Source organism: Planococcus sp. MB-3u-03, from assembly GCF_002833405.1.
Lineage (GTDB): Bacteria > Bacillota > Bacilli > Bacillales_A > Planococcaceae > Planococcus.
The window spans coordinates 739,535-796,271 of record NZ_CP025135.1 but is presented as its reverse complement, the minus strand read 5'-3'; the positions used below and the strand labels follow the sequence as shown (position 1 = coordinate 796,271).

Annotated in this window: 59 protein-coding genes, 2 pseudogenes and 1 riboswitch (2 of these 62 cut by a window edge); of the genes and pseudogenes, 24 read left to right on the top strand and 37 right to left on the bottom strand. The window is 48.6% G+C overall.

All coding sequences use genetic code 11. The features are described 5' to 3' along the window. Positions 1 to 94 carry the final stretch of a CitMHS family transporter gene (locus CW734_RS05210; protein WP_101189728.1) on the top strand. The gene continues 1,229 nt to the left of window position 1, outside the view, so 94 of the gene's 1,323 nt are visible here — the last part of the coding sequence; its start codon lies beyond the left edge, outside the window; it ends in the stop codon at positions 92 to 94. Positions 95 to 146: 52 nt separating this feature from the next. Here CW734_RS05210 and CW734_RS05205 read toward each other — a convergent pair whose 3' ends face one another. The 7 genes and pseudogenes from CW734_RS05205 to CW734_RS18660 all read right to left on the bottom strand — a co-directional run bounded on the left by CW734_RS05205 (position 147) and on the right by CW734_RS18660 (position 8,742). Beyond that, complete coding sequence (locus CW734_RS05205; protein WP_101189727.1) at positions 147 to 1,082, bottom strand: acetamidase/formamidase family protein; 936 nt, start codon at positions 1,080 to 1,082, stop codon at positions 147 to 149. A 99-nt stretch (positions 1,083 to 1,181) separates the two neighbouring features. Then, entirely contained in the window at positions 1,182 to 1,304 is a 123-nt protein-coding gene (locus tag CW734_RS19385) for a hypothetical protein (RefSeq protein WP_269801494.1), read from the bottom strand. A gap of 67 nt (positions 1,305 to 1,371) precedes the next feature. Next, positions 1,372 to 1,986 (bottom strand): DUF998 domain-containing protein, encoded by a 615-nt coding sequence (locus CW734_RS05200; protein ID WP_101189726.1) that lies wholly within the window; start codon positions 1,984 to 1,986, stop codon positions 1,372 to 1,374. Between the two features lie 184 nt (positions 1,987 to 2,170). Then, complete coding sequence (locus CW734_RS05195; RefSeq protein WP_101189725.1) at positions 2,171 to 4,108, bottom strand: lipoteichoic acid synthase; 1,938 nt, start codon at positions 4,106 to 4,108, stop codon at positions 2,171 to 2,173. Between the two features lie 117 nt (positions 4,109 to 4,225). Beyond that, positions 4,226 to 4,975, bottom strand: a complete 750-nt coding sequence (locus CW734_RS05190) for a hypothetical protein (RefSeq protein ID WP_101189724.1) — start codon at positions 4,973 to 4,975, stop codon at positions 4,226 to 4,228. A 4-nt stretch (positions 4,976 to 4,979) separates the two neighbouring features. Then, positions 4,980 to 7,804: pseudogene (locus tag CW734_RS05185) on the bottom strand (DEAD/DEAH box helicase). A 479-nt stretch (positions 7,805 to 8,283) separates the two neighbouring features. Further along, positions 8,284 to 8,742, bottom strand: a complete 459-nt coding sequence (locus tag CW734_RS18660) for a hypothetical protein (protein ID WP_232787164.1) — start codon at positions 8,740 to 8,742, stop codon at positions 8,284 to 8,286. A gap of 231 nt (positions 8,743 to 8,973) precedes the next feature. Here CW734_RS18660 and CW734_RS05180 point away from each other — a divergent pair, with 231 nt between their 5' ends. Next, complete coding sequence (locus tag CW734_RS05180) at positions 8,974 to 9,162, top strand: hypothetical protein (protein WP_101189723.1); 189 nt, start codon at positions 8,974 to 8,976, stop codon at positions 9,160 to 9,162. Between the two features lie 108 nt (positions 9,163 to 9,270). On the opposite strand, the gene CW734_RS05175 is transcribed toward CW734_RS05180, so the two are convergent. After that, entirely contained in the window at positions 9,271 to 10,011 is a 741-nt protein-coding gene (locus CW734_RS05175) for an SDR family NAD(P)-dependent oxidoreductase (RefSeq protein WP_101189722.1), read from the bottom strand. Between the two features lie 68 nt (positions 10,012 to 10,079). After that, positions 10,080 to 10,634 (bottom strand): DUF1697 domain-containing protein, encoded by a 555-nt coding sequence (locus CW734_RS05170; protein ID WP_101189721.1) that lies wholly within the window; start codon positions 10,632 to 10,634, stop codon positions 10,080 to 10,082. 143 nt (positions 10,635 to 10,777) lie between these two features. On the opposite strand from CW734_RS05170, the gene CW734_RS05165 reads away from it, so the two are divergent. Beyond that, positions 10,778 to 11,653, top strand: coding sequence for a sulfurtransferase (locus tag CW734_RS05165; protein ID WP_101189720.1), 876 nt, complete (start codon positions 10,778 to 10,780; stop codon positions 11,651 to 11,653). Between the two features lie 82 nt (positions 11,654 to 11,735). On the opposite strand, the gene CW734_RS05160 is transcribed toward CW734_RS05165, so the two are convergent. The 7 genes from CW734_RS05160 to CW734_RS05140 form a co-directional block, all read right to left on the bottom strand. Then, positions 11,736 to 12,446, bottom strand: a complete 711-nt coding sequence (locus CW734_RS05160) for an AI-2E family transporter (protein WP_257968660.1) — start codon at positions 12,444 to 12,446, stop codon at positions 11,736 to 11,738. Further along, positions 12,443 to 12,958: an AI-2E family transporter gene (locus tag CW734_RS19380; protein ID WP_257968659.1), complete on the bottom strand. Its 516-nt coding sequence runs from the start codon at positions 12,956 to 12,958 to the stop codon at positions 12,443 to 12,445. Before CW734_RS19380 ends, CW734_RS05160 begins: the two co-directional genes overlap by 4 nt. Positions 12,959 to 13,151: 193 nt before the next feature. Further along, positions 13,152 to 13,433, bottom strand: coding sequence for an FBP domain-containing protein (locus CW734_RS18655; RefSeq protein ID WP_442956951.1), 282 nt, complete (start codon positions 13,431 to 13,433; stop codon positions 13,152 to 13,154). A 28-nt stretch (positions 13,434 to 13,461) separates the two neighbouring features. Next, positions 13,462 to 13,836: a hypothetical protein gene (locus tag CW734_RS18650; protein ID WP_232787162.1), complete on the bottom strand. Its 375-nt coding sequence runs from the start codon at positions 13,834 to 13,836 to the stop codon at positions 13,462 to 13,464. A 227-nt stretch (positions 13,837 to 14,063) separates the two neighbouring features. Further along, positions 14,064 to 14,318 (bottom strand): hypothetical protein, encoded by a 255-nt coding sequence (locus CW734_RS05150; RefSeq protein ID WP_101189719.1) that lies wholly within the window; start codon positions 14,316 to 14,318, stop codon positions 14,064 to 14,066. Between the two features lie 130 nt (positions 14,319 to 14,448). Continuing rightward, positions 14,449 to 14,958 carry a pyridoxamine 5'-phosphate oxidase family protein gene (locus CW734_RS05145; RefSeq protein WP_101189718.1) on the bottom strand — a complete coding sequence of 170 codons (510 nt, stop codon included), beginning with the start codon at positions 14,956 to 14,958 and terminating at the stop codon, positions 14,449 to 14,451. A 139-nt stretch (positions 14,959 to 15,097) separates the two neighbouring features. Continuing rightward, positions 15,098 to 16,123: an NAD-dependent epimerase/dehydratase family protein gene (locus tag CW734_RS05140; protein ID WP_101189717.1), complete on the bottom strand. Its 1,026-nt coding sequence runs from the start codon at positions 16,121 to 16,123 to the stop codon at positions 15,098 to 15,100. A 382-nt stretch (positions 16,124 to 16,505) separates the two neighbouring features. On the opposite strand from CW734_RS05140, the gene CW734_RS05135 reads away from it, so the two are divergent. Further along, positions 16,506 to 16,976 carry an SRPBCC family protein gene (locus tag CW734_RS05135; RefSeq protein ID WP_101189716.1) on the top strand — a complete coding sequence of 157 codons (471 nt, stop codon included), beginning with the start codon at positions 16,506 to 16,508 and terminating at the stop codon, positions 16,974 to 16,976. A 125-nt stretch (positions 16,977 to 17,101) separates the two neighbouring features. On the opposite strand, the gene CW734_RS05130 is transcribed toward CW734_RS05135, so the two are convergent. From CW734_RS05130 to CW734_RS05120, 3 genes are all read right to left on the bottom strand, one after another. Beyond that, a complete protein-coding gene (locus CW734_RS05130) occupies positions 17,102 to 17,740 on the bottom strand; it encodes a class D sortase (protein ID WP_101189715.1) in 639 nt (212 codons plus the stop codon). Positions 17,741 to 17,877: 137 nt separating this feature from the next. Continuing rightward, complete coding sequence (locus CW734_RS05125) at positions 17,878 to 18,309, bottom strand: excalibur calcium-binding domain-containing protein (RefSeq protein ID WP_101189714.1); 432 nt, start codon at positions 18,307 to 18,309, stop codon at positions 17,878 to 17,880. A gap of 211 nt (positions 18,310 to 18,520) precedes the next feature. Then, on the bottom strand, positions 18,521 to 18,958 hold the full coding sequence (locus CW734_RS05120; RefSeq protein ID WP_101189713.1) for an SH2 domain-containing protein: 438 nt from the start codon (positions 18,956 to 18,958) through the stop codon (positions 18,521 to 18,523). Between the two features lie 1,362 nt (positions 18,959 to 20,320). Between CW734_RS05120 and CW734_RS05115 the strand changes: the two genes are divergently transcribed. The 6 genes from CW734_RS05115 (at position 20,321) to CW734_RS05090 (ending at position 26,006) form a co-directional block, all read left to right on the top strand. Further along, complete coding sequence (locus CW734_RS05115; RefSeq protein WP_232787161.1) at positions 20,321 to 20,743, top strand: DUF2975 domain-containing protein; 423 nt, start codon at positions 20,321 to 20,323, stop codon at positions 20,741 to 20,743. 87 nt (positions 20,744 to 20,830) lie between these two features. Continuing rightward, complete coding sequence (locus CW734_RS05110) at positions 20,831 to 21,196, top strand: PH domain-containing protein (protein WP_101189711.1); 366 nt, start codon at positions 20,831 to 20,833, stop codon at positions 21,194 to 21,196. 197 nt (positions 21,197 to 21,393) lie between these two features. Further along, positions 21,394 to 22,278 (top strand): metallophosphoesterase family protein, encoded by an 885-nt coding sequence (locus tag CW734_RS05105; protein WP_101189710.1) that lies wholly within the window; start codon positions 21,394 to 21,396, stop codon positions 22,276 to 22,278. 406 nt (positions 22,279 to 22,684) lie between these two features. After that, positions 22,685 to 24,274, top strand: a complete 1,590-nt coding sequence (locus tag CW734_RS05100) for an ABC transporter substrate-binding protein (RefSeq protein WP_101189709.1) — start codon at positions 22,685 to 22,687, stop codon at positions 24,272 to 24,274. A 387-nt stretch (positions 24,275 to 24,661) separates the two neighbouring features. Next, positions 24,662 to 24,985, top strand: coding sequence for a PadR family transcriptional regulator (locus tag CW734_RS05095; RefSeq protein ID WP_101189708.1), 324 nt, complete (start codon positions 24,662 to 24,664; stop codon positions 24,983 to 24,985). Beyond that, complete coding sequence (locus CW734_RS05090; protein ID WP_101189707.1) at positions 24,978 to 26,006, top strand: DUF4097 family beta strand repeat-containing protein; 1,029 nt, start codon at positions 24,978 to 24,980, stop codon at positions 26,004 to 26,006. Before CW734_RS05095 ends, CW734_RS05090 begins: the two co-directional genes overlap by 8 nt. An 82-nt stretch (positions 26,007 to 26,088) precedes the next feature. On the opposite strand, the gene CW734_RS05085 is transcribed toward CW734_RS05090, so the two are convergent. Further along, on the bottom strand, positions 26,089 to 26,901 hold the full coding sequence (locus CW734_RS05085; protein ID WP_101189706.1) for a hypothetical protein: 813 nt from the start codon (positions 26,899 to 26,901) through the stop codon (positions 26,089 to 26,091). A gap of 181 nt (positions 26,902 to 27,082) precedes the next feature. Between CW734_RS05085 and CW734_RS05080 the strand changes: the two genes are divergently transcribed. The 3 genes from CW734_RS05080 (at position 27,083) to CW734_RS05070 (ending at position 29,103) form a co-directional block, all read left to right on the top strand. Further along, a complete protein-coding gene (locus tag CW734_RS05080; protein WP_101189705.1) occupies positions 27,083 to 27,577 on the top strand; it encodes a PH domain-containing protein in 495 nt (164 codons plus the stop codon). Then, a complete protein-coding gene (locus CW734_RS05075) occupies positions 27,574 to 28,209 on the top strand; it encodes a PH domain-containing protein (protein WP_101189704.1) in 636 nt (211 codons plus the stop codon). Before CW734_RS05080 ends, CW734_RS05075 begins: the two co-directional genes overlap by 4 nt. 96 nt (positions 28,210 to 28,305) lie before the next feature. Beyond that, a complete protein-coding gene (locus CW734_RS05070) occupies positions 28,306 to 29,103 on the top strand; it encodes a PH domain-containing protein (RefSeq protein WP_101189703.1) in 798 nt (265 codons plus the stop codon). 259 nt (positions 29,104 to 29,362) lie between these two features. On the opposite strand, the gene CW734_RS05065 is transcribed toward CW734_RS05070, so the two are convergent. Continuing rightward, the gene (locus tag CW734_RS05065; RefSeq protein ID WP_101189702.1) at positions 29,363 to 31,381 is read right to left on the bottom strand and encodes an alpha/beta fold hydrolase; all 2,019 of its coding nucleotides are present in this window, start codon (positions 31,379 to 31,381) and stop codon (positions 29,363 to 29,365) included. A 386-nt stretch (positions 31,382 to 31,767) separates the two neighbouring features. Between CW734_RS05065 and CW734_RS05060 the strand changes: the two genes are divergently transcribed. Beyond that, positions 31,768 to 32,544, top strand: a complete 777-nt coding sequence (locus tag CW734_RS05060; protein WP_157824123.1) for a DUF2207 domain-containing protein — start codon at positions 31,768 to 31,770, stop codon at positions 32,542 to 32,544. Positions 32,545 to 32,689: 145 nt separating this feature from the next. Further along, entirely contained in the window at positions 32,690 to 33,439 is a 750-nt protein-coding gene (locus CW734_RS05055) for a DUF2207 family protein (protein WP_101189700.1), read from the top strand. Positions 33,440 to 33,489: 50 nt separating this feature from the next. Here the strand turns inward: CW734_RS05055 and CW734_RS05050 are convergent, their stop codons facing one another. From CW734_RS05050 to CW734_RS18645, 5 genes are all read right to left on the bottom strand, one after another. Continuing rightward, positions 33,490 to 35,175, bottom strand: coding sequence for a peptide ABC transporter substrate-binding protein (locus CW734_RS05050; RefSeq protein ID WP_232787160.1), 1,686 nt, complete (start codon positions 35,173 to 35,175; stop codon positions 33,490 to 33,492). Between the two features lie 171 nt (positions 35,176 to 35,346). Continuing rightward, positions 35,347 to 36,027 (bottom strand): protein kinase family protein, encoded by a 681-nt coding sequence (locus CW734_RS05045; RefSeq protein ID WP_101189699.1) that lies wholly within the window; start codon positions 36,025 to 36,027, stop codon positions 35,347 to 35,349. 104 nt (positions 36,028 to 36,131) lie between these two features. Further along, positions 36,132 to 37,016: a proline iminopeptidase-family hydrolase gene (locus tag CW734_RS05040; protein WP_101189698.1), complete on the bottom strand. Its 885-nt coding sequence runs from the start codon at positions 37,014 to 37,016 to the stop codon at positions 36,132 to 36,134. Between the two features lie 99 nt (positions 37,017 to 37,115). Next, complete coding sequence (locus tag CW734_RS05035) at positions 37,116 to 37,637, bottom strand: aspartate dehydrogenase domain-containing protein (RefSeq protein ID WP_232787159.1); 522 nt, start codon at positions 37,635 to 37,637, stop codon at positions 37,116 to 37,118. A 76-nt stretch (positions 37,638 to 37,713) separates the two neighbouring features. Next, complete coding sequence (locus CW734_RS18645; protein ID WP_232787158.1) at positions 37,714 to 37,878, bottom strand: hypothetical protein; 165 nt, start codon at positions 37,876 to 37,878, stop codon at positions 37,714 to 37,716. Between the two features lie 149 nt (positions 37,879 to 38,027). On the opposite strand from CW734_RS18645, the pseudogene CW734_RS05030 reads away from it, so the two are divergent. Then, positions 38,028 to 38,714: pseudogene (locus CW734_RS05030) on the top strand (AIM24 family protein). A 76-nt stretch (positions 38,715 to 38,790) separates the two neighbouring features. Here the strand turns inward: CW734_RS05030 and CW734_RS05025 are convergent. Then, positions 38,791 to 39,273 carry a hypothetical protein gene (locus CW734_RS05025; protein ID WP_101189697.1) on the bottom strand — a complete coding sequence of 161 codons (483 nt, stop codon included), beginning with the start codon at positions 39,271 to 39,273 and terminating at the stop codon, positions 38,791 to 38,793. Between the two features lie 174 nt (positions 39,274 to 39,447). Continuing rightward, complete coding sequence (locus CW734_RS05020; RefSeq protein WP_101189696.1) at positions 39,448 to 40,434, bottom strand: aldo/keto reductase; 987 nt, start codon at positions 40,432 to 40,434, stop codon at positions 39,448 to 39,450. Between the two features lie 255 nt (positions 40,435 to 40,689). Between CW734_RS05020 and arr the strand changes: the two genes are divergently transcribed. Beyond that, entirely contained in the window at positions 40,690 to 41,106 is a 417-nt protein-coding gene (gene arr / locus CW734_RS05015; protein WP_101189695.1) for an NAD(+)--rifampin ADP-ribosyltransferase, read from the top strand. A 26-nt stretch (positions 41,107 to 41,132) separates the two neighbouring features. Here arr and CW734_RS05010 read toward each other — a convergent pair whose 3' ends face one another. The 3 genes from CW734_RS05010 to CW734_RS05000 form a co-directional block, all read right to left on the bottom strand. Continuing rightward, positions 41,133 to 41,465: a hypothetical protein gene (locus CW734_RS05010; RefSeq protein WP_101189694.1), complete on the bottom strand. Its 333-nt coding sequence runs from the start codon at positions 41,463 to 41,465 to the stop codon at positions 41,133 to 41,135. A gap of 124 nt (positions 41,466 to 41,589) precedes the next feature. Continuing rightward, a complete protein-coding gene (locus CW734_RS05005) occupies positions 41,590 to 42,585 on the bottom strand; it encodes a bile acid:sodium symporter family protein (protein ID WP_101189693.1) in 996 nt (331 codons plus the stop codon). Beyond that, entirely contained in the window at positions 42,582 to 43,985 is a 1,404-nt protein-coding gene (locus tag CW734_RS05000; RefSeq protein ID WP_101189692.1) for an FAD-binding oxidoreductase, read from the bottom strand. The genes CW734_RS05005 and CW734_RS05000 overlap by 4 nt, the downstream gene beginning before the upstream one ends. Positions 43,986 to 44,547: 562 nt before the next feature. Between CW734_RS05000 and CW734_RS19375 the strand changes: the two genes are divergently transcribed. Further along, entirely contained in the window at positions 44,548 to 45,249 is a 702-nt protein-coding gene (locus tag CW734_RS19375; RefSeq protein ID WP_269801493.1) for a FadR/GntR family transcriptional regulator, read from the top strand. 113 nt (positions 45,250 to 45,362) lie between these two features. Here CW734_RS19375 and CW734_RS18450 read toward each other — a convergent pair whose 3' ends face one another. The 3 genes from CW734_RS18450 to CW734_RS18630 all read right to left on the bottom strand — a co-directional run bounded on the left by CW734_RS18450 (position 45,363) and on the right by CW734_RS18630 (position 46,202). Further along, on the bottom strand, positions 45,363 to 45,536 hold the full coding sequence (locus CW734_RS18450; protein ID WP_180956277.1) for a hypothetical protein: 174 nt from the start codon (positions 45,534 to 45,536) through the stop codon (positions 45,363 to 45,365). 221 nt (positions 45,537 to 45,757) lie between these two features. Beyond that, a complete protein-coding gene (locus CW734_RS19370) occupies positions 45,758 to 45,883 on the bottom strand; it encodes a hypothetical protein (protein WP_269801492.1) in 126 nt (41 codons plus the stop codon). Positions 45,884 to 45,956: 73 nt separating this feature from the next. Beyond that, a complete protein-coding gene (locus CW734_RS18630; RefSeq protein ID WP_232787157.1) occupies positions 45,957 to 46,202 on the bottom strand; it encodes an SRPBCC family protein in 246 nt (81 codons plus the stop codon). Between the two features lie 218 nt (positions 46,203 to 46,420). On the opposite strand from CW734_RS18630, the gene CW734_RS04985 reads away from it, so the two are divergent. The 3 genes from CW734_RS04985 (at position 46,421) to CW734_RS04975 (ending at position 49,430) form a co-directional block, all read left to right on the top strand. After that, entirely contained in the window at positions 46,421 to 47,260 is an 840-nt protein-coding gene (locus CW734_RS04985) for a DUF4097 family beta strand repeat-containing protein (protein WP_157824122.1), read from the top strand. A gap of 15 nt (positions 47,261 to 47,275) precedes the next feature. Then, entirely contained in the window at positions 47,276 to 48,088 is an 813-nt protein-coding gene (locus CW734_RS04980) for an alpha/beta fold hydrolase (RefSeq protein WP_157824121.1), read from the top strand. Positions 48,089 to 48,230: 142 nt separating this feature from the next. Further along, the gene (locus CW734_RS04975; protein WP_101189689.1) at positions 48,231 to 49,430 is read left to right on the top strand and encodes a cytochrome P450 family protein; all 1,200 of its coding nucleotides are present in this window, start codon (positions 48,231 to 48,233) and stop codon (positions 49,428 to 49,430) included. A 115-nt stretch (positions 49,431 to 49,545) separates the two neighbouring features. Here the strand turns inward: CW734_RS04975 and CW734_RS04970 are convergent, their stop codons facing one another. Continuing rightward, entirely contained in the window at positions 49,546 to 51,048 is a 1,503-nt protein-coding gene (locus CW734_RS04970) for a phytoene desaturase family protein (RefSeq protein ID WP_101189688.1), read from the bottom strand. Positions 51,049 to 51,294: 246 nt separating this feature from the next. On the opposite strand from CW734_RS04970, the gene CW734_RS04965 reads away from it, so the two are divergent. Both CW734_RS04965 and CW734_RS04960 read left to right on the top strand, forming a co-directional pair. Continuing rightward, positions 51,295 to 51,888, top strand: a complete 594-nt coding sequence (locus CW734_RS04965) for a class I SAM-dependent methyltransferase (protein ID WP_101189687.1) — start codon at positions 51,295 to 51,297, stop codon at positions 51,886 to 51,888. Between the two features lie 237 nt (positions 51,889 to 52,125). Then, a riboswitch (SAM riboswitch) is annotated at positions 52,126 to 52,231 on the top strand. 95 nt (positions 52,232 to 52,326) lie between these two features. Continuing rightward, complete coding sequence (locus tag CW734_RS04960) at positions 52,327 to 53,454, top strand: 5-methyltetrahydropteroyltriglutamate--homocysteine S-methyltransferase (RefSeq protein ID WP_101189686.1); 1,128 nt, start codon at positions 52,327 to 52,329, stop codon at positions 53,452 to 53,454. A gap of 144 nt (positions 53,455 to 53,598) precedes the next feature. Here CW734_RS04960 and CW734_RS04955 read toward each other — a convergent pair whose 3' ends face one another. Continuing rightward, a complete protein-coding gene (locus CW734_RS04955) occupies positions 53,599 to 54,645 on the bottom strand; it encodes an aldose epimerase family protein (RefSeq protein ID WP_101189685.1) in 1,047 nt (348 codons plus the stop codon). Positions 54,646 to 54,696: 51 nt separating this feature from the next. Further along, positions 54,697 to 55,848 (bottom strand): ROK family transcriptional regulator, encoded by a 1,152-nt coding sequence (locus CW734_RS04950; RefSeq protein WP_101189684.1) that lies wholly within the window; start codon positions 55,846 to 55,848, stop codon positions 54,697 to 54,699. Positions 55,849 to 55,952: 104 nt separating this feature from the next. On the opposite strand from CW734_RS04950, the gene CW734_RS04945 reads away from it, so the two are divergent. Beyond that, on the top strand, positions 55,953 to 56,737 hold the 5' portion of the coding sequence (locus CW734_RS04945) for a galactokinase (protein ID WP_374703199.1). It continues 403 nt past the right edge of the window; only the first 785 of its 1,188 coding nucleotides appear in the window; the start codon lies at positions 55,953 to 55,955; its stop codon lies beyond the right edge, outside the window.

The window sequence follows — 56,737 nt, the reverse complement described above, 5'->3', positions numbered from 1 at the left end:
CGAGATGGGCCGCCATATCCGCTACTCGCTTCCGATTATGTGGGGCTTCAGCATCGTCTTGCTCGCCGTCTCCGTATTGGTCGGCGTCGTCTAATAAAAAAATGCCAGGAAAGAGGGGACTCTCTTTCCTGGCATTTTTTCATTGTTTAACGAATCGCACCGTGCGGCAAAATGGCGTGCACCCCTTTGACGCCGTTGACAATCTGTGTGACGTGCAGGTCGACAGCGACACTCGCGAGCGCCATCGCTTCCGTTTTTGATAGCGAATGAAACTGCTGGATCAAGCCGACCATTTCGTCGAGAGCCGTTGCTGCGGCTTCGTTCAAGTCTTCATCAAAACCGAATGTCACCCAGCCGGCGGGCGTTTTAGCTTTCGGCATGGCAAGTTCCATTTCTTCATGGAGCACGACCGTCAAATTGACGAGATCCATCGGGCATTCGATCGCCGTTCCCGAATTCTCACCGTCGCCTTGCACAGCATGGCCATCGCCGAACGACAACAGCGCCCCTTCGACTTCGACCGGCAAAAATAGCGAGCTGCCTGCGACCAGTTCCTTGCAATCGATATTGCCGCCCGTCCGGTACGGCGGCGAGGTGCGGTGCGTTCCCGCCTCTCCAGGCGCCAGGCCGATGAGCCCGAGAAACGGCGATAAGGCGACGCTGAATTCCTTGCCGGACAATGTGCAGTTGCCGCTTATCTGCTCACGATCCAGCGTCCAGTCCACTTGGAGGCGTTCGCTGTCCGCGATGCCGAGCTTTTCGTTTTGCCAAGCCGGCGTACCGCCCGCCCAATTGCGCCCGTACCAGCCAGACACATTTTGGTTAATGCGCACTTCGAGCACCATTCCAGGCTTTGCGCCTTCAATGGCAATCGGGCCGATGAGCGGATGGCCGAGCTGTTCTTCGTTTTCGCGCGAACTGTAAATGACCCGTTCTTCATCCTGATGCGCTGAGTAGCCCCATTGGATATCCGGTGTCCGCGTTTCGATCGTATCGCCCGATTGGACTGTCAAAATGGGGCTGTATTCTTTATTGAACGAAGAATGGAGATTTTCGGACTTGAGCTCAATTGTGTGATTCATGTGCTTCCCCTTCCGTACATACGGTTTCTTTGATTATGGCGAAAAATAAAACTTCCTTTAAGATGAAAAAGCCTGCCGATGATCCGGCAGGCTTTCTGCTTATGCACTGCGTTTCCGGAACGCGCGTCTTTCGGCGTATATGGCGCATTGCGCACAGACGACGACCGCTTCATCGCGGTCGTTGTAATATTTCCGCGGCTGTCGTACTTTTTGTTTGCACACCGCGCATTTCTTCTTAAAAAACGAGAACATCTGCTGTCGCTCCTTTAATCTTAGATTCAAGGTTCATTTATTGTTTCATAGTAAAAAGCATAAGTGAACTAACGAGCATCCATAGTTGCAGCGCACCGATATTGAACCGTTCGACAAGACCGAAATACGGCCAGCCCTGGGCGAAAAAGATCGCGGTCGTTCCGCCGGCAATCAGGATGAACACGCCTGTTGCGATGGAATACTGTCCGTATACTTTGAAATTGCGATCTTTTCTCAACCCGATCCCGATCAAAAGCGGCGCCAGGATCGTCAGCGGAACGATCAAGGCCGTGACTGCCAAATGCATCATGCCGGTAAAGCTCAACGGCGCTCCCTGGGCATCTTGCGGAAACAAGCCGTAGGTGATCGACACGAGATGCATTGCCAGAAAAACCAGCATGCCCACACGTGAAACTTTCGGCGCAAAGCGTTTGAATACGATATAGGCACTCGCCGCAAACACAATCGAACAGATACCGTACAAAATCGTAATAGCGGTCAGTATCCTTCGGTCCGGCGCCCCTTGAGCCGTCAAATCGCTGATCGGCTGATGCAGATGGCTATACCCTTCCCACAGCCAGCCGCCAAGCAGGACGTGGAAAACGTAGAAAAACACAGCGATTGCTCCGAAAATCGTCAGTTTCTGTGCCATGCCGACCAGCTCCTTTTCAGGTTTTGCAACAGTTATCTCCGGTTCGACGACGATGATGTTTGATTATCGCCATTATCTCTCTTTTGAAAGATTTTGCCAATGCAATGGGCCAATAACTAAATAAAATCTCCATTTAAACTAAAAGATGCCCCGGACCGAAAAACGGTTCAGGGCATCTTTTCTCTTATTCTGTCGAATCCACGGATTGCTGGTAAGAATAATCCGCCGTGTCGACTGGCGTGAAGCCGTTCGGTGTGTAGAATCTCAATAAGTCGCCATTGACGACTTCATCCGATAGCTGCAATTCATATCGTCCGTGCTGCTTCAAGGTCTCGGCTTGTTCGATTTGCTGTTCTTCTTCGAGCGGCAAGCCGGTTTCCGGATCGTAGAACGCTTCTCCGATGGAATAGACATCAGGGCTGACGTAATCGCCGTTACGGAACGCGACGAGTTCTTCATGTTCTTCCGACAATAGATCGGTTCCCAAATGTACGTAATTCTGTGTTTCCACTCCGAGCAGATGCATCACGGTCGGCAATAAGTCGATCTGGCCGCCGTACGTATCGTTGATGCCGCCGTCCATGCCAGGCACATGGATAAACAATGGCACGCGCTGAAGCTTGGCGTTCTCTACTGGCGTGATATCTTTTGACAACACTTCAGACATGGCTTCATTATGGTTGTCGGAAATGCCGTAATGGTCGCCATACATGACGATCATCGTATTATCTGCAAGACCGGACGCTTCAAGCTGTTCGAAAAATTGCTTGATTGCTTCATCTGCATAACGTGCCGTCTGGAAATAATTATCGACGCTCGCATCGCCTGTCGTCCCTTTTTCGATGGTCGCCAGTTGCTGGTCCATTTTATAAGGGAAATGATGCGCCACGGTGATGAATTTCGTATAGAACGGCTCCGGCAGCGATTCCAAAAGCGGTGCTGACTGCTCAAAGAATGGCTTGTCCATCAGGCCGTATTCTGCCATATCGGCTTCAGTCGTATTCGGGTATGATTCGATATCGAAGAAATGATCATAGCCGAAAGACTTGTAGATTTCGGAGCGATTCCAGAACGTTCCGTTATTGCCGTGGAATACAGCCGACGTATAGCCTTTCTCTTTCAAGATGGCTGGAGCCGATTGATACGTATTCTGGCCTTTCGTAATGAACGCGGATCCTTTCGGCAAGCCGAACAGGGAGTTTTCCAACATGAATTCCGCATCCGAAGTTTTGCCTTGCGCCGTCTGATGGAAGAAGTTATCGAAGTACATCGTATTCGGGTCATCCATCATCGAATTCAGGAATGGCGTGACTTCTTCGCCGTTCAGTTCATAATCCATCAGGAAGGTTTGGAACGATTCCAGATGCAAATAGACGACGTTCATGCCTTCCGCTGCACCGAAATATTCTTCATTGGGGCTGGCGTAATTGGATTTCGTGTAATTCAATACTTCCGTATTGTCATCGCTGTCCGCCATGACCCGCTGGGAAGAAGCTTTCAAGGTCTCCGCCGTGTCATATAGGGCGTAATTGTACATCCCTAAATATTTGACGATGTACGCGCGGTCAAAGCCGCGTGTCAATAGATCGGGACGGTCCGATTCTGCGAGCGACAAATTAAAGAGGGAAATCAATAAAGCTGCCGCGATCAAAGGCAATGCCATTCTCTTTTTGATGATGCGCATGTCTTTTTCCGTCCGCTTGGAAATCATCCATGCACCGAGAAGCAAGACGTCCACAAAGAACAGGAAATCCATCGGTTGAATCAAGGTCAGGACACTGCCGCCCAAATCACCGAAGTTCTGTGTTTGGAACAAAGTCGGCAAAGTAATGAAATCACTGAAGAACCGGTAATAGACGACATTGGCATACAACAGGATCGACATGCCGAGATAAATAACAAGCAGCGCCCAATATTTCCGCGCTCCTTTGAAAAACAGCGAGAAACTCAATAATAACAGCGCCGAGCCTAAAGGGTTGATCGCCAGCAGAAATTCCTGTAACGACCCTTCAACTTCCAGCGTGAATTGGGTTTTTTGCGAGATATAAGTCTTCGCCCACAACATGACAACTGCCACGAGAAATAAGGGCATGTAGTTATTCATTTTCATTTTATTTTTCATTTTTCATTACACCTTTTCATCATCGATTATCTGAAAGCAGTCTAGCGTACCTGTCTTTAAAGAAACAAACTCTATTGTACTCCCATTTTCCGGAAATTCAAAGTTTGAAGCGGCTTTTCAGGAAGGTTCCGCAGTTTTCATCGCTTCGCGCCATTCGACAAGTTCCTGTTCTTCGATCTGCTTTTCGAGCAACTCATCCCATGCGCCGAGCCGCGTGTTCCAGACACGGGCGTAGAAGAGATCCTGTTTTTGATCATATAATTGAAACTCGATGCACGGAATGTATTCCCTGCCAAGTTCTTCACAAGATGAAATGTCCGCGACAATCACTTGATAGCCATCTTCTGCGCTGTTTTTTTCTTCCGTTAACAGCTCATGGATGCGCCCCGTATCAGCACTTCGACTAAACGCATAGCGGTAGGGAGGCAAGTTCTTTCCATTTTCTTCAAGCGCTTCTTCCGACAAGCTATAGGCGTTGTGTGCAGCACTAAAGGAAACGATGTCTTCTCCGTCTTCCATCGCTTCTTCGAAAATGCCTTTCTCCAAATAGCCATGGCCTTTGTCGGTCAGCCGGTAGCCTTTTGCGTCGAGGCGGATTAGCTGCGTGCTGTGCATTTTATCGATCAAATCGCGGATGAACAGCTCTTCGACAAACAGCATCTCAGCGAGCGCTGCAGGGCGGCGGATGTCTGCTTCTTGAAATGCCAGCAGCAGCATCTTCATCAAAATGTCCATTTTGAGCCGCTTGACGCGGGCAAACGACACTTCATAAGAAATCAGCGGCAAATGCCACGAAAGTTCTTTAATGATCGTCACGTCTTTGTTGGACGCCAATTCTGCGCGCAGCTTATTGTTCAGTTTGTCCACTTGCTCACCCCTTCTGCAACACTTTTACGCCTTGTTTTTGTTCGGCCACATCGAGCACATGCTGATACATCCGTTTCGTCTGTTCTTTTTTCGCACACTTCGTGAACATCGCGGAACTGCCGACCATCACGAGTAATTGCTTGGCGCGCGACAACGCTACGTTCAATCGGCGGTAATCTTTCGCGAAGCCGATATCGCCACGGTCGTTGTGATTATTGCGGACCATGCTCAGGAGGATAATCTCCATTTCGCTGCCTTGAATCGGTCGACCGTGCCGGTGCGGAGCAATAAATGCGGCAAGCGCAATTCCTGGTCGATCATGCGCTGCAGCCGCTTCACTTGTTCGCCGTAGAACGAAATGACGCCGACCGTTTTCAGCTCGTCCGCCGGGATCCGCCCGGACGCCTTCGCTTCGGCCACCGCATCGTTAAGTTCCACCAGCAGGCGGCTGATCTCCTCGAGCTCCGACGGGTTGTACAGGCTTTTCCCGCCGCTCATGCGCTCCTCGAAATACGCCGGTTCGTTCGGCAAATCGAGCCACATGAGATGGTTGTTGCGTTTGACCGACGCCGACTCAAGGAAATGGTCGCGTTCTTTGTCTGAATCAGCCAAGCCACATTGCAATTGCACATTCTCGTCTTTGTAGAACGGCGAGATGGTTTCCATGATGTCCTCGTGCATGCGGTACTGAATGGCGAGCATCGTCTTATTGGTTTCTGGCAAGTTTTTATACAAGCGTTCGAACAACGATTCTTCGAGCAGTTTTTCGAGTTCGCGCTTTTCTTCAAAGCCGCTGCCCTCTTTGATCATTTCTTCCAAAGTCTCTTCCAAGGTATCGTTGCCAAGTAGTGGCGGCAATTGGTGGTGATCCCCGACCAAAATGACTTTTTTGCCTTTGAGCATCGGCAATAATAGTTCAGGAGGCGTCGCTTTCGACACTTCGTCGACGATAACGACATCGAATACCGGATAATTGTCCTGGAAATCCTTGCGCGCTGATGCCACGCAAGTCGTCCCGATGACATTGGCGTGTTTGATGTACAGCTTGCGGATTTCATCCAAATCGTGCTCGTTCGCCGACTCGAGCAGCCCGATCCACTGCTTCTGCACCGATTGCAATAAGGGGAAATTTTTCTGCTCTTGCTTGAGCGATTCCACATCGAATGACAAACTGGCGAGTTGTTTCGCGGTTTCTTCGTATGCCGCTTCCGGATCCGTTGAAAGAATGGCTTCCAAAGCTTGCAGTTCCTGCTCTTTCTCTGTTAGACGCCGCATCGCCACGTCAAGTTGCGCTGCAATCTCCACGATTCGCTGTTCGGCTTTCTCAAATGCTGTTTGTTCAGCGAGCAAACGGGCTTGTTGCTGTTCCAAATCTGCTGCCGCTTGAACGGAATCCGCTTGGTCTTTCCGGAGCTGAGTCAATTGTGTTTGATGATTGGCGATGGCCTGTTCGATATCTTCCGGCACATCGATCGAGACGGATAAACTGGCTACTCGCCGTTCGATGCGTGAAAGTTCTTCCCGCTGCCGTTCCGCTTGTTCCAGCCCCCGTTCGTCCAAGTCCAAGTAGCGCTGTCTTTGCTTTTCGAGTTCCATGCACAGCGCTTTTTTCAATTGGCCAAATGCACGTTGCGAGTCTTCTATATAAACATCGGCGGCTTTTAGCATCGCGCCTCTTCGCCATACATCGTTCTGGCGTTTGTATAAGCCGCTCAGCGCTTTCGCGAGAACGCTCGAATCGATGTGCTGCGAATTTTTCAACAACCCGCGCAGCTTTTCCAAAAACTCATCGATATTGGCCGAGGTGAATGATTCCGCTTGCGACAAGGCGCGTTCTTTCACTTGCGCCGCATCGATGCCAGAACCCCCCAGCACTTTTTCGACATAGCCTATTGCTGAAGTGACGCTCGTATTATAGGCTTCGAGTTTTTTGCGCTCCGTTATCTTGTCGCGAATCATGTCTAGTTTGCTGAGTGAGAAAGTGATCGCCGGCACTTCTTCGATCTGTTGTTCATTCATCACATCAAGCAAATTGCCGACTTTCTTCATGTCTTCGACTGCTTCAAGCACAGCTTGCTTTTCCTGAGCTCTCGCCATCACTTCGTCGCGTTTTTCTTCAATCAACCCCATCTCGCGGCGGAGTGCTGACAGCTGTTCGGTCAGCTGAGTGGACTCGTGTACGCGTTCGAGTTGCTCGATGGTTTCGGCTATGTGCTGCTGTTGTTGTTCGAACCATTCGGGCCCATGCCCGCTATTGATCAAACTTTGCGTTTTGTCGATTGCCGTTTGCAGGGCGTCCATTTTCTCTTGGATGCTTTGCTTGCGGCTTGTTGCTTGCCGCTGTTCGAGCTCGAATGCCCCTGTTTTGTTTTGCAATGGTTCGATGGCGGACTGCAATTCGCGCTGTTTCGCTTGGGCTGCTTTTTTATCTTCCACGGCTTGCTTCCATTTCTCAAAAACCGGCTGCAATTCTACATAGGCCTGTTCCGTTTCTTCAAGCTTTTGGGCGACTTCTTTTTCGCGGGCTTTGCGCTCCTCGAACTGCGCCGTGATTTCTTTTAAGGTATGGTCTTTCCAATACTGGCCGACATTTTCTTCGATGAATTTCTGGCCGTCTTCTTCGATGCTTTCGGTGCGCCCGACACGCAAGATGCGGATGTCTTTATGGGCAAGCAAACGCCCGAGCGCATTGTCGACTGCCAGATTCGACTGGGAAGCGACGAGTGTACGCAAGCCTTTTTTCGCATTTTGCAGACAGATCTCTGAAATGACTGTCGTCTTGCCGGTTCCGGGAGGCCCTTGAATAACGTAGAGATCTTCCGCTGACATCGCCCCTGTCACAGCTTGCTGCTGGAATTCATTCAAGCGGTTGTGGAACTCGAGTTTCGGCATTTCCTTTAGTGGTGCCACATTCGGACGCTCCTCAAATAATAGGCGATCGAGCTGGGGATTGACCGCAAGGCCTTTCTCGAGATTGGTGAAGCCTTGGCGCAATCTTCGGATTTGGCTGAGTGCCGCGAAATTGCTAAAAACGACTTCCCTTTTTGGAAGGGCATGCGCTTTTTCGCGCAGCTGCTTGATAATGTATGGATTCAATTCGATGTCGATCGCCCGGTTCTTCGTCTTGAGGACACTGCCGACATCGCCGTCGATTCCCGTCAAGCGGACGCTCAAATTACGCAGGTTTTTCCATTCTTTGTCGTCCATGCGGCAGCCTGTCAAGGTGATGCGGCTGAAATCGTGGCTGAACGCCAGATTCGAATAGCCCGTCTTGATATCCGGAATATCCATGCCCTGTTCTTGGATTTTCAAATAACCTTCCCAGCTCGAGATGCGCTTTTCACGTAATCCGATCGCTCTTTCGCTGGCGTCATCCGGTTGATCAAATTCATGAACGCCACCGGCACCGGATCGCGCGAATTGTTGAACTGAATCGATTCCTCGCGTTGCCAATTGGTGCCGAGCGCCTGGTATGCTTTACGTAAAGTCACATTGGTCACCAATAGCTGATGATTGGCAAACACGCAGTGAAGGACAGCCAATTGCCCATTTGCCTGATCCGTCAGCCGCTCTGTCTGTTCTGCACTGAACAGCAGCGCAACCGAAAGAGAGCCATCCGCCGTCGACGGATAGCGTTCAAGAAATACCTGAAACGGTTTGTCCGCCATAAAAAATGAGCGTTCGCTGATGCCGAACCCTCTCATCTTTTCCGATGCGGTTTTAGTTAAACGTATAGACGTCTGGTATGTTTTTGTCTGGGTTGCCATTGTGTCATCACCTGTTCTGCCAAACTGAAAAAAGCCGAATAGCCCGGCTGGTTTCTTCGAGTTTTCGCTGTCGATCGTATCTTCTAATCATATCACCTGCAGGGCCCTTATGTTTTCTGAACTTATGTATTTTAAAGGAAACCATTCTTTTGCCTCACACAATTTCGCTCGTTGTAGAACTTGAAACTTTATTGCGTAAAAAGCGTAAACCATAAAAAGGAGATGAAGAATATGAAGCACACAGAAAAGAAATGCCCAGATTGCGGAGGGAATTCGTTTGTCCAAGCGACGGATTTCGTCAACTTGCGCCCATTGAATAAGAAAATGTCTTTCGGTTCGGAACGGGTCTTCACGGTTTGCCTCGACTGCGGTGAAGTCGTTTCCATCAAAGTGAAAGAGACGCAAAAGCTTTTGCCCTGAGCTTTCATGGTTAATTGAACACATAAAAAAACCTGCGGCTCCCCGGCTGGTTCAAGGCCGGCCATCGAGTGCACAGGTATTTTCGGATATTTTACCCTTCATTTCAGTTCATTGCGCGGTATAGCCCCCATCGACCAGGATGGTGGTGCCGGTCGTGAAGTCATTTTCACTGAGGAAAATGATCGCATGGGCGATTTCCTCCGCGTTGCCGAGACGGCCGATCGGATGCTTGCTGACCAGCTGTCCGTAAAACTCTTCGCCGAGCGCTTCACGGCTAACCATGCCGGATTCGACATAGCCCGGCGCAACAGCGTTGACGCGGATATTATGCTTAGCATATTGGAGCGCTAATGATTTCGTCATGAGGTTGACCGCGCCTTTTGATGCATTATAGGCAAACGCCGCCCCTTCTCCGACGCTTCCGAGTATTGAGGAAGTGTTGATGATGGCGCCGCCTCCATTGTTCATCATGTGGCGGATTGCGTGCTTCGCGCCGAAGAAAATGCTGTCCTGATTGACCGCAATGACTTTATGGTAATCTTCATAGCTCAGCTCATGGGTTTCCGTCAATGCGCCGATGCCGGCATTGCTTACAAGCAAATCAATGGTGCCGAACTGATCGATCGCAAAATCGATCATGCTCTTCACCGACTCCTCGTTTGCCACATCCACTTTAATGAATAAGATGTCGCCATCGTTCTTCAAGCTCTCTTCTGCCTGTTTACCGCCTTCTTCATTAAAGTCGGCAATGACCACTTTTGCGCCTTTTGCCAAATATGCTTTTGCTGCTGCAAACCCGATTCCGGAAGCCCCGCCTGTCACCACTGCCACTTTGCCTGCCAAATCCATCCCAATCGCCTCCAATTCCAAATTTTGTATCACGCTCATCTTATCAGAATTATCCATTAATTAATAAGTTATTTCGGCGGCTTTTCTTCCAGTTCCCCCATTAAATTATAAATTTTCCGGACAGTGTTGACGTTGCGGACGGTGACCAGCTTGTACAGCTTGGTCCCGACGATTTTCGCCATTCCGCTTTTTGTCACCTGCCCCCGGTCGACCGACCAAAGAATAGCCCCTGGCACGTATTGCACGCGGTCAATGTCTGGTTTCAAAGGCAATTGTTTCAACACACGTTCATCATCGGCTTGGTCCCACAAAAACAATACATCGCTTTTCAAGCGTTCATCATTGGTCCATTCCGGCGGGACCGCTTGTGCAATGCGGCTGAATTCGTCAAATGAATAAACGAGCACCTTGATGCGCAGCCCGAAATGTTCAAAAATCGCCTCTTCCAAAACAAGCGTCACTTGTTCTTTATTGCGAGCGTCCTTAAAGACGATATTCCCTGAGTTGATATAGGTTTTGACTGACGACATGCCTGCTTGTTCGAATGTCTCTTTCAATTCCTTCATATTGATTTTATTATTGCCGCCGACATTGATTCCGCGAAGCAGCGCTGCATAGATCATGGACCTCTCCTCCTTTTGGTAAATAGTGGGTCAACAAATGGAGCTGGTCTTCATGTTATCTATTTTTTCAGAATCCTAATTTTTGACGGGGTTCTTACATAAGGCGTACAGTAAAGACAATTACACGAAGGAGGAGTTCTTAGATGAATGATATTCCATTAATCGTGACAACAGACTGGCTAGCCGAACATTTGGATGACTCCGATTTGCGGATTGTGGATGCGACGGTATTCATGAAATTTCCTGAAGCCGGTGGGCCGCCGGAAGTCGAATCCGGCAAAGAGTCTTTTGCCCAAGGCCATATTCCTGGAGCGGTGTATGCTGATTTGCTCGGGGAATTGACGGACAGCGAATCAGATCTGCCGTTTACGGTCCCGCCGCGCGACGCATTTATCGACAAAATGACCGAGCTCGGCATCGGTGACGGCACCCGTACCGTCGTCTATGACCAAAACGCACTCGTCGGCGAATCAGTCGCCGCTTCTTACTGGGCATCGCGCCTGGCATGGCAAATGCGTTATGAAGGGTTCGACCAAATCGCCATTCTAGAAGGCGGCTTGCAGAAATGGCAGGCAGAAGGCCGCGAATTATCGACAACCCCAGCGTCCTATCCAAAAGCCAGCTTCTCAGGGCAGCGGCGCAGCGATATGCTCGCCACGAAAGAAGACGTCCGAAAAGCCATCGAAGACGAACAGACCATCCTCATCGACAGCCTGTCGCCGGAAGAATACCAGGGCAGCCACATCCCGAGCAGCCAAAACGTCTTTTTTGGCGTTCATGCAGACGAACAGTCGAAAGCATTATACGATGATGAAAAACTGCGTGCTGCGTTTGAGCAGACCGGCGCGCTCGACCCCACCAAAAAAGTCATCACCTATTGCGGTGGCGGCATCGCGGCAACGTGGAACGCCTTGCTGCTGAATAAACTCGGGCAACCGAATGTCGCGGTATACGACGGATCGATGAACGAATGGACAAGCGACCCGTCCTGCCCGGTGATCAAAAGCGAAACTCGCTAATACAAGAAAACTCCCGGCCAAATTCAGTGGCCGGGAGTTTTTTTTCGCCCGCCCGAATTGAAGACTTTGACACAAGCGATGCTTAAGTCATTTTGTTCTTCCGTTTCAGCAACTTTTTCTTTTTCTTTTCGGAAACCAAAGGCTTCGGCGCTGGATTGTAATCATCGGCATACATGCCGGTATAGGATTGATACCATTTGAATAAATGCACGAGAACTACTTTGAGAACTGCATAGGCCGGTATCCCGATGATGACGCCGGGCAAACCGAATAAGCTCCCAGCTGTCAGCAGCACGGCGATGATCGTCACCGGATGGATATTCAAGCTGCTTCCGAGAACTAGCGGCTGCACAACGCGCCCTTCCAACGTCTGTTCGATAATGAACACAATCAGCACTTTCAAAAGCATGAGCGGTGGATGCAGTACGATGGCGATGATGATGATCGGAATGACTGCGATAAAAGTCCCGAGAAATGGAATCAAATTCAAGGCACCCGCCAAAATCCCAAGCGTCAATGCATACTCCAGGCCGATGATGCTCAAGCCGATCCAGAACATCAGCCCGACAAAAAATGCGACGAGCAGCTGGCCGCGGATATACTGGCTGATCTGCATATTCATTTCGCGCAGCAAGCGGTAGGTCTGTTCCCGCATATGCGAAGGCACAAATTTCATAATATGATACGGCAGATGATGGCCGTCCTTCAATAAATAGAACAAGATAAAAGGCGTCGTGATCAAGGCCAAGACGGTCGTCGTTACGATGCCGAATACATTGCCGATGCCGCTCACTGTTGAACGCCGACTTGATCAGTAATCGTGGCCGTGATGCCACCTTCTTCCCCGGTTAATTGTTCCTGCAGCCCTGCCAAAAACTCACTTTCAAAAAATGTATCGATTTTGGCGATAAAGCTGGCTAAATAATCTTGCCAGTTTTCCAGCAAGCTCAGTGATTGTTCGCGGATTACCGGGATCAACGCCGTAACGCCCCATGCGAGCAAGCCGAGAATCACTACGAAGACAATCGCAATGCCGCCGATCCTGTTGATTTTTTTCGTTTCCATCCAATCAATCAGCGGGATCAGTAAATAATACAACACCCCGGCCATGATCAGCGGCAGCCCCATGACGCTGATCAATGCAAATAGCGGCGCGAAAATGAAGCTGATCCTCGGTAGCAGCAGGATGTTTACTTGGATCAATAACAGAATGACCAATACGGATACCGCTTTATTGTTCAGCACCCACCTCACGAACCACGAAGCGGCAAGGCTGAACGCCGTTTTGTTCTTTTCCGGCTCCATCGAACCCACCCTCTCCAAAAATACAATTGGTTTGGCATTTCCCAGACAAGGTGCGCCGGCAGCAGTGGCAAAGTTTCTAATTATAGGTAAAATACCCCTTAGCCTTCTTTTTAACACTGCTCAACCCGTTGATGGTAAAAACTTTTTTCATGCAAAAAGCCCTCCAGCACATACCGGAGAGCTTTCTGGTTCTTTATTTTTTAAAACGCCAGACGAATTCATTCAGACGCTCCAAAGTATCGATGTGTTCATTGCAGGTTTCGCTGTTTTGGCAAATATAATTGCCGCGCTTGATGAACTGATCCTGAGTGGATCCTTTCGTTTTAGCGATGAACATGCCGACCTCACTGTGACGGTTGCAAATCGAGCAGATGCCTTGTTTCGAACTGCGTGTGAAGCTGCCATGGATTCCCTGCAACTGCCCGTCTTGTTCCGTTACCAAGTACATCACATTCGAACTTTCGATCCAGCCCAAATAAGATATACGCTTAAAGTCCAGTGACTCAAGCTTCGGCCCTTTCAACTTTTTCGCTTTCGAAACAGCTTTTCAATCCCACAGGCGACACTTGTTTAAACGGTACAAGATAAGCTTCCAACTTCTCCAAATAAGCATCGGTTTGCGCTTGATCTGCAATATCGGTCAATTGCCCAAGCAGCGATGACTGTTCTTCAGTAACTGATGGAAACAAGCCGGAAACCTTTTCCTGCGCCAAATGCCTCAGGACATCCACCACTTCGCGGTCGTTGCTCGACGCCTTGCCATTGACCAGGATTTTCGCCTGGTTTTTGATAAAGTTAAACTGGTCATTGCGGATGAATGCTTCCACCCGTCTACCGGCGATGTTGTTCTCAGCACGGTTCTGTTCTGTTTGCGTCATTGTAAGACACTCCTTATAAAGTAGATTCTTTTATTTAATAAGGAAGCCGTGTGCTGAAATGACGCGTGATGGGCGATTCAATTCTTGCTTGCCCCACACAAAGGATCGCCATTCCATACAGGCTTTGCGTGAGTCGTTCCTGACGCTGACAATTGATTACGGATTGTCATCTGATATCACCCCTTTCGCTGCAATTTTTCTAATCTCAAATTAAACTATTGAATTGCCTATGCCTTGCTGGAGTAGGCTAATTGATGATCGACGAACACTTTGCACTCGATCGTAAAAAAACCGCCGACAGTGGCTTTCAAGTCTTTTATGCCTTCGGAGGTTTTCAGTTTGCCGTTCAACTCACCGCCAAAACTGAGCCCCAGATTTTCATCCTGCAATTGGCCGTCCACGAATAATTTTTCGCCTTCAAACCATCGATTTTCAATGACGATATGTCGGCCTTCATGTGTGAATTCAAAGCTTTTCTTCATTTAAGCCCTCCTTGGGAAATTCAACTTATCTTCCACTATCACCCATTTCTGCTTTAAGTTTATCATAATAGTCCGTCAATAAAAAACAGCATCCCATTAGAAGCGGATGCTGTTTAATCTGTGATTTCAATTATTTATTTGGCTTGTTGAAATCGACGGTATCGTTTAGTTCACCGTCATTATCATCTACGGAATCTTTGCTCGTCAGCTTCTGCGCAAACTTCTTCACGGTTTTCAGCGTATTGCCCGACTCCCAATATTCTGCAGTTTCCGGCGTCACTTTGATCAGCACGACGTTCGGGTCGTCGTAGCTGGTCTCCAGCATTTTATCGAAGATCGGGTTCCAATATTTCTTCTTGCGCTCCAGGTCTTCCATAAATTCAGCCGTCCCGCTGATGGAGACGTAGGATTTTCCGGCATATGCCAAATTAACGATTGGATTCGATGCAATCTCGTCGTATTTATCCGTATCTTTCAAAGTAACGAACCACAAATCGCCATCGAATTCGGTTTCCTGCGTTTGCATCGGCCGCGACACGGGCTTGCCGTCCACGACTGTCGTCATCATCGCAACCTTAATATCCTTGATAAGATCTTTGACTGTTTCCACTGCTTCTTCATGTGTATGCTGTTGTGCCATCTTCTTTCTCCTCCATTCAACTAGTAACCTGCGATTAATTAATTACAGTCTCTTAGTTTCCCGCAATCAATTGTTGTTAAACTTTGGAATAAATCCCTGAAAAAGTATGCGCTTTATCCAGTCTTAAACATGCCGGGATTTACGTATTCGCCTTTCTTGCTTTCCATTTTCCCAGCACCGCTTGTTCCTTATCGTCATCAAGCCCTGCTATACGCTCCAAAGCTTCATGCCTGAGCTCCCATTCACGCGTATCACGGATCGTTTCTGAAAGCGGGCGGAACGTGAGCCCTGTCTCAAGCGCTTTATCGATATCAAGCGACAGGAAGCCTTCCATCTGCTCGCTATCCGGTATCCATAAAGGCAGCTCCATCCAATAGCCGACCTCATTTTCAAGGAGGAACGCTTCATCCACCCACACAAATTCCGCATCGCTCTTCAATGCTCTTTTGCATTCACCGAGAAGTGCTTCCATCGTCAAGGCCGATTCGAGCCCCGCCGCATTGAAGATGCCGTTGTTCTGTTGTTCGACCATGCGGATGATCCATTCCGCCAAATCCCGGACGTCGATAAATTGGATGCGTTTATCTTTACGGCCGGGCGCTAGCACTTTACCGCCCTTCGCCACGCGATTGACCCAATAGCTGAATCGGCCCGTGAAATCGTATGGCCCGACAATCAGCCCCGGGCGTACGATGAGGCTGCGCCCGGGAAATTGCTGCTCCACTTCCTGTTCGCATAAGAATTTCAGTTCGCCGTAGTATTCATTAGCGGGCGGATTGGTCATCCCTTTCGTCATCTCTTCCGCATCCGACAGAGACATCTGGCCGACGGGATGATACTCGTCGATTCCTGGGCTTTCCAATTCATCGTGAACAGAAGCGCTGGAGATAAAGGTGTAATGCCCAGCGCGATCTGCGAGAAGCTTCGCCGATTCACGGACCACGCGCGGCACAAACCCGCATGTATCGATGACTGCGTCCCACTTACCCTCTTCAAGTTCAGACAAATCGCCTCCACGGTCGCCGGTCAATTTCTCTACTTTTGGAAAAAGTTCAGGGTTTTCTTTTCCACGGTTAAATAATGTCACTTCATGCCCCCGCTTTAACGCCGACTCCGTGAGAAAGCGCCCTAAAAACCGGGTGCCGCCGAGAATCAGTATTTTCATTGCGATTCCTCCTGTCATGATTTTCATTGCCGGTATGTGCAGAATCTATTTCTTCGAGCATATTCGCTAAGGAACTTTTAAAGTCCTTCCTGCCCGCAGTTGATATTAGTTAGCACAACTTTATTTAATTTGAATTTTCTAATAACTTATTGCAATTTAGCTTTATTTCCTATATAATAGTAGTGCTTAATTTATCGAAAAACGAAGTCATTCTATTTCCTGTCCTGTTGCATTCACTTCATCCAGTTTGGAGAATTGGCGGTTGTTTAGCATCAGTTGTGATCGGCAAAAAGAGTTCCAGCATCGTTTTAACACCTATGAGGCGAAGAACGATTCGAACCTCATTTCCCGTACCCGGAGCACGAACGAGGAGGAGCATGGTATGTGGAATATCAAAAAAAGCATCTATATTGACCGGCCGATTGATGAAGTTTACCATTACGCAATCAACCCGAGCGATTGGTTCCAATGGTACGTCGGCCTTTCGGAACCCGAAAACCTGGTTGGCCAAGGAGAGACCAGCACGACCATGGACATGAAATACACGATGCTCGGAATGCATTTGCCGATTGAAGTTGAAGTCGTGGAAACGGCAAAAGATGGCAATGGATACTCATGGAGAGGCACTGTCAAAGGAGCGATCACGTCCGATCAATTCTGGACCTATATCCCGGAAGGAAAGGGCGTCGAAATCTCTTTGGACATGAATTATGAACTGCCTGGTAAATTGGTGGGCAAGGTCGCCAATAAACTCATCATCCAAAAATTGATGAACAATTCCATGGAGCAAACCTTGAACAATTTAAAAGCCGTCTGCGAAACGTCCGACACCTACAGCATGAATGCGGACTGAAACCCCGTTCGCCGATCCGCCAACTGATCTTGGCATTCGCCAATTTAAAACAGCTGCCCATTGGGATGGACAGCTGTTTTTTTTCGTGGCTGCAACATTGACGCGTATCCGCAGCGTTTCAATTATTAGTTCTTAATTTTTCGTTCAGCGACCAACTCGGCCTGGACGATATACCGATCCGGAGCATAGCCGATAAAGTCGAAAGGATAGCAAGTCGTCAAAGTGAGAGTAGATTCCTCTTTTTCGACTATGACTGTTCGATCGTCTTCGTGCGTAATCCACGTATCCGTGACCTCGTAGATAAAAATTTCATCGTCATATTGCACATGAAGCAAATCGGCCTTTTCAAGTTCGCCTAATCTAGTAAAGACCGTATCCCGATGGCCGCTTAGAACGGTATGTCCATAACCACCGGGCACCGTCGTTAAATCACTGACGAACATGCCGACGCCTTGAGTCAAGGTTGAAGGGTCCGTTCCCCAATAGATAGAATATTTTTGTTCAATCTTGGGGATGAGCAGTGTAGCGATATTCGCACCCGCCTCTTCTTGAATATCGCTTGTGAACACGGGAGTCGGCTCTTCGATGGAAGGCGGTGTAAAGATCATTTTCTTTTCCAGTGTGTGTGCCACTTCCGCTACTTTATCCGCTTCTTTTTCAGTGAAATCCTGCGCAGCTGTATGGCCGGTATTCCATTCCAAGAAATTCACTATGACAATACTTAAACCAATAAACAGGAGCACCAAGCCCAACCAACGCTTCATCTAGCATCACCTCGCAATAAAGAGGCTGCCCCAAAAGGTCATGATCATGACTTTCAAGGACAGTCCTTTTTTAGATTCGGATAAAGCGGCGGATATCCAATCCCGCTGCTCTTTTGTATGAGTGCTTAACAGACAGCCTATTGCTGCTCGGCTGTTTGGTTCTTTCTACGGAATAAGAGCAATGATCCTGCCCCGGCAATTCCAGCGCCGAACAGCATCATGAGAGGACCGTTCGAAGCGGTATCCGGCAAAGCTGCACCTTCCTCATCCTCTTCTACAGCTTCTTCCTGATCACCAGAAGCTTCGTCATTAGATCCGGCAGCTTCTTGGCTCGCTACATAATCATCGTATTCTGACTGGCTGACTTCACAAGCGAGTCCGTCATTATCACGGTCGAGGTCGTGCGGGTCGTTTTCTGCACTATACCCGTTTGTGTACCAAAATTCCATGACTTCTTCGTGGCTTGAGAAATCATCACAGTTCTTGTCGTCGTGTTCATCGGCAGCTACGTTTAAAGAAGCCCCATCACTAAAAGTGAACCCATAAAATTCCAGCAATTCCTTTTTCATATTATTCTCCTTCCATTTCCTTTATTTTCTTTCTATACAAATAATAGTCTGAATTAACAAATAACTCAACATCATTTTCGATATTTTTGTCATAATCCTCATAAAGACATCAAAAGTCCTGTCTTTCATTAATTACTTCCAAATTTTCATTTACACAGTCAAAAGCCCTCCAAGCAATCCGGAAGGCTTTTGCTCTTTACTGTTTTTAAAATCAACTTGAAATCGTGCTCCCATTGAATACCGTCTGCTGATTTTCCCAGGAACTTTCGATAAGGTTTCCCGCTCTATTCACTGTGCCGCTGAAACGCTGATGGAAATCGAGCCGTGAGAAATCGGGCTCGTTCCGCCATAACTTCCAAATATCTTCTTGAAAACTCATCTCGTATAACCGCGTCACGCCGCGTGAATCAAAATAATGCTGCACGTATTGTCCTTTCGCATCGTCCCAATCGTAGATGATCATGCTGCTCGGGAATTCAGCCTTGTCGATTTTCGTGCGCTGAATGACATAACGCTCGTCCAGCCACTCGAAGCTTGTCTCCCCGGCAATCGGTGTTGGCTGAAGCTCTGGATGAAACACTTCGATTGCCCAAGTGCCGATGAAGAAATCCAGGCAGTCCATCATTTCTTTTCGACTCGACGACTTCATATTTTATTACCTCAATTTAGCTAATAAATGTTAATTAATTATCAATAGGTATAAATAATAGGTTTCAAGAAAGAATTTAGAGATGTGACTTCACTATTAGAAATTCATCCTTTACGCTACAGGGAATTAGATTAGATTTTGAGAGGAGTTTTAACACGAATAATTTTGAAAATTTTACTTCTAATTTGAATCTATTTCTAACCTTATACGTATTAGAAATTTAGATAATTATCTGGAGGAGTCTATTGATAAGAGAAATTTATGAGTTTCGTTATAATAAAATTTAGAACAAAAAGAGGTTACCATATCATAGGGAAAAATGGAGTTTATTTTTCACTGTTATCGGATTAATGATTGCAGATACTATCGCTTTCATGATAAATGCTCGCTTAGTATATCATTGGTTTATTACTATTATCTATTGGACTTTTTAGTAATAAAAAGATAGATTCATTAATGCTATCCCATGAAATTGAAGCCAGACCGAAAGAAAAGGAGTCTATGTTTGAATTTCTTACGAAAGAAAGAAATATCAATCACTCTTCTCAAATTAAAAATTAGCAATACAAATGGAATTAGCAGGGAGTAAATCAAGAAAGTCATTTAATCTAATTCCTTTTCTCAATTTGGTACTCCCCGTTGTAATTCTCTTATCAACTTTTATTTATCAAGACTATGAAGGAGACTTAACATTAATAGTTGCTTTGTTTAGTATGTTCTTTGTACTAAGTTTTGGACTTCACGTTTTTAAATGCTTTTGCTGAAATTTTTATTAATACAAAGGCTGACAGGCAACTCTACTTGGCAAGTTTACTAAACGAAGTATATTTAGATCGGTTAATTTTGAAAATAAAATAAAAGCAACAACTCGTACAAAATTACACTTTTATTTATAATACACTGACTCAATTTTAGAACACTATAACTTTACATCTAGCCTTAATAAAACATAGCTAGATGTATTTTTATGACTTTTAAAAAGTTCTTCACCTTAGATAATTAAAAGATGTGCCGATTTATTTACTTCATCTAAACTTTTATTCCCCAACTACTTTTAAAGATTCAAATCACCGAAGAAATTCTACCTATTTGTACTGATAATTTAATAGCGCTCGCAGTATTACTGTCACCTTCATAAAGGCTAATATTTCGCTAGCCGAAAATCTTATTACATAGTGAGTCCTCAATCTTATATTTTCTTTATTAAACTATCACTATAAAGTTTCTAATGTATCGCTTTTCAATATTTATTTATTGATAATCGATAAATTTTCTGTTAAATTCAGTATAACAACCATTAACGGAGGGTTCCCATGAGAGCTAAACATGCCGCGACGCTGTTTTGAAAGGGTTCTGCTGCTGATGACCTTCGGTGTGATGGCGCTATATGTATTCGGATTGCCGGGCATGGCCGAAAGGGATGCGGCGCTGCATCCGGAAACGGCATATCTTCAATACCCGTTTTTGATATCGGCTTATATCTTCTTTGCCCCAATCCTGGTCACGTTCTATCAAACCTTCAAACTGCTCGGTTACATTGACCGCGGTGAAGCCTTTTCGGATTCGGCACTTAAGGCGCTGACTATCATCAAGTATTGCGCCCTTGCGATTATCCTCTTCATTGTACTCGGCGAACTGGCTACGATCTTGTTCATCGATGATGACATCACGCTCGGAGTCATTGGCACACTCGCTTCTGCGGTCGTGGCGGTTTTTGCCGATTTGCTGCGAAGATTGCTGAAAGATGCAATTGCAATGAAGTCGAGCAACAATTTAATCGTATGACCGTCATTCGAATAGCCCGTTCATTTCTATAGCCCCTCTTTCCGACATATGCCATACTGGTATCAACAATGGATAGGGGGAATTCAAATGGCAGAATTGAATGCAATGATGGGCTGGACCTTCCTGCAGGAAATTGATGTACCGGACTCGGTCAAGGACTTGCTGGTGGACAGCGAACAAGCGAAAGTCGCTTATAAAACGGTGCGCGATACCGCTGTCGTCACAAACAAGCGCATCATCATTTCCGACAAGCAAGGCTTGACCGGTAAAAAAGTCGAAGTCTACACCATTCCCTTCGCATCAATCAATATGTACTCGACCGAAAACGCCGGTACCTTTGATGCCAACGCGGAAATCCAGCTTTGGACAAGAGCCGGAAACTTTAAGCTGAATTTGAATAAGAAAGTCGATATCCGCAAGCTGGATAAGATTATTGCGGAAGCGATTCTGTAACTTTCTACTGGGCTATACCTAAACGTCTCATGGATGGATAGGTATAGCTTTTTTATCCTTTGCAATTCGTAAAGCGATTCCATTCTTCAACTGCGACTTAATCCATACTTTCACAATTCTTTACACTGTGTTTACCGCAGCTTAGCAGCCGTTTGAGATACTGGTGTTACTAAAGGCAGAAGGAGTTGTTGAACAGAATGAAAATTGCAGTGATTGGAGATTTGCATTTTCCTTCGGTAAAAGAGAGCTATGCTTTTATCCGAGAAGATCGGCAGTCATTTTTTGAGTCCTTCATGGAACAGTTTTTCTCGATCCCGGCAGACTTGTATGTCTCTATTGGTGATTTGACGAATTTTGGCTCAGCTGACGAATTGGAAGATATATATGGCATGATTCGCCAGCACCAAAAACCATTTGTGCATGTGCTTGGCAACCATGACGTTTATGCCATGAACCGAAAAAATGTCCTCCATATCACACAGCAAGAGCGTTTTCATACCATTTCAACAGAACATGCAACATTGGCATTTCTAGATACCGCCCAAGAACAAAATTATGAAGACTGGGGCGGCACTTTGGATCTTGTTCAACAGCAATGGCTTGAAAATGTAGTCCATGAATCCGGCGACCTCCCACTGATTGTCTTCGGCCACCATCCTGTACATGGAACAACCAAAAACTCCGAACAAGAAAAACGTTGCATTGCGCCAGACATCCCGATGTGGGAATTGCTGAAACCGAAGCAACGTGCTGGACTGTACGTAAATGGGCACAATCATTACAATTCCATCGCAGCAAGAGAACAGTGGACATTCCTCCAAATAGCCGCTGTTTTGGACGAACAGGCTGTCCGAATCATTGACGTATCCGAGTCATTAATTGCCATCGATTATATTCCTTTAATGGATCCAAAATTAAAAACGGCAGCACACATGATCGGTACAGCCATCGATCACTTTCAACTGAAGCCCCACCCTCTTGGCACCCAGGCCGATGTGAAATACGCGATTCCGCTTTCGGCTTCATCGCCGATTGCTACTGGACTGGATTTACACGACATACACAAAATCAAGACGAGATAATCTCTGCCAAGTTAAAAAGAAATTGAAGAAAAAGGATGGCGCCAATTTCCCATTGGATTGGTGCCATCTTTTTTATTGGACATGGAAATCTATGAATCGATCTGAATGCCTTAATCTTTTTCTTGTTTCGACAAAATTGTCTTTTTAATATGATATTAAATAACTAAATTGTTTAAATAATCACAAAACTAAATGATTATACTTTATACTTATGCAAGGCGGCCTTTAGCTTTCCTCTCGCCTATTGAACGAAAAGCCTATTAATTCTTGGCTCGGCACATAGAAAACTGTGTGAATGGCATAACAAGAACTATTAATACTTCTCAAGCCGCCCTTCCAGTTATACATAGTGAATTACTTTTTTACTTATGTTGCAAAAAATAATTTACACAAAAGGAGTGTTTCAATGATTAAGCGATCCACGAAAATGCTTGCCCTGTTGACCATGTCCCCCTTTCTCTTGATGGCGTGTTCCGGTGGTGATTCCGGAAGCGAAGAATCGACCGAACAAGATACGCTTATTTTTGCGCGCGGCGGCGATGCCGTCTCGCTCGATCCTTCCGAAGTGACGGATAATGAATCCGAAAACGTCGCACAAAGCGTACTCGAAACATTGACGACTTTCGCGGAAGGCGAGACGACCGTTGAACCGATGCTTGCGACCGAATGGCAGGAATCAGACGATGGGCTGACCCATACCTTCACGCTCCGTGAAGGCGTGAAGTTCCACGACGGCACCGATTTTGATGCAGACGCTGTCGCCTTTAACTTCGACCGCTGGATGAACGGCAGCGGGGACCAATTCCCGATGTACGGTACAGTGTTCGGCGGCTATACAGGCGATGAAGCCCATAATATCGAATCCGTCACGGCGGTTGATGAATTCATGGTCGAAATTCAATTAAAGCGTCCGCAACCAACATTATTGAAAGACTTGGCGCTGACGCCGCTGTCGATTTCAAGCCCCGCAGCCATCGAAGAATTCGGGGATGACTATAGAAGCAATCCGGTCGGCACAGGCCCATTCGTTTTCCAGGAATGGCAGCCGAACGAACGGATCGCCCTGGAGAAAAACGACGACTATTGGATCGACGGGCTTCCGAAGCTCGAAGAAGTTATTTTCCGCACGATTCCGGACAATTCTTCCCGACTCAATGCCTTGCTGAGCGGCGAAGTGGATTTGGTTGCTGGTTTGGATTCCGAGTCCCATGAACAGATTGAAGAAGAAGCTGGGCTCGAGCTTTACTCCCGTCCCCCTCTCAACCTTGGCTACCTCGGCATGACATTGACCCACGAACCCTTCGACGACCCACTCGTTCGCCAGGCACTCAGTCATGCGGTGAATAAAGAGGCGATGGTCGAAGCATTCTTCGGCGAAGGGGCAATCCCTGCGAAAAACGTCATTCCACCTACTGTTGAAGGCTATAACGATGATATCGAACCGTACGCTTACGATCCGGAACGGGCGAAAGAATTGCTGGCTGAAGCTGGGCTCCCCGACGGATTCAGCATGGAACTGTACGCGATGCCGGTATCGCGCCCGTATATGCCAGACGGCGCCAAGGTCGCTGAATATCTCCAGTCCAATTTTGCCGATATCGGCGTCGATGCAGAAATTGTCACGTTTGAATGGGCAACTTATATCGAAAAAGCGATCAATGGCGAAGCGGATACGTTCCTGCTCGGCTGGACCGGCATGAATGGCGATGCCGACAATTTTATCTATACGCTTTTGCACGGTGACAATGTCGGTTCGACCAACTCGACGCAATACGATAATCCTGAGCTCAACGCATTATTGGATCAGGCGCGGATCATCACCGATCAGGAAGAGCGCAATGAATTATACCGCGAAGCGCAAGTCATCCTGCATGACGATCCGCCGATCATCCCGCTTGTCCATACGTCACCGTCGCTTGCAGGCAAAGACAATATCACCGGCTTTGACCCTCACCCGACAGGACGCGTCATGACCTCAGAAATCGATTTTGAATAATCAAGAGATCTTAAAACCTCTGTGAAACCGATATTCCACAAAACAACTACGCTTTCCTGCGGGCGAGCGCCAAGCCTCCTCAGTCGCTTCGCTTCTTGCGGGGTCTCAGCTGTCTCGCTTTCCCGCGGGAGTCTCCGTTGTTTTGCTCCATATCTTTTCATTACTAATAAAATTGTAATTCCATAGAAGTAATTTCACATAGTTGGTTCTCATTTTTATAATGAATGGGAGCTAGCTTTTTTGTGTTTATGGACAGAGATTTGAGTAAAGAAAAAATAATTTTCAATTAATTCTACTCAGTACCTTGCATTGAACAATACTAGATGATATATTGTTCATTAATCACTACTGTTTATAAAACACTAGCTGTGAAAGGAGGAAACCCCATTGAACATCCAGTTTAAAAAAGGCGTGTTGAATTTATGTGTCCTGGTGCTGTTGGATAAACAAGACCGCTACGGCTATGAACTCGTTCAGAAAATCTCGAGCCGCATCGCCATCTCGGAAGGCGCCGTCTATCCCCTGCTCCGGCGGCTCACCAAGGAAGGCTATTTCACCACTTATTTGCAGGAATCAAGCGAAGGCCCGCCGCGGAAATATTACTCGCTCACTGAACTCGGCCGGGCGTATTTGCAGGAGCAGCTCGAAGAATGGGAAAGTTTCACTGTTGGGGTCAACCAACTAATTGAAGAGGGTGTGCAAAATGACTGAAAACCAATTTTTGCAAGAACTTGAAACAGCGTTGAAACGATTGCCGAAAGAAGAACAAAATGACATTCTTCAGGACATCAAAGAGTATTTTTCAAATGGCCAGACGGATGGCAAAACGGATAGCGAAATCGCTGCTGAACTCGGCTCGCCGCAGGAAATCGCCGACGAACTGATCGAGTCCTTTGATTTCAACCAAAATGACATCAGCGCGGCAGCGAATGAACTGACAGAAGACAAATTCGATCAAGTCGACATCCAGATTGATAACGGCATGCTTACCATCGGCCCTTCGGAAGACGGCAAGATGTATGCAGACATTACCGATAAAAGTTATCGCCAGCAGCTGAATGTCGATATCCTCAACCGGACGCTCGTCATCACCTTGAAAGAAGAGCCGAGAAAATGGGGCATCTTCAGCTTTACCGGCAGCATGAAATCACCGAAGCTCAACGTCCGCTTGCCGAAGAAACTGTATGACAAAATCCAAATCGATTCCGACCACGGCATGATCACTGGCGAGCGCCTCGACAGCCGCCACTTATCCATCGAAACGGATAACGGCCGCATCGAACTCACGCAAATGAATGCGGACCAAGCAAGCGTCAAATCGGACAACGGCGATATCGAATTGGCACAGGTACAGGCGAAGAAACTGAAAGTCGGCACGGACAACGGACAGCTCCAGCTGCGGAACATCCAGGCCGACGAACTCCATGCGTCGACGGACAATGGCGCCATCGATTTGAGAGACATCGAGGGCAATGTGCGCGCCAAAACCGACAACGGGCACATCCATTTGTCGACTGTGGACCTCGACCGCACAATCAGCCTCGAAACCGACAACGGTGCCATCTCGGTCGAAACCCAGGCGCAACCAAAAAACGCGACGATTCGCGCGAATGTCGACTGGGGAACGGTTTCCGTATTCGGCGTAAAAAACCGCCACAGCGTGTTCGGCAGCGGCGAGCATGCGGTGGATTTGCAGTCGGATAATGGCAGCATTACGGTTGAACTTGTATAGAAAAAAGCTATCCATGAACGCTTAAGGGTTCATGGATAGCTTTTTAAATTACAGAAATTTCATCCATATCGCTTTGCTTCATTCACGATTTGATGCGTGTAAAAAACAAATAGCCAATTACCGCAAGCAAGCGGTTTTTGTCATCTTTACCAATATCCTCGGATAATTCCACAATATCATTTTGCATGTCCCTGAAAAGATGCGTGTACTCGTGTGGGAACATTCCGTTATAGAAATAAGCCCAGCGCCGCTCCTGCTGGTCATTCCAGCTGAAACTGCCCGAAAAACCCGATGCCTGAATCGGCAGAATGAGCTCTTGTCTTTCATTGTATAATTTGCCTTTGATATTGACGAATGCCTTTAATTCTTCTTGTATGTATGTGCCGAGCATATTGTTTTCCACACTGAAAATCTCGAGCTTGGACTGTTTAAACCATCCTGTTTTACGGAAGCTCAATTGGATTTTGCCGTCATCATCGAGAAATTGATAGGTCATCGGAAACCATGTCAAAAGTGAAGCGTCCCTCAACAGCATCGGATACATCCACCATTTAATATTAGCCATCTCCACACTGCCGATAAATCCACCACTTTTTTCAAACAATAAAAGCCTCGGAACAAAGGTGGCATCTTTTTTGATGACCAGCTCTTTCAGCTCCAGCAGCTGCTTGTCGGAATGCGGTATTTCAATGTCTTTTACTTTAAGGTAATGCGAGCGGCTGATGACAATAATCGAGATGCTCAATCCGAATGGCAGCAAAAAGAATAGCAGATCCCACCACTCCCGGTTGCTATCGGGCGTCTGAAAGATCAGCCAGCCGCCTGCTACTAGCAACGTAACCGTCAAAAAGACATAAGCAAGCTTTTCCCTTTTTTTGTACATTTCTGCAAGCATGATGGTCCTCCTTAAATCGGCTGTTTTCAAATGAAGCTTTTTTAAGATCCTCATTATCCATTCAATCGGCCGTAACTTTACCATATTATCCCTTAAAAGGTCAACTTGCCTATATCAGTGAAACTTCAATGCCATTTATACGTATAGAATACTATCTTATGAAAATGGTGGTGCACTTTATATGAATGGTCAATCTGTCGTTCTGCAGCATTCCCTCTCCCCTCATGCAGTCAAATATTGGCGCATGGAAGAACTGATTTCCAACATCATCGCGTTTATCGTCCTTGCAGTGCTGTTTTATTTAGATTTTCGCTTTGAATGGTACAGCTGGATTTTCTGGGTGCTAGTAGCGCTAACCGTCTTTTTCGTCATCGGTTTGGTGTGGTCGTTCCTCAGCCCGCCGCTCACCTTTAAAAGCTGGCGCTATGATTTAGACGAAGAGTTTTTGCATTTGCAATTCGGCATCTGGAGCCGCACCGAGCAATTGGTGCCGATGACCAAAATCCAGGCCGTTTCGCTGACCCAGGGGCCGTTGATGCGCAAATACAAACTCGCTTCCCTGTCCGTTGAAACGATGGGCTCGAGCCATGCCATCCCGGCACTGCCGAAAGAAACGGCTGGCGAACTGCGTGAGCGCATCGCCCAGTTCGCCAAAATCAAGGAAGTGGAACAATGACCGACAATCGGCGCCATCATCCAGCACTCGTTCTGTTTAAAGTCGGCAAATTGATCCGCAACTCCATCTTCATCATCTTGATTTTATTCGTCCTTCAAGCCGACAATGATGGACCGCTCCTCGTCTACGGCCGCTATGCGTTTTTGCTGTTTTTCGTATGGTCTATCGTGTCCGCCATTTTGAATTGGCTTACGTCCACTTATGCACTCGACGACCAACGCTTTTATTTAAGGCGCGGCATTTTCAGCAAAACCGACCAGTCGATCCCGTTTTCCAAAGTTCAGAACATCAACCGCCACACGTCTTTTTTCCACCGTGTGCTCGGGCTGACCTCGATCCGTTTTGAAACCGGCATCGCCGGGGAAGATGCCACCGTGAACTTCGAAGTCGCGACGAAAAAAGAAGCGGCGCGCTTGGAATCCGCAGTCCAGGAACATAAGGAAATGCTCGAAGTGGAACCGGACACGGCGACTGTCGCCGAAGATGGCTCCAAAACTGAATATGTGCCATCCCCGCGAAAACAGCCGGAACAGCGCGTCATCCATTTTCAGCCAACGCGGCGCGATTTACTGAAAGCATCGATGACCTCGTTCAGTTTTTTGTTGCTTATCCCGCTGATTGCTTCGCTTTAGTATAATGTGTCCGAATTTATCTCTCTTGAAGAGCGATTGGACGGCATCGCTGCCAGCCTGCTAGGTTCACCTTGGATCATAGCTAGTGCTGTAGCAATGATAATTGCGGCTTCGTTCACGTTTGGCATTATCCATACGTTTATCAAATATGGTAAATACGAAATTTCTTCGGATAGCGAGCGCGTCTACATCAAAAAAGGCGTTGTGTCGGAAGCGTCATTTTCGATCGCTAAAGAGCGCGTGCAAGCCGTGGAAATTACACAATCCTTCTCCAAGCGGGTTCTTGGGCTTGCAGAAGTGAAATTGATCAGCGCCGGCAGCCTGGCCATGGGCGCGGAAGACTTGAACATCAGCTCGCTTTATCCTTTTTTGCCGAAACAAAAAGCCTATGCACTCGTTGCCGACCTGCTGCCTGGCTATCAAATCCAAGAAGACATGCAGCGTTTGCCGCGCCGTGCGCTATGGTTACGCATGCTCAAGCCGAGCTGGTTATGGCTATTTGCCACAGCCGCGCTGTTTTACTTCAAACCGAACTTCCTTGGCATCGTTGAGACTTGGTGGACCGCCTCCATCCTGTTGCTGATAGTCATATTTGCATCCCGTATTTTGGACTTTTTGCATACCCGCTATTTACTGAACGATGAATTGATCCAGTTGAAAGACGGCGGCTTCACTTCCACTTTATTCGTCACCAAGCGCGAAAAGATTGTCGAAGTCGAAATCAAACAAAACCGCATCCAGCGCGCATTCGGTCTGTCTTCACTCAAGACGGTCACACGCGCCCGGCCTATCCACACCTCCCATCTCGAAGATGTGCCGGATGCTCTGAGCGGCACTTTCCGCCTGTGGTACCGCGGTCGGATCAGGGAAGTGAAACTGGATGCCTCCAACTAAAAAGCCTTGTTGCCCATATGCGGGCAACAAGGCTTTTTTTCGTTCTCTCAGCGGACATCCCGCTAGAGCAGGCGATGTTGAGCCACAGCACTGACCGGCTGTATCCATTTCCCTGTATTCGAAAACCGGAATCGCCTGCATTGTTGATAAAAACCCCAACCTAACCAAAAGCTCACGATCATTTTCTGTCATTTGAATCTACTGGAATTCAGCAGATAGAAAAAAGACAAGAGATGAAGTTCACCTCTTGCCCTGCTATTTAAAGAATCGTATAAAGAACCGTGTTCGCCAAAGTAATGAGCGTCATCAAGATGGTATTCAAGAATGCCCCAACATAGACGTTGCCGGTTTTTCTGAAGAAATAGCGGTTGTAAATGGCCGCCACCAGCAAAATCGGAACAAGCCCGATAACAATGATCGACGATAAGGATTCGGCAGGGTAGCCGCCAGTCCCTGTCAGGAACAGCAACCCATAATGGTAAGCAAGATACAGAATCAATCCGCCGATAAAGTGAAGGATGGAAATTCCGTAGCCTTTCCAGCCATCATATATGCTGCTTGCCGTATTAACGTTCACGGACAGCCCGACAATGAAATAATAGATGAAGAACAACGGGGCATAACGCAGAAGCGCCCAAACATGCTGATCTTCAAAAGTTTTCACTGCCAAGGTCCATAGGCGGAAGTCGACTTTGAACAGTGCGTCGACCAAGTACAGCAGGCCATAACCGATCACTACAGCCACAATCGCCGTAGCTAAAGCGGCAACAATCGTTTTGGCATTCGCCTTCAAGCCGTAACTCGCAAAGTTTGCGCCTTCCGCTTTTTTCGCCACGAAATGGTAGCCGACCAAAATCATCAAAGTTACTATGGCCACGTTGATCGCCCAAAAGACGACCGGATTGACCGTCGCCGCGCCGAACCATTCCGTCGTCGCAAAAAAGCGTTCCTGTTGTCGCAAATAAATATACTGCACAATGCCGATCCCGAGGATAAGGCCCGATCCTGTTTTGATAGATTTGTCGCCATTTTTCACAAAGCTGAAGATGAAAATCAATGCCGCCAATCCGATCGTAATCATGCTGATCTGGCGAAGCAAAGTCATTCCTGTAGCATCTCCGCTATAAAGTGCTGTAAAGAACAAGGCTGGATAAAGCGCACCGACGATCAGCAAAATATAGCCGGCAAGCTTGGCGCCTGGTGTTTTCGGTGCTGACAGGGCTGCCGGCCGTTCGGTGTAGACCCAGTTGAAAAATGGCAATTTCGTCAACAAATTGATGACCGGAATGAACAATAAGAAAAAGCCGATCAACGCTACAAACGAGAACCATTCTTTCCACATCCACGTTTGGCCGTCGTCGCCGATCGCCACCAAATCTCCGTATTCCGCAAAGGCAGCATCGTAAAAATCGATGGCGTGTGCTGTCGATTGCTGAGAGAAATGATTCCACGGATGTGTTTCGTTCGGCTGGTAAATGATGCGCTGAGCACCATCGACTTCATAAAACTCACCCGCCTGCGCAGATTCCAAGCCGCCGAGGAAGCCCAAGCCTTCTGCTGTGCTGACATAATCTTTTTTCACGACGGGCTGTCCGGCAGCCGACGCTTCTGCATCAAAGAAAAATTCATCGTAGACGCCCGCAATTTTCCCGGACATGCGCGGGCCGTAGGAAGCATTGATTTCTTCATCCGTGTAGCCCAAAGTTTTCAGCCATTGATAATCCGATCCCATCGTCAAGGAGCTGTGGATTTTGCGGATGCCTGAATCCTGGAAATCAACTTCGTCGAGCATGACGGCGTGCGTAGATGAAAACCCGCCCATCGAATGGCCCGAAACGGCAATGATGCCGTTGCCTTCCGCATCTTTCAACACGTAATCCTGATCATACATATATTGAACGGCATCATACATCGCTTGAGGCCAGAACGAGAAAAACGGGACCGGCTTCTCCATTGTGCCTGTCGAGTGACCGTGGTCGTATTGATCGAGAGCCAATACCACATAGCCGCGCTTGGACATCTCAATAGCCTGGGCATCCTGCATTTCCCCCGAGTTCAAATATCCGTGGGTTGCGACCAATGTCGGTCTTGCTTCACTGTCCGCTCCGTCCGGCTTGTACAGCAGCCCAGACAATTCACCCCGTTCAGTTTCAAAATAAATCCTTGAGACATCCACTTCCCCGCTCGAGCTATTGAATTGCGCAGCAACTGCGCTGCCAATGAACACTAATAATAAAGCAACAATCAAAAATACAAGTGATTTTTTAAACTTCTTCATACTAATCTCCTTTTTTATGTAATGATAGCCGTGGCACCGCCTAAAAGCCCATTCCCAATTATCCGTCCCCCTTCATGCACTGTTATTTGCGACGAAAAAAGACACATTAAATATCTTTGGTCCACGCCCCAAAGTAAATAATGTGTCTCCTAATCTCCTCACAAGATATTAACTTATACCTAGTATATTTGGTAATGAAAGCGCTGTCAAATAAATATTACAAATTGTTCTAATTAATAAGGATAATATGCTCCATTCATATAGCTCGCTGCCCTCAAAGTTTGAAGAGCTCCCTTACGAAAATCTCGTGGCGACTATTCAAGCCAGTTCATAAATGAAACCTTCTCTCCCCTCAACCGTACTCCTATATTAAGAGGTGATGAATCGTGAAGAAAAAAAATTTTTTGGCATTCGTTTTGTTCATTTTCCTGCTGCTCGTCCCGGTACAGGCGTTTGCAGTTGATTTCGATATTACGGAAGTGCAAATCGAAGCCCAGTTGAATGAAGACGGTACGGCAGATGTCACGGAACAATTCACGTACGAATTCGAAGATGGGTTTAATGGCATCACGAGAAGCTTGATTCCAAAAGAAGGAACGTCGATCGAGGAATTTACCGCGAGTGACAGCCGCCGGGAGCTGGAAGTGGAAGTCGAAAACGGCCTCTACAAAATCTACCGCTCAGGCAATGACGGCGATACGATCCAAGTCGAGCTGAACTACCGGATCGTCGGGGCTGTCGAAAAGTTTGAAGACGGCGCCGAGTTTTACTGGCCGTTCTTTGATGCAAGCAACGAAAGCGAATACGGCGATATGACGATTACGGTCATCCCGCCTGCTTCAGCAACTGAAACTGAAGCGCTCGGATACGGCGAGGCGTTTGATACAGCAAGCATTACAGAAGATGGCACCGCTATTTTCGATTTAGGCAATGTGCCAGCCGAAGAAAATGCGGATATCCGAGCAATTTTTGAATCCGAATTGTTCCCTGGCGTCACGGCGCAAGACGGCACGGTGCGCGATGAGCTCGCAGATGATCGCGAAGAACTCGAAAACGAGGCAGCAGCATTCGCCCGCAACCAGCAAATCGCGAAATCGGCCGGAATTCCCGCCATCGCGATACTTGGCGCGCCCTCATCGGGCTCGTACTATTTGCTTGGCTGAAAGCGTCGAGACGTAAACGGGATGTCCAAAATGGTCCTTATGAATTTTTCGTACCTGAAGACTCGATGAGCATTCCCGCGCTGCTTCATTTTACGAATCCCACGTATGTAGCAGCAAACGGCATGTCAGCGGCGATTTTGATTTGATGAGAAAAGGCAAGATTCGCCAAATCTCGGAAGACCATTTCGCACTAGCCGACCGAAACACTGACCATCCACACGAGGCGGTGCTGATCGGGCTATTGTTCGATACGATCGGAGATGGCCAGGAGTTCACGCTGGAACAAGTTGAGATCTATACGAAAAATGAAAGCAATCACGAAGATTACAACGCAGCGACTGCTGAATGGAATAAAGAAGTGAGAGCCGAAGTGTTAGCGCACGACTTTTACGAAAAACACAGCGGCCTGCGCTGGGCGGTCGGCATCATGAGCGCGGTCTTCATCGGACTAGCCATCGTTTCAGGCATTTACGGGCTCTTGCCTTGGATGGCCGTCTCTATTGCGCTTGCGATGCTCGCTCTCGGATTTGCGATCGGCTATTCGCCGATCACGCGTGAAGGCCATCGCGTGCGCTACGAATGGCGCAGCATGAAAACCGCTATGGAACAATTGCCGAGCGAGCAATGGGAGCGGCTGACGATGGACGAAAAGCAGCGCGCTTATGCGTACTTGCTCGGCAGCGACCAGAAAACGGCCGAGCGAAAAGCGAATGCCTTCACAGCCGCTGAGCCGGCAAATGATGTCTCTGGCTTCGCGATGAACCCGATCCTTATGACGGCCGTATTCGTTTCGGCCAGCACCACGGCGAGTTCGAGCGCCAGCGCAAGCGGCGGCGGAATGGCCGGAACTGGAGGCGGAGTCGGCGGCGGTGGCGGCGGCTCCGGCGCGTTTTAAAATGATACCTAAAATAAAAGGAGGATGGCAGCTGCCATCCTCCTTTTTTATTATTCTCTTCCTGAGATATAAGCCCATTTATAGCTGAAGTCGCCCGTGAACGGATGCGTGATGACATCATGCACATACGGTTTTTGGAGCGCCATGCTGCCGAACTGATACATATTGGCAATGGCCGCATCTTCTTCGACGAGGATTTTCTCCACTTCGGCTAAGGCTTGCCAGCGCTCTTGCGGCTTCAAGGCAAGTTCGCCGTTCGCTTGTTCCAGCAGCGCATCCACTTGTTCATTGGAATACGCCATCGTGTTTTGAGGTGATTCTGTCGCAAACAAATCAAGGAATGTAATCGGGTCCTGGAAATCCGGGCCCCAGCCTGTGCTTTGGATATCGTAATCCTGCGCTTCGTTTTTATCGAGCAGGACGTTGAACGGCACTTGGCTCATTTCGAGCGTCAAGCCTTCCAGATTGCCTTCCATCTGGTCTTTCATATAGGCATCGATTTTTTTCGAAAGTTCCGTATCGCCGCTTAAGTACTCCAAGCTCACTTCCGTCAGCCCTTCTTCCTCTAAGCCTTCTGCCCATAAGGCTTTCGATTCCTCAGCATTGAATTCCATCATATCCCCGTTGACCTGGCGGAAATCTTCATTATTCGCATCAAATGTGAATTCCGTCGGGACCAAGAAATCTGCCGGGATCGATCCGTTTGCGAGAACGATATCTGCCAAATCCTGTTTATTGAATGACAGCGCCAAAGCTTTGCGCAATTTCGGGTTCGCAAGCGCTGTCGATTCGCCCTCGCGCTCTTGGTTGAATTGTAAATAATAGACAGACGGCTTGAGTACGCGCACGACTTCTTCATCTTCTGCGTATTGCATAGCAAACTCGCCAGCCAAGCCGGCACGGTCTGCTTCGCCTGTTTCGTATAAATTAACCCCTGTCCCTGGATCCGGGACGATATTAAATTCGACTTTATCCAATTTCACCGTTTCCGCATCCCAATATTCGGGGTTTTTCTCCAGCTCCCACGATGCTGCAGTTGCATCCCAGTTCGCTAATACGAACGGACCGTTCGACAATAGCTTGTCTGAATCCATAGCGTATTGATCTCCGTGTTCAGTGACGTACGCTTCCTTCTGTGGATAAAACGTACCGAATGCCATCAAGGACAGGAAATAAGGAATCGGGCGTTCGAGTGATACGACCAGCGTTTGGTCGTCTTGCGCGGTAATGCCGAGTTCCGATTTATCCAGTTCGCCTTGTGCAATCGCCGCAGCATTCTTAATCGTGCCCGCCATCATATATGGCCCGTAAGTAGAGCCTGTTTCTGGGTCCGCTGCCCGCTGCCACGCGAACACAAAATCATGCGCCGTCACAGGCGAGCCGTCAGACCATTTCGCATCGCGCAGCTTGAATGTATAGGTCAGGCCGTCTTCGCTGATTTCAGGCTCGCCGGATGCCATCGCTGGAATGGCCGCGTTCTGCTGATCCAGCCGGTAAAGGCCTTCACCGGCATTGTTCAACATGGTGAACGATACCGCATCGTCCGCCATCACGGAATCCATGGTCGGAACCCCAGATCCTGTCGTCAAGCGCAATTCCTGGACACTGTCCAATTCGCTTTGTGCTGCAGTACTTTCTGTGTCCGTCGCGCTTTCCTGATCCCCGCCGCACGCTGCCAATAGTGCAGCCAAACTGGCCGTGACCGCCAAAGCCCAAGCTTTATTTCGTTTAATCATGATGAATCCTCCTAAGTCTATCGCTCTAGTGCATTCCTCCCTTATTATATACAAATAATAATTTTCTTTAAAATATAAAAATTTGAATTTAATCGAGTGGATATTATCACTTATTTATTTTATACAGAACAACAGGCTCTCCGCTTAAGGAAAGCCTGTTGTTCGTTAAAATTATTTCCGGTAATTCAATTGTTTGGACACGATGCGCATGAATTCTTCGAAATTTGCGGAATAGCGGTTCCAATGATGGTACCATTTGCGGATCGTGTCGAGCAGCCAGAATGGCACGGGTTTGCCGTCGATGATCGGGTAATATTCGTGATATGCTTTTTTCAAGTGCTCCCAGCGGAAATCGTTGCCCGGCTTGATGTACTCGGACACGTCGAGCAATTTCGCGCGCCCGTCCTGCAAGATGATGTTTTTTAAATGAATGTCCCGCGGGTTCAAGCCGATTTCGCGGATATAGTCGCGCGCTTTTTCCACATCTACGATTGCCTGTTTGGGCACATAAACGCCTTGCAGCAAGCAATCGAATAAAGTCGGGCCTTGCTCGAATTTCAACACGAGCATGCGTTCATCTCTTCCGTAACAAGTCGAGAAATAAGCAGATTGTCCGATTTGTTCGTACACCTTCGCTTCAGCTTCGAGTTTATCTTTTTTGCCTTCTGCGTACACTTTAAATGCATATTCCGGGAAGTTCTCAGACTGGAACACGGCGGCGTCTGTCCCGACGCCGATGCAGCGGAATCCTTCGGCAATGCCAGTGATTACGACTGGTTCATTATCGGGCTGTGCTGTCACCGTTATAGTGGATAATGCTTGCGCTGTTAGTTGCCATTGGTCTTCATTCATGGCCATCTCTCCTCTGGTCAGTAAAGCTTTCTTCCATTAAAATAACGAACCGCCATTGCTCACGGTTCGTTATTATCATAGCATCTGTTTCACAATTAATCCGTTTACGCACCCGGCTTCATTTCCTGGCGGTTGACCCATTCGCGCACGGTTTCAACATAAGCTTCCGGTTCTTCGACTGGCGGCATATGCGAGCTGTTTTCGAATACGTGAAATTCCGCATCCGGGACGAGGCTCGCATAATGTTCTGTCGCTTCAGGTGTCGCTTCATCGTACCGGCCGCAAGTAAACAAAGCCGGAATATCGATTTCATGCAGGCGCTCCGTCGCATCGAAATGTTTCAAGGTGCCGGTGACCCTGAATTCCGAAGCTCCCCACATATAATTATAGACATTCGGGTTCAGCTGATCGAGATCATCCGACAGCTCGTCTGGCCAAGGATCGACGCGGCACATATGGGTTTTGTAATACTGCATCATCGCTTGTTGGTAGGCGACTGAATCGGTCGTCCCTTGGCTTTCGCTCTCCTCTATTGTCTTTTGCACTTGTTCGGGGTATTGCTTTAAATAAGCGCGCTGGTCCCGCTCCCAGCGCTGACCATCGAGCGCAGGCCCCAAGAATAGGACACTGCGCACGCCTTGAGGTTTTGTAAATAAATAAGACGCGGCGAGCATCGTCCCCCAGGAATGGCCGAGCAAATGGACTTCTTCCAGCTCAAGCGCTCGGATCACTTGCCCGAGCTCTTCAACGTAGCGGTCCACTGTCCAAAGAGAAGTATCTTCCGGCCGCTCCGATTTTCCACAGCCGAGCTGGTCGTATTGGATGACCGGACGCTCTGTCCCTAATTGCCGCAATGGGTCGCTGTCACTGCTTTTCATTCCCGGCCCGCCGTGCAAAAGTAATAGCGGAATACCGGGGCCTTTGCCGGTAATCCGGTACCACACCTTGCCCCCAGTCACGGGAATGAATCCTTCTTTAACATGTTCCATTTTTTCACCCCTTTCTCATCTAAGTATCTATTTGTTTAACTTTTATATGATGTATAAAACTATTCTTTTTCCCCTTGTATTCATATCAACTTCCGATTCTCAACGCATGGCTTTATTCTGCAGCACCGACAGAATGCTCAAGGCCGCGAGTAAACTGGTTTTCGGGTTCGCTGCCATCGGGTTGTTCTCAACTTGCAGCTGCATCTTGCCAAAATCCCCTTGTGCCTCGATCGTATGCGTATTGCGCTCAATCTTCGGGTCGACGATGATGCGTACTTTCGTTTCGTGCACTCCGATGCCTGCAATGGCGAGCACGAGCGCGACGTTGATGTTCTTCGGAAATTCGCCCACCGCATCAAACGCCGTCCCGTCAAACAGCACTTGTTCACGGTCCGTCTCCATCCCGAGTGACATCGGAGATTTTCGGGTCGTAAGCCGGACAGATTTCAATCCGCCCAACGCCCTTGCCGATTGCAAGACGTCCAAACCGCCGATTGCACCGGACGGCAGATAGATCTTTGTGCCGTTCGTTTCCGCAAGTTTCGTCAGTTCATCCAGGAACTCGAAGTCTTTGAATACGCCGATGCTGCTGACGATGAGGTCTTTTTCATGTTCAGCCACCTGTTTTAAAACAGCCTCGCCGCATCCACGGTCACAGCTTCCACGACCGTATCGACCGGTGTCGATAGAAATTCGCCTAAATCAGTGTAAAATTCCATGCCAAAGCGTTCTTTAAACGCGTTCCGGCTTCCACGTTGCGGCCAAACACGGCGGTGATCCGCCCATCTGCCATGCGCTTGTCATTCACCTGTTCGAGCAAAAAGGTCGCGATATTGCCGGTTCCTATGATGCCGATGTTCACAGATATCCTCCATCCTTAAAACCGCCTTGCTGTTCTTTACCCGTAAATAAGAGAATACTACCTCCAAAATCGATTGATTCTCACCTATATCGGAACCATCTGCTATTTGGCACGTATTAGCTGTTATCTACTTAAAGGAGGAATCATTCATGTCGAAGTATTCCATCAAGCAATTTGTCCAACAAACCAAACAGGAAGAAAGCGCGATTTTTCGAACTCGAAACGGACCGCCTGCTCGAAGTGAATTTGAACGGCCAAGTGTGGGCCAAGGCGGGCTCGATGATTTCCTATGAAGGCAATATCAAATTCGAGCGCGAAGGCATGCTCGAGCACGGCCTCGGGAAATTCGTCAAAAAGCGCTCAGCGGAGAAGGCGCCCAGTTGATGAAAGCGAACGGCCAAGGCAAGCTTTATGTCGCGGACAGCGGCAAGAAAATCACCATTCTGGACCTCGAAGGCGAAAGCATCTTCATCAACGGCAACGACTTGCTCGCGTTTCAAGACGGGCTCGATTGGGACATCAAATTGATGCGCCGCGTCGCCGGAATGATGGCAGGCGGATTGTTCAATGTCCGCCTGGAAGGCCACGGCCTGGTCGCTTTCACCTCCCATTACGAGCCGCTCACTTTACTCGTCACGCCCGATACGCCGGTGTTCACCGATCCGAACGCGACTGTCGCTTGGTCAGGCAATTTGGAACCTGATTTCGTCACCGATGTACAGTTGAAGAGCTTTTTCGGCAGAGGCAGCGGAGAATCCGTGCAGATGAAATTTTCCGGAAATGGCTTCGTTGTGGTCCAGCCGTTCGAGGAAATTTACCACGCACCACAGGGCTGACGACATATCACCTACAAAATACTGCCCCGCGGCGATTAGGGAAATGCCTAATCGCCGCGGGGCAGTTTATTTTGTGCTAAAAGCTGATGTTCCACTGTTGTTTCAATTGCGAAAGCAAATCCTCTGGAGGATTATAAAGGAAATACGTGATGCCTTCTTGATCCACTTGAATCGTTCCATCTTTATAAAAGTGAATCAAATACATATGATCGTCCATGCGGTCAGCTGCCGGCATATTGTAAAGCATCATCCGGTAGCTGCCAGGCTGCTCGAGCAGATCGGCCCTTTCCTGCAGTTCCGCTTCACTCGCTTGTATCAGCTCTTCTCCATTCAAACGATCGATCAGTTCATCGGCTTTTTCCGGCCCTTCGATGAACGTTTCTTCATAGCCTGCGGTTTTGGCCGAAGTATAGGTGCTTGAAACGAGTACCCCTTCGTATTCTCCGCGGTGTTCAATAGAGAGAATTTTCGGGCTTTCTTCGACAGTGGCACAGCCAGCTACTAAGGAGAGGATGATTAATAAAAATGCTATTGTTGATAAGTTAGCTGAGGTTCTCATTCTTGCCCTCCAGTTTTTGTCTCTAGTCTATATTATAGCAAATGGCAAATTTGTAAAATTAAAGATAAAGCAATTCATCGCTAAACGCATATTTCGGTAAAAATAACCGTTTCATCCATAACAAAAGGTTCCGGCCAGCAGACCGGAACCTTTTGTCATTCTCTATTTCTATTTTCATTTTTTCGGTAATACAGCTTTTGGGGAAACGAGGCCTTTGTCGACGAGTTCGTCCCAGAAAGCAGACGGGATGTCAGCTGTCAGTGCGGCTAAGTCTTCCTTGATGCGGTCTGGCCGCGTCGAACCGGTGACGACAGCTTTGACTGCTGGATGGGCCGTTGAAAATTGCAGCGCAGCATCTTTCAAATGCACGCCGTGATTTTTGGCGACGTCGTTAAAGCGTGCCACCCGCTCTTTGATTTCCGGTGTGATTTCCGTGTAATCGAAATGATCACCGCCGAGCAAGGCTCCTGAGTTGAACGCCGAGCCGATGACAAGGCCGCCCTCTGTTTTCTCGGCAAGCGGCATCATGCGCTCCAGTGCGCGTTCGTGCTGCAACAGCGTATATTGCGTTGCGGACAAGCTCAAATCAGGATGCGCTTCTTCCAGTTCAAGCGCGACTTCTATCGGTGTCGTCGTATTGACGCCGAGTCCCCATGCTTTGATGACGCCTTCGTCTCTTAGACGGTCAAGCACTTTGAAGGCGCCTGTTCGAGCTTCATCGAACTTCGTGACCCATTCATCGCCGAGAAAGTCCGGTGAGATATCGTGCACATAAACCATATCCAAACGGTCCGTCTTCAGGCGTTTCAAGCTGTCTTCGATCGAACGCAATGTGCCCGATTCCGTGTAATCGGTCAGGATTTTATTTTTGCGGCCGAATTCGAATAGGCCTTCTTTTTCTTCTTCTTCGTCCAGCACGATGCGGCCGACTTTTGTGCTCAATAAATATTCATCGCGGTTATACGAAGGCAAGATCTCACCGAGCCGCAGTTCCGCAAGCCCAGCCCCGTAAAACGGCGCCGTGTCGAAATAACGGATGCCTTCGTTCCACGCAGATTCGATGGTCGCCATCGCTTCGTCTTCCGGCACGTCCCGGAACATATTGCCGAGCGGCGCTGTGCCAAGTCCTAGTTTATGTTTGATCGTTACATCATTTTTCATTCGTGAACACCTCTTCTTTAGTAGTTAAAACATATACCCAGGTCTACCCGTTGAGGAAGTCGTTAAACGAATGAAACCCCAGTTATCGGCAGGCATGAAAATAGCCCGATTTCTCATTGCAATAATGAAAAATCGGGCTGCCGGCCTTACTCTCTACTATTAGTATAGCTCAAAGAAAAAATAAATGGCAGTCTACTTTTTTGGCAAGGGCTGTCCTATACTCAGGATATCAGACAGAAAATAGGAGGCAACACGATGAATGAATCGACAGAAGTTTTGGACCTCGGCCCTTTCTTCCACGGAACGAAAGCACAACTGACAGTCGGGGATTTGCTGGAATCTCAGAATTCATCCAACTTCCAGGACAAGAAATCCAATTACATCTATTTCACCGCCACACTCGACGCGGCGAAATGGGGCGCGGAACTCGCCGCCACGGATTTGCCCGAACGGATCTACATTGTCGAACCGACAGGCACATTCGAAAACGACCCGAATTTGACCGACAAGCGCTTTCCCGGGAACCCGACACGCTCCTACCGCTCCAAAGAACCATTGAAGATCGTGGCGGAACTCGCTTCCTGGGAACGCCATAGCGACGAGCAGATCAAGCATATGCTCGACTCGCTGAAATCGCTTCGCGAACAAGGCAAAGCAACCATTATTGATTGAACTCTTTTCAAAACGCCGGCTGGGCTTTAAAACATATGGCCAGCGATTTGGTATATCGCCACGAACAGACCAAGCACACTGGCCTTCATTTTAGCGGGATGGTACCGTTCTTTCCGGTAAATATAAAAGAACACCACTAGGAAGCCGGCCGGAATCCATAGTTGGAAGTCGTACTCTAAAGTGCTGTATGAAAGAACCGGCATGACATAGGCGGCAACTAGAAAATAGATGAAGATTTTAATGCGGCCGGTTTCCAACTCCTTGCTCCATTTGGCCAGCAAGTAAATAATGATGATCGCCATCACCGTGATGTGCAGCTCCGGCAGCATTAGCGTGCCATTTCCCAATTTGAATTCCACAATGTCTCACTCACTTTTTCGTATGATGATCTTCCACCTGGTAAATTTCGCCACTTGCGCTTCATTCTCCTTCATGCAAAAAACCACCCAAGTGACGGGTGGTTTTCGCATACATAGCATTCACTTATTTGGATCCGGAATCTACCGCCGGTTTGACTCGCGAGGCCAGTTCCGGGTTTTGTTTATCCGGTGCAGTGGCTGGTTTTTTCGACCAAATCGTCGCCAAAATCGGTCCGGAAATATTGTGCCAGATTGCGCCCCATACGCTTGGCAGCGCAGCGAGCGGGCTAAAGTGGGCGGTGGCCAAGGCAACACCGAGGCCTGAGTTCTGCATGCCGACTTCAAGTGAAATCGCACGGCGGTCCGTTTCGCTGAGGCCCATGAGCATCGCGATCACGTAACCGAGCATCAAACCGAATCCGTTATGCAAGAACACCGCAAGGAAGACGATGAATCCTGAGCTGATGACGTTTTGCGCATTGGCCGCAGTAACGGCGGAGACGATGATGAGAATCGCTGCCACCGAAATGAGCGGCACGACCGAGATGCTTTTTGCGACCGCCGCCGGGAAGATGCGCTGGATTAAGATCCCGAGTGCGATCGGCAGGATGATCACTTGGATGATGGATGTGAACATCGAGACAGGGTCGACCGGCAGCCATTGCCCTGCAAGCAATAGCAAAAGCAGCGGCGTCATGATCGGCGCCATCAAAGTCGACAAGGAAGTCATCGCGACTGATAAGGCCAAATTGCCTTTTGCCAGATAGACCATGACGTTCGATGCCGTCCCGCCCGGCACACAGCCGAGAAGCACGAGGCCTGCCGCAAGCTCAGGAGGCAGATTCAAGACATACGCGATGGCAAAGGCCGCAAGCGGCATGACGAGAAACTGCGCTGCTACCCCGACGAATACCGGCAGCGGGCTTTTGGCGATGATTTTAAAATCCACCGGCTTGAGCGTTAAGCCCATCCCGAACATGACGACACCGAGCAGAATCGTGATATAGGCACCGAATCCGACGAAGGCTTCAGGCAGGAAAAACGCCAGCAAGGCGGCCAGGATGACCCACACAGCAAAATACTTTCCAGCGATGGCACTTAATGATTGCAATACTTTCATTTAATCGTCTCCTTTGTCTCCACGTTAATGTTTTTGCCGGGATTCAATAGATTGTTTGGGTCCAGCGCCCGTTTGATTTTCTCCATGACCTCAAGTGCCGCTCCGTGTTCTTGCTGTTGGTATTTCTGTTTGCCAAGCCCGACGCCGTGTTCGCCTGTACACGTACCGCCGCGCTCGAGCGCGTACTCGACGATGCGCCCGTTAAACTCCTGCGCACGCGCCACTTCTTCAGGGTCTTCCATATTCATCATGATGAGCGCATGGAAATTGCCGTCGCCGACATGGCCGACGATGCCGCCCGGAAGCCCGAGCGCTTGCAAGTTTTCCCGTGCATGGCCGACTGCGCCTGCGAGTTCTGAAATCGGTAAGCAGACATCGGTGACCATCATCTTTTTGCCGGGATAGCCGTGGATATAGGCATAGGCCAAAGTATGGCGCGCTTCCCATAATTGATTGCGCGCCGCGGTATCGGTCTCAAAAGCGATTTCTTCGCACGCATGCCCCTGGACGATTTCTTCCATAAACTCCACGTCTTGCTTGAGTCCTGCTTCATTGCCATGGAACTCCAGAAACAAAGTTGGCTTTTCCAGGTAAGCGGTATCATTGTATTCATTCACTTGCCTCATCGACTGCTCGTCGACAAGTTCCACACGGGCGATCGGAATACCCGCTTGCAAGATCGAGACGACCGCTTCGACCGCATCTTTTACACTCGGGAATGAAGCGCGAGCCGCCGTAACGAATTCGGGGATGCCGTACACTTTCAAGGTCATTTCCGTAAAACAGCCGAGCGTCCCTTCAGAGCCGACGAACAAACCGTTCAAATGAAGCCCGGAAGACGATTTTGCTGCTTTATTGCCGGTATGGATAATGGTGCCGTCCGCCATGACCACTTCAAGGTCGCGCACCTGGTCACGCATGACGCCGTATTTAACGGAAGTCGTGCCGCTCGCATTGGTCGCTGCCATGCCGCCAAGCGTCGCGTCCGCTCCAGGGTCGACGGTGAAAAACAATCCGTATTTCTTCAATTCCTTATTCAATTGCGTCCGTGTGACACCCGGCTGGACCGTGACGAGGAAATCTTCCGCATCGACATTCAGCACTTTATTCATCAAGGAAAAATCGACGGTGATGCCGCCCTGCTCAGGGATGACATGGCCTTCAAGACTCGATCCGAGGCCGAATGGCACGATGGGAATCGCGTATTGCTGGGACAGCTTCATGATTTTCGATACTTGCTCCGCCGTTTCCGGAAACACAACGATGTCCGGCAATTGCATGGCATGATAGGATTCATCCCTGCCGTGCAGTTCCTTGATCGTCTCGTTGACGCTGATTTGTTCGCTTGTAAGAAACTCTGCCAAATTGTGCAGGATTTTCTCCTGATGAGGAATTGCCATTTCATTTCGCTCCTTTGTGGTTATTCACACTATTTAAACTTAATTTCAAAATTATAATAGGGAAAAGCTTATTGGATCGTTTCAGGCGGACGCTTTCCGCGGGCATGGCTTGAGCCTCCTCGGTCGCTACGCTTCCTGCGGGGTCTCAAGACTCATGCTATTCCCGCAGGAGTCACCGCCTTCCACTCTTAATAAATACTAATTATTAGATATGGAGCAAAACAGCGCAGACTCCTTGGGGAGCAGAAACGGAGGGGGCTTTCCAACTCCGTTTCGACGAAGTGCTGAAATCCATTCGGGCGCCTAGCCCGAATTAGTTCAGCGCGAGCCCCCAGGAAAGCTAGCTGTTTTGTGGAATATCGATTGCGATGCCTTACCAAAAGTCTTACAACAGCATGCATACACACCGATACATCTTCATACCTCCGAAAATTGGCCCTACCAATTAAACCAATTATACATAATAATCTGAAAAGTACAATGTGTATTTTCAGACATTTTGCATTTCTTTCGGTATGATGAAAAGAGAACGCAAAAAACAAGTCAGCAGGGAGAGAGTTCCGTGTTATTGAATCCGAAAAAACGCACCTATGAATTAGTCGTCGAACAGATCCAAACGCTGTGCTTGGAGAACAATTTGCCTCCTGGCGGCCGTCTCCCTTCCGAGCGGGATTTGGCGAGTTTGTTTGGCGTCAGCCGCAATTCCGTCCGCGAAGCGTTGAAAGGCCTGGAAAGCAAAGGCTTTCTTGAAATCCGGCAAGGCGGCGGCAGTTTTCTCTCTGAGACGAAGCACGATATGCTCGGAAATGAACTCGGCACCCGCATCGATGCGGCGGAGATCCAATACATCGACGACATGCTCGAACTCAGGCGCGCTTTCGAAGTCGAAGCCGCCTCGCTCGCAGCGCAGCGGGCGACACCTGGGAACTTGCTGGCGATCCGCGAAGTGCTCGGGCACATGGCTTTGGCAGCGAACGATCCCGAACTCGGCGTCCAGGCTGACGTGGATTTCCATCTGCAAGTCGCCAATGCCACCAAAAACCAATTATTGATCGACTTGATGGAAACACTTGCGAAGCGGCTGGAAGAAAATATCCGCGCCACGCGTCGCCACCGCTTCACCGATGTTGAGCGCCATCAGGATACGTACAATGAACATGAAGAAATCTATTTGGCGATTGAAAGCGGCAATAGCGAATTGGCCAAGCAATTGATGAGCGAGCATATCTCTCGCATCCGTTCGGAATTGTATCGTTCGACATGAATTCGCATAAAACAAAAAACGCGTGGAGAAACGGATTCGTTTCTCCACGCGTTTTTCAATCCAGAAAGCAAAGTATCTGAAAAATGCACTCTATCGAAAGAGTGCGCCTCTTACTATTTCCCTTTTCTCTCTTTCAATTTGTGCTCCACATCTTCTTTCATGGTCATGGCTCTCTCTTTATAGTCAGTCGCTTTTTCTTTGTAATCATCTTTATTTTCGTCCCAATGGGTTTTGCCTTTTTCGATCGCCTTGTCTTTCATCGCGTTCAGCTTGTCCAAAAATGCCATGTCGATCACCCTCCCATTTCAGCTGATTTTCTACCAGCTTAACTGTGCACAGCATAACCCTTTTGTAGTTCAATGTCTAAGATAGCCGGCTCTCCCATGACAAAAGCCCGGTCTTGCAAACTGAAAGGTGGAATAATCGCGTTTTTGACTTTGCTCCATTTTTCCACTCCCTAAAAGCAAGCCATTAATCACCCCTCTTATTTTCGCGCCTGCCGAACCCGCTACTCACTTTCACTGATATCCTTTAAGTTTTGCAAAGTCTGTTCAACCGAGTTGTACATGAGCTTCTTGATGTAAATCGTATTGGCCAATTTCCCGAATATGCTGCCTGGGAGTTCGTATTCCATTTCGAATTGAATCTCAGTGCCCCGTCTTTCGAAAGATAGCGCCAGGTCTGAGTGCCACCAAATGCGCCGCTAATTAGGCAGCGCCATATATAGCCGTCTTTACAGCCGCATTTTCCACAACCAGTACATGCAAAGCCAAGCTTCTCCCGAAAAAGTAATACTTCAAATTCATGCTCGTCCCTTTTTTCCCTGTGCCAATCAGATTTTCCGCTTCGGACAATCCGGCATACCACTGATACCAGAGTTTCGGATTGGTTGCGAAGTGATGGACTTCCTTTGCTCGCCGGTCAATGAAAACCGTGTTCGTTACCCTCCACATATCAGCATCCTCCCCTGCCTCACATTTAAGATCCAACCAGCGTCGGATCTCTTTTTCACAACCTCTCTATAGGTATTAATATAGCATGATTTCAATTAAATAAACTGACTTTTCTGATATTTATAGTAAAATGATGATACTTAGCCAAATCCGTGATGAAGAAACACGGCTCTCCGTTACCAAGCTACGGATATTTAAAAATGAAAGGAGATGATTTCATGGGAACTTTCTTGAAAATTTTGATCATCATCGTAAGCCTGTTCTTGGTCGGTGTCGGCATCGTCTTATATGCCGTCTACAATTCAGACCCGGCGCAGCAAGACGTGCTCGAGGAACAAAGCTTCGATGAAAATATTGAGGCAGTGGAAATTACCGTTGAAAATTCCCGGGTAGCCATTATGCCAAGTGAAGATGAAACGGTCCGAATCGTCATGTCCGGCAATGACGATGATTTCACCTTAAACACAGAAGTTGAAGGCGGCCGCTTGGCAATCGAAGTCGAAGACCGCTCCCCGTTCTTCAATTTCGACTTTAACCGCTCCTATACGCTGCAAGTTTACGTGCCTGCGAGCGGGCTTGATTCCTTGTCGGCCGATAGCGATAACGGCAGCATCGAAGTGAGCGAGATCACTGCTGTTGAGTTGTTTCTTGAAGCAGACAATGGGCGCATCGCTTTGGAGGCAGTCGACAGCGATACGGTTGAGGTCGAAACAGACAACGGACCGGTTGAACTGAAAGACATGGAAGCCGTCATTAGCGTCCGCTCATCCAATGGACGCATCCTGTTCAGTGACGTTTCAGGCGAACTGGAAGCACAAGCGAATAACGGACGCATAGAACTGGACACAGAGACGCTTGATTTCCCTGTCGATTTCGCTACGGATAATGGGCAAATCGAAATCCGCACTGCCAGCGAACCGGTGAATGCCCGCATCGAAGCGCGCGTCGACAATGGCAGCATCGATGTATACGGGCGCGAAAATGAAGAGACCGTGTTCGGCAGCGGCGAGGTGCTCATCCAGCTCGCTTCAAATAATGGCAGCATTGCTGTCGAATGAAAGGAATGGATGAACATGCCTTTGAAACGAGCGACACTGCGCTTGGCGGATACAAGAGAACTAAGCTATATCGAGCACGGCGACCCGCACGGCATTCCGCTGATTTTCCTGCACGGGCTTGCCGATTCCTGCCATACCTTCGACTTATTATTCGCTTGTTTCCCTGAACAATTGCGCACCCTCGCCTATACACAGCGAGGGCATGACGGCATCGATCTGCCAGGCCTGTCGTATCGAACAGAAGATTTTGAAACGGATTTGCTGCAGTTCATGGATGCCAAAGCTATCGAGAAAGCCTTTATCGCAGGTGCATCCAGCGGAGGATTTGCCGCCAGGAATTTCGCTGCGAAATACCCGGAACGGACAGTTGGGCTCATCTTAATCGGCTCCCCTTCCGAGCTCGGCAACCAGCCGGAAATCGTCGCCATTCACGAATCCACTTTGTCGCACTTAACAGATCCCGTCAGTCCCGAGTTCATCCGGAAATTTACCGGAGGACTTTTCAACAAACCGGTGCCTGCCGATTTCTTGGAGAAAATGTTCCATGAGATCCAAAACGTTCCCGCGCGTGTGTGGAGAGAAACGAGTGAAGCTGCATTGAATGAAAAATTCCCTGGCTTCCTTCACCAAGTGACAGCACCCGCGCTTATCATTTCCGGAAAGGAAGATCCCATCGCTTCACAAGAAGACCAGCAAAAGCTTTCCTCTGCCATCGTGAATTCCCAACTGTGCATCCTCCCGCAGCTCGGCCATATGCTGTATTGGGAAGGCCCGCCAGAAGTCGCAAAGGCCATCACCCAGTTTGTCGATAAAGCTCAAAAAAGCTAATGACTAGCCAAACCATTTCGCCGGAAAATCGCCTGGACCGAAAAAGCAGCCTTCCATATTTCTTTAGAGAAGGAAGGAATATGAAAAATAGGCGAGTAAAAGCCATCCGCCTCAGGGTATAGATAAAAAAGGAGGCATTTCAATGAATTTGCATGACAAAGACGAAACGAAATTATTCAGCCCAGAATTCACCAGGAACCCTTACCCAGCCTACGAACGGCTGCGCGAAGAAGACCCCGTGCACCAGGTGCGTTTTCCAGATGGCCAGCTCGGTTGGCTCGTGACGCGCTACGCGGACGCGGAAGCCGTATTGAAAGACCCGCGCTTCATCAAAGACTTTTCGAAGCTGTTCGGCGGCAGCATGGACGAGATGAGCGTATTCGCCCAAAACATGCTATTTTCCGATCCGCCCGACCATAAAAGGCTGCGCGGGCTCGCACAAAAAGCCTTTACCCCGAAAATGATTGAAGGCATGAAACCGCGCATTCAGGAAATCACCGACGAATTGCTCGATGGATTCGAAGGCAAATCGAACGTCAAATTAATTGACGAATTCGCCTTTCCGCTCCCCATCATCGTCATTTGCGAGATCTTGGGCGTGCCCTCACAGGACCGCGACAAATTCCGTACCTGGTCGAACTCGCTGATCGAAGGCACGAGCGGCGAAGCAGGTGTCAGTGTCTACGAACATATGAATGAATTTATCCAATATCTCGGCGAATGGTTCCAAAAAGTGCGCCAACAACCGGGAGACGATTTAATCAGCCGCTTGATCGAAGCAGAAGAAGCTGGCGACCGTTTGACGGAAAAAGAGCTGTACGGGCTGGTCTCCTTGCTTATCATCGCGGGACACGAAACGACCGTGAACTTGATCGGCAACACCGTGCTCACGCTGTTGAAGCATCCTGAACAGCAGCACGAATTGTGCGTACAGCCTGAACTGATCGGGCCGGCCATCGAAGAATCGCTGCGCTTGAACGGACCGGTCGAATTCAGCACCTCAAGATGGGCCGCGGAAGAGATCGAATTCAGCGGAAAAACCATTCACCGGGGCGATCTGGTCATCGTCGCGCTGAACGCGGCGAACCATGACCCCGAGCAGTTCGATAACCCTGAACTGTTTGATATCCACCGCGAAAAAAGTGCCCATTTGGCGTTCGGCAAAGGCATCCACTTCTGCCTCGGCGCTCCCCTCGCACGGCTGGAAGGCCATACCGCCATCGACGGTCTATTGAAACGTTTTCCTGCCATGGCGCTTGCTGTCCCAGAAAACGAACTCGAATGGCGTCCGGGCATGATCGTCCGCGGCGTCCGTGAACTTCCGGTGACACTCGGAAAATAGCTAGGCAAAAAGGCGGTGCCAATGACTTTTCGAAGTCATTGGCACCGCCTTTTGAATTGTAATTAGTCCAGGCTATGAAGACAGGAAATCCAATACACGCTTCAACTAAAGACTTCTACTTGCTTGCATTGTCGCGTTTGACGATCTTATCGCTCACTTGCTGGCCGCTCAAGGTCACCATCGGCATGCCGCCACCCGGGTTGACCGTACCGCCGACAAAATACAGGTTGTCATATAGTTCGCTTTGCTTCTTGTGCTTGAAGCCGCCGTTCTTGTTCTTGTCGGAAACCGTTCCGTAAATCGCTCCGCGGTCCGAACCGTAGATGCGTTCGATATCATGCGGCGTCCAGACATCGCGTACGACGATATTATCGCGCAAGCCGTCGAGCCCCATGCGTTCGAGCTTATTGATGACTCGCTCTTCGAATTCCTTGTACTGTTCCGGCGTGAACGGGTTGTCCTGGATATACGGGATATGCGGAAGGATTTTAATATTTTCATACCCTTCCGGCGCCTGCGTCGGGTCGGTCTTGTTGACGTTGACGAGATAGATCGTCGGGTCGTCGGGCAATTCATGACGCTCGAACACCTTGTCCATCTGCTCTTTTAAATTGTCCGAGAAGAAGAAATTATGGTGGTTCAGTTGCGGATAGGTCTTCTTGACGCCGAGATGCAAAACGAGTCCGGAACTCGCCGGCTCGTATTTCTTCTCGAGCTTATCGACAAACTCATGCTCCGCCTTGACCATTTTTTGATAGAACGGGATGACTTCCATATTCGATACGTAATAATCAGCGGTTTGGAAGCTGCCGTCTTCGAGTTCGACGCCGGTGATCTTGCCTTCCGCACTCGTCAAGGCACGAATCACGCCCATGCCGGTATGGATCTGGACGCCTTCTTCGCGCGCCAGTCTCTCCATGCCGCCCGCCAGATTATGCATGCCGCCCGGCACATACCAGCAGCCTTGTGCGTGTTGCATATAAATCATCATATTGAGCACAGCGGGTGCGCTATACGGCGAAGACCCTACGTATTTCACGTAATACGACAGCATGTCGCGCAAATGAGGATTATTGATGCGCTTGGAAATCGCGCTGTACATCGTCGAGGTCAAATCGAATCCGGTCAGAGTCGCAAGGATGCCGTTTTGTGCGACGGCCTCCTTCGGCGATTCAAAGCCTTCCTTCAAATAGCTACGCTCGGTCGTTTCGTAAATCCGCTTCGCGTACTTGAGCAGCGCGTAGTATTCCTTCATGTCCTTTTTCGACAGTGCCGGGTTCGCCCGCTCCATCAAATGAAGGTCATGGTACAGATCGATCACCGTGCCGTCCGGGAAAAATGAGCGCCACTCACGCTCTAAGCGTTGCATCGGAACGTAATCCGTCATTTTCTTGCCACTGCTTTGGAACAAGCGATCGAAAATATGCGGCATCGTCAAAATCGACGGGCCCAAGTCAAAACCGAAGCCGTCCCGCTCTAAGCGGTTCACTTTCCCGCCGATATGCTCGTTCTTTTCATATAACGAAACCTCATAGCCTTTTTGCTGCAATGAAATCGCCGCCGACAAGCCCCCAAGCCCGCCTCCGATTACGATTACGGATTTCTTCGCTTTCCCCATATATGTACCGCCCCTTTTTAATGAAATATGTATCCTTCTTTTTTACGCTAAAACCGCCTGTACGGAGATTTCTTTAATGCCTTGCCATTGTCCTTGTTATTCCCTTCATAATAAGCTTAAAAACGCTGATTGTATAGTTTTTGTATAATCCTAGACAAACCGTTCATTCCAGGAATAAACAGGACATTGACAGGGAAAGTGGAATGGTATAGAAAGATGCAATACACAAGACAGGAGTCGATCACTATGGCTGGATTTTTACCGCATATATATGACACGGCCATGAAGCCGCTCGAGAAGACGCGCTTTGAAAAAATCCGCGCCGGACTGGTTCAAAAAGCGCAAGGTCGCGTGCTCGAAATCGGCTTCGGAACAGGTGCGAACTTCCGCTATTATCAAAATGCCGAACGGGTCGACGCCATCGAACCAAACCCGGAGATGAGTAAACAAGCCGGCAAACGCATCCGACAGTCGAAGACACCGATTCGCACGTACGAAGCAGTCGCTGAAAAACTGCCCTTTGCCGATGACAGCTTCGATACGGTCGTCGCGACCTTAGTATTCTGCACGATTCCAGACCCGGTCAAAGCGCTCGAAGAAATCTACCGCGTCAGCAAACCCGGCGCCCAGATCCTCATGTTCGAGCACGTCAAAATGGACCAACCGCTCATGGGCAAAACTCAGGAATCCTTGACACCCGTCTGGAAAAAGCTATGCGACGGCTGCCATTTGAACCGCGATACAATCGATTTGGTGAATCGCTCCCCTCTGGAAATTGTGAAGGTGGAATCCTATTACGGCGGACTATTTTTGACCATTGAGAGCCGGAAACCGTTGTGAATTGTAGCTGTCCCTGTGTACGGCACAATTATGACTATTTACCTGAAGGCATGAAAATACAGAAGGAATATTACTGATCCTGATTTGAAGGTATTTCTTATTCACTTATCCTGCATGGGGCACTACTCGAATTGTGTGGTGCACAGGGACAAAAAAATAATTCCCAATTTCCTTGCAATTGTCCGAAGATTGGTTTAATGTGAACAACATCAACCAGCAATTAACTTAATAGTCGATTTCTTATCAAGAGAGACGGAGGGATTTGGCCCTGTGAAGTCTCAGCAACCGCCCTATTTCAGGACAAGGTGCTAATTCCAATAGGCATAAGCCTAGAAGATAAGAAGAATGCTTTTCCAAAACGGGCTTTCTTCTTTTCGAAGAAAGCCCGTTTTTTTTATTTCCACCACCCACACTAAAAACAGAAAGAAGGAATTTCACATGACCCATTCAACTATTCAAACAAACCAAAAATTAACAACTGCCCCATTCAAGGCTGATCACGTCGGGAGCTTATTGCGCCCCGACAGCATTCACGAGGCGCGCAAGCAGTTCAAAGAAGGCACAATCACAGCGGAACAGCTGCGGGAAGTCGAGACGACGGAAATCAAGCGCATCGTCGACAAGCAAATCGAAGTCGGTTTCAAAGCAGTGACGGACGGCGAATTCCGCCGCACGTTCTGGCATACTGATTTCATGGCGCATATCAATGGCTTCGAAGGTTACACGCCGGAAAAAGGCTATCAGTTCAAAAACGTCGAAACGGAAGCTTATGACGTGCGCAATATCGGCAAGATTTCTTTTAATGAAAACCATCCATTTCTCAGTGATTTCATTGAATTCAAGGAAATCGTCGGCGGCCGCGCTGTGCCGAAATTGACGATTCCAAGCCCGAACCAATTTTTCAACCAAGGCATCCGCGATGAAGCCATCTATCCGGACTTGGAAGACTACGCGAAAGACGTCATTCAAACTTACCGCGACGCTTTCCAGGCATTTTATGATGCCGGCGCGCGCTATATCCAAATCGACGATGTCTATATCGCTGGCTTGTCATCTCCGGACATTCCGTTCAACGATGGAAAATACAATCGCGAGTATTTGATCGACTTGGCGCTTCGTGTCGCAAACGGCGTGCTGGAAGGCAAGCCGGAAGACCTCGCTGTGACGACTCACCTGTGTCGCGGCAATTATCAATCCGACTGGGCATTTGAAGGCAGCTACGCATTGATCGCGCCGACTTTGTTCGCCAAAGAAAAAGTCGACGGCTTCTTCCTTGAATACGACGACGACCGCTCCGGCAGCTTCCAGCCACTTGAGTACATTCCAAACGGTGGACCAAGAGTTGTGCTCGGCGTCTTCACTTCAAAAAATGGTGAACTTGAAGACAAAGAAGCGATCAAAGCACGCGTCGCAGAAGCCGCAGAACATGTGCCGCTCGAGCAGCTATGCATCAGCCCGCAATGCGGATTCGCTTCGACTCACCACGGCAATATCCTCACCGAAGAACAGCAATGGGACAAACTGCGGTACATCGTGGAAGTTTCTGAAGAGATCTTCGGAGAGTAAACGACAAAAGGCAAGCGCAAATTTGCGCTTGCCTTTTTATTTGGAATAATTGTGTGGTGCACAGGGACAATCTCCTGTCCGAAGCCACTCACACCGCGGTTTCGGCTACTCGAATTGTGTGCTGCACAGGGACAGCACTCACTACTACACAAAACGGTACACCGTCCGCGACTCAAACTCCTCCCCTGCCTTCAAAATCGCTGACGGGAAATGCGGATGATAGATGGAATCCGGCATGCCTTGCGTCTCGAGGCACAGCCCAAGTTGATTTTGAGCCGCCACGCCTTTGAATGAATACGGGCCGCCGATATGGTTGGCGGTGTACAAGACGACTGCCGGCTCTGTTGTTTCAACCTGCAAACTGCGCCCGCTTGCCTCGTCTTTAAGCTCGATCACAGGCTGGGCTTCTTTATCCAATAGGAACGGATGGTCATAGCCGCCGCCGACCAGTTCGATTTGAGGATGCAAAGAGTCTGTCCCTTCGCGGATGGTTCTGCCCTTGCGGAAATCAAACAGCGGATCTTCCTCTACCGGTACCAGTGTACCCGTCGGCAGCATGTCGCCGTTTAACTCCGCGTATTGGCTGCTTGGGATGGTCAGTTGATGTTCCACAATCGTCCGCTTGAAATCGCCGCTCAAATTGAAATAGGAATGGTTGGTGACATTCAGCAAGGTCGTCTTGTCGGAGTTTGTGGAATAGGAAATCGCCAGTTGATTGTCATCGTTTTTCACTATGTAGCGGACCGTCATCGTCAAGTTGCCGGGAAACCCTTCGTCCCCGTCCGGGCTGAAATGGGTGAATTCCACAATTGATTCATGTTCATTCTCGATCAATTCCGCTTTCCAGACGGCTGAGTGAAAGCCGCCGGGGCCGCCGTGCAAATGCTGGCCGTTGGAATTCTGGGCGAGCTGATAATCCGTTCCTTCTATTGTAAAAGCGCCTTTTTGAATGCGCCCGGCAAAACGGCCGACAATAGCGCCGAAATAATGCGTATTACTTCCGTATTCTTCCAATGTATCGAAGCCTAGCACGACATTCTCCAGCAAGCCATCTCGGTCTGGTGCCAGGATTTCCGTAATGATGCAGCCGTAGTCGAGACAGGATACCTGAAAGCCCTTGTTATTCGTCAATGTATAGCGCGTGATATCTTGGCCGTTGATCTGGCCGAATGCTTTTTTCGTAATTGCCATTTTGTTTATCTCCCTTCCAATCTTCTTATCATCTCAAACGACTCATTCACTTTATGTCAGTTCAAAAACGTCCACCAATAGCAGCGTCACTGCGCCGATTAACGTGGCGTCGTCGCCAAGCTTGGTAATCTCCACTTTTGTCTGGCTTGCCGATTGCGTCAATGCAGACGCGCGAATCGTTTCACGGATCGCCGGGAGTAGAAATTGCTGTGCTTTGGAAACACCGCCTCCGAGAATGATTTTTTCGGGATTGACTATATGGATCAGATTGGTCAGCCCGACACCTAGAGCGCTGCCGGCTTGTGACAGCACTTCGATGCATGCTTCATCACCGCCTAATGCCCGTTCAAAGACTTGCTCCGCAGTCAAAGATTCCGCTAGCTGTTCGTTGATTTTCCGCGAAATGGCCGGTCCGGCGACAAAGGTTTGCAAGCAGCCGCGGTTGCCGCATTCACACACCTGCCCGTGCAGATCGATCGTCATATGCCCGATTTCACCGGCGATATCGGAGGAGCCGTGGTACAGCTTTCCGTCGATGATCAACCCCGCCCCCACACCGCGCCCGATATTGACCGCGAGCATGCTCTCAAGTTCGCCATGATCGCCGAACCAGAATTCCCCAAGCGCCATGGCGCGTGCATCATTTTCCACTTTCACTTCCAGGCCGAAAGTGTTCTCAAGCTCTTCTTTGATCGGAATATCGGTAAGCCCTAAATTCGGTGCGACCAGTGACACGCCGGTCTCGACATCCACCACCCCGTGCATGGCCACACCGATGCCGATGACATCTTTGCCTGACGTTTTCACCAGGCATTCCTGAATCGAGTTTTTCAAGGCATGAAGAAATCCTCCATTATCGATTGGCAATTGTAATTGCGTTTCGGCTCTCTCAAGAACTTTTCCGGAAAGATCCGAAACGACGCACTTGATGGTATCCGGGCCGGCATCCACTCCAAGAATGCAGAAAGCGCCGTGATTGATGACCAGCATGGTCGGTTTGCGGCCGACTTGCGATTGGCCGACATCGCTTTCTTCGACAATGTTCTGGTCGATCAGTTCTTTGACATTGCTGCTCACGGTCGGGCGTGTCAAGTTGGTCTCGCGCGCAATCTGCGCCCTGGAGATCGGCCCTTGCGTTCTGATTTTATTGAGGATGATCGATTTGTTCATCGATTTCATCCACTGAAAGCTGCCTTGGCGCATGCTGATTCCTCCGTTTTTAAAGTTTTCAGTTTCTTTATTGAATAGTTTAACAAAATACCATATACTTATGTTAATTAAATTAATTTACAAAGTATTGGAGGGACATGATGACACAGCCAGACTTGTTGCAAAACTACCAGGATATCTTTCAGACCACTGACACACCGCGATCATTCTTCGCACCCGGCCGCATTAATTTGATCGGTGAACATACCGATTACAACGGCGGCCACGTGTTCCCGGCGGCCATCTCACTCGGCACTTACGCGATCGCCCGCAAGCGCACTGACCAAACATTGCGTTTTTATTCAATGAACTTTCCGGATGCTGGCATCATCGAGTGCACACTTAGTGATTTAACGTTCAATCCCGATCACGACTGGGCGAACTTTCCGAAAGGCATGATTCACATCTTCATCGAACACGGTTTCACGATTTCCTCGGGGATGGATATCCTATTTTATGGCGACATTCCAAACGGCGCTGGCCTCTCCTCTTCCGCTTCCATCGAAATGGCGACGGGCGTTGTGCTAGAAGAGCTATTCGAGTTGGAGATCGATCGGCTGCAAATGATCCGCTTGGGGCAGAAAGTTGAAAACGTTTACTTGGGCGTCAACAGCGGCATCATGGACCAATTCGCCATCGGCAAAGGCAAAAAAGACCACGCGATGCTGCTCGATTGCCAAACACTGCAATTCAGTTACGCACCGGTCGAATTGAATGGCTATGAGATCGTCATCATCAATTCCAATAAACAACGGACGCTCGCCGGCTCCAAATACAACGAACGCCGCAGCGAATGCGAACAGGCTTTGATGGATTTGCGGACAGAATTGCCAATCGATAGCCTCGGCGAGTTGACCGGCGAACAATTCGAGCAGCATAAGCA

What these genes read in the sequence shown, in the direction of transcription:
- CW734_RS04960 (WP_101189686.1), top strand. Translation starts at nt 52,327, where the DNA reads ATGACCCATTCAACTATTCAAACAAACCAAAAATTAACAACTGCCCCA.
- CW734_RS18450 (WP_180956277.1), bottom strand. Translation starts at nt 45,536, where the DNA reads ATGGCATTTTTGGACAAGCTGAACGCGATGAAAGACAAGGCGATCGAA.
- CW734_RS18630 (WP_232787157.1), bottom strand. Translation starts at nt 46,202, where the DNA reads ATGTGGAGGGTAACGAACACGGTTTTCATTGACCGGCGAGCAAAGGAA.
- CW734_RS05110 (WP_101189711.1), top strand. Translation starts at nt 20,831, where the DNA reads ATGGCAGAATTGAATGCAATGATGGGCTGGACCTTCCTGCAGGAAATT.
- CW734_RS19370 (WP_269801492.1), bottom strand. Translation starts at nt 45,883, where the DNA reads ATGGAATACGAACTCCCAGGCAGCATATTCGGGAAATTGGCCAATACG.
- CW734_RS05100 (WP_101189709.1), top strand. Translation starts at nt 22,685, where the DNA reads ATGATTAAGCGATCCACGAAAATGCTTGCCCTGTTGACCATGTCCCCC.
- CW734_RS05125 (WP_101189714.1), bottom strand. Translation starts at nt 18,309, where the DNA reads ATGAAAAAGGAATTGCTGGAATTTTATGGGTTCACTTTTAGTGATGGG.
- CW734_RS05005 (WP_101189693.1), bottom strand. Translation starts at nt 42,585, where the DNA reads ATGAAAGTATTGCAATCATTAAGTGCCATCGCTGGAAAGTATTTTGCT.
- CW734_RS05120 (WP_101189713.1), bottom strand. Translation starts at nt 18,958, where the DNA reads ATGAAGTCGTCGAGTCGAAAAGAAATGATGGACTGCCTGGATTTCTTC.
- CW734_RS05025 (WP_101189697.1), bottom strand. Translation starts at nt 39,273, where the DNA reads ATGAGAACCTCAGCTAACTTATCAACAATAGCATTTTTATTAATCATC.
- CW734_RS05135 (WP_101189716.1), top strand. Translation starts at nt 16,506, where the DNA reads ATGTGGAATATCAAAAAAAGCATCTATATTGACCGGCCGATTGATGAA.
- CW734_RS05065 (WP_101189702.1), bottom strand. Translation starts at nt 31,381, where the DNA reads ATGAAGAAGTTTAAAAAATCACTTGTATTTTTGATTGTTGCTTTATTA.
- CW734_RS05105 (WP_101189710.1), top strand. Translation starts at nt 21,394, where the DNA reads ATGAAAATTGCAGTGATTGGAGATTTGCATTTTCCTTCGGTAAAAGAG.
- CW734_RS04975 (WP_101189689.1), top strand. Translation starts at nt 48,231, where the DNA reads ATGAATTTGCATGACAAAGACGAAACGAAATTATTCAGCCCAGAATTC.
- CW734_RS05090 (WP_101189707.1), top strand. Translation starts at nt 24,978, where the DNA reads ATGACTGAAAACCAATTTTTGCAAGAACTTGAAACAGCGTTGAAACGA.
- CW734_RS04955 (WP_101189685.1), bottom strand. Translation starts at nt 54,645, where the DNA reads ATGGCAATTACGAAAAAAGCATTCGGCCAGATCAACGGCCAAGATATC.
- CW734_RS18660 (WP_232787164.1), bottom strand. Translation starts at nt 8,742, where the DNA reads ATGGCAACCCAGACAAAAACATACCAGACGTCTATACGTTTAACTAAA.
- CW734_RS04970 (WP_101189688.1), bottom strand. Translation starts at nt 51,048, where the DNA reads ATGGGGAAAGCGAAGAAATCCGTAATCGTAATCGGAGGCGGGCTTGGG.
- CW734_RS04965 (WP_101189687.1), top strand. Translation starts at nt 51,295, where the DNA reads ATGGCTGGATTTTTACCGCATATATATGACACGGCCATGAAGCCGCTC.
- CW734_RS05200 (WP_101189726.1), bottom strand. Translation starts at nt 1,986, where the DNA reads ATGGCACAGAAACTGACGATTTTCGGAGCAATCGCTGTGTTTTTCTAC.
- CW734_RS05115 (WP_232787161.1), top strand. Translation starts at nt 20,321, where the DNA reads ATGACCTTCGGTGTGATGGCGCTATATGTATTCGGATTGCCGGGCATG.
- CW734_RS05050 (WP_232787160.1), bottom strand. Translation starts at nt 35,175, where the DNA reads ATGATTAAACGAAATAAAGCTTGGGCTTTGGCGGTCACGGCCAGTTTG.
- CW734_RS04985 (WP_157824122.1), top strand. Translation starts at nt 46,421, where the DNA reads ATGGGAACTTTCTTGAAAATTTTGATCATCATCGTAAGCCTGTTCTTG.
- CW734_RS05205 (WP_101189727.1), bottom strand. Translation starts at nt 1,082, where the DNA reads ATGAATCACACAATTGAGCTCAAGTCCGAAAATCTCCATTCTTCGTTC.
- CW734_RS05150 (WP_101189719.1), bottom strand. Translation starts at nt 14,318, where the DNA reads ATGAAGAAAAGCTTTGAATTCACACATGAAGGCCGACATATCGTCATT.
- CW734_RS05165 (WP_101189720.1), top strand. Translation starts at nt 10,778, where the DNA reads ATGAATGATATTCCATTAATCGTGACAACAGACTGGCTAGCCGAACAT.
- CW734_RS05195 (WP_101189725.1), bottom strand. Translation starts at nt 4,108, where the DNA reads ATGAAAAATAAAATGAAAATGAATAACTACATGCCCTTATTTCTCGTG.
- CW734_RS05000 (WP_101189692.1), bottom strand. Translation starts at nt 43,985, where the DNA reads ATGGCAATTCCTCATCAGGAGAAAATCCTGCACAATTTGGCAGAGTTT.
- CW734_RS05140 (WP_101189717.1), bottom strand. Translation starts at nt 16,123, where the DNA reads ATGAAAATACTGATTCTCGGCGGCACCCGGTTTTTAGGGCGCTTTCTC.
- CW734_RS19380 (WP_257968659.1), bottom strand. Translation starts at nt 12,958, where the DNA reads ATGGAGCCGGAAAAGAACAAAACGGCGTTCAGCCTTGCCGCTTCGTGG.
- CW734_RS18650 (WP_232787162.1), bottom strand. Translation starts at nt 13,836, where the DNA reads ATGACGCAAACAGAACAGAACCGTGCTGAGAACAACATCGCCGGTAGA.
- CW734_RS05080 (WP_101189705.1), top strand. Translation starts at nt 27,083, where the DNA reads ATGAATGGTCAATCTGTCGTTCTGCAGCATTCCCTCTCCCCTCATGCA.
- CW734_RS05130 (WP_101189715.1), bottom strand. Translation starts at nt 17,740, where the DNA reads ATGAAGCGTTGGTTGGGCTTGGTGCTCCTGTTTATTGGTTTAAGTATT.
- CW734_RS05070 (WP_101189703.1), top strand. Translation starts at nt 28,306, where the DNA reads ATGATAATTGCGGCTTCGTTCACGTTTGGCATTATCCATACGTTTATC.
- CW734_RS05055 (WP_101189700.1), top strand. Translation starts at nt 32,690, where the DNA reads ATGAGAAAAGGCAAGATTCGCCAAATCTCGGAAGACCATTTCGCACTA.
- CW734_RS05145 (WP_101189718.1), bottom strand. Translation starts at nt 14,958, where the DNA reads ATGGCACAACAGCATACACATGAAGAAGCAGTGGAAACAGTCAAAGAT.
- CW734_RS05045 (WP_101189699.1), bottom strand. Translation starts at nt 36,027, where the DNA reads ATGAATGAAGACCAATGGCAACTAACAGCGCAAGCATTATCCACTATA.
- CW734_RS05075 (WP_101189704.1), top strand. Translation starts at nt 27,574, where the DNA reads ATGACCGACAATCGGCGCCATCATCCAGCACTCGTTCTGTTTAAAGTC.
- CW734_RS04980 (WP_157824121.1), top strand. Translation starts at nt 47,276, where the DNA reads ATGCCTTTGAAACGAGCGACACTGCGCTTGGCGGATACAAGAGAACTA.
- CW734_RS05040 (WP_101189698.1), bottom strand. Translation starts at nt 37,016, where the DNA reads ATGGAACATGTTAAAGAAGGATTCATTCCCGTGACTGGGGGCAAGGTG.
- CW734_RS05175 (WP_101189722.1), bottom strand. Translation starts at nt 10,011, where the DNA reads ATGGATTTGGCAGGCAAAGTGGCAGTGGTGACAGGCGGGGCTTCCGGA.
- CW734_RS05180 (WP_101189723.1), top strand. Translation starts at nt 8,974, where the DNA reads ATGAAGCACACAGAAAAGAAATGCCCAGATTGCGGAGGGAATTCGTTT.
- CW734_RS05170 (WP_101189721.1), bottom strand. Translation starts at nt 10,634, where the DNA reads ATGATCTATGCAGCGCTGCTTCGCGGAATCAATGTCGGCGGCAATAAT.
- arr (WP_101189695.1), top strand. Translation starts at nt 40,690, where the DNA reads ATGAATGAATCGACAGAAGTTTTGGACCTCGGCCCTTTCTTCCACGGA.
- CW734_RS04950 (WP_101189684.1), bottom strand. Translation starts at nt 55,848, where the DNA reads ATGCGCCAAGGCAGCTTTCAGTGGATGAAATCGATGAACAAATCGATC.
- CW734_RS05020 (WP_101189696.1), bottom strand. Translation starts at nt 40,434, where the DNA reads ATGAAAAATGATGTAACGATCAAACATAAACTAGGACTTGGCACAGCG.
- CW734_RS05085 (WP_101189706.1), bottom strand. Translation starts at nt 26,901, where the DNA reads ATGCTTGCAGAAATGTACAAAAAAAGGGAAAAGCTTGCTTATGTCTTT.